Origin of the sequence: Streptosporangium sp. NPDC049248, assembly GCF_040678965.1 — a bacterium.
Taxonomy (GTDB): Bacteria; Actinomycetota; Actinomycetes; order Streptosporangiales; family Streptosporangiaceae; genus Streptosporangium; species Streptosporangium fukuiense.
This window is the reverse complement of sequence record NZ_JBFAQY010000046.1, coordinates 1-41817: the sequence shown is the minus strand read 5'-3', so window position 1 is coordinate 41817 and position 41817 is coordinate 1. Positions and strand designations below refer to the sequence as shown.

43 protein-coding genes and 1 CRISPR repeat array are annotated in these 41817 nt (G+C 69.0%); of the genes, 14 read left to right on the top strand and 29 right to left on the bottom strand.

Going from position 1 to position 41817, the window contains the following annotated elements; all coding sequences use genetic code 11:
• Positions 1-573 precede the first annotated feature (573 nt).
• From AB0K21_RS42385 to AB0K21_RS42375, 3 genes are all read left to right on the top strand, one after another.
• Positions 574-1563 (top strand): DUF6245 family protein, encoded by a 990-nt coding sequence (locus tag AB0K21_RS42385; protein WP_364158503.1) that lies wholly within the window; start codon positions 574-576, stop codon positions 1561-1563.
• Positions 1564-1807: 244 nt separating this feature from the next.
• Entirely contained in the window at positions 1808-1930 is a 123-nt protein-coding gene (locus tag AB0K21_RS42380) for a hypothetical protein (protein ID WP_364158500.1), read from the top strand.
• Positions 1931-2702: 772 nt separating this feature from the next.
• Positions 2703-4010 (top strand): hypothetical protein, encoded by a 1308-nt coding sequence (locus AB0K21_RS42375; protein WP_364158497.1) that lies wholly within the window; start codon positions 2703-2705, stop codon positions 4008-4010.
• Between the two features lie 611 nt (positions 4011-4621).
• Here AB0K21_RS42375 and AB0K21_RS42370 read toward each other — a convergent pair.
• The 26 genes from AB0K21_RS42370 to AB0K21_RS42245 form a co-directional block, all read right to left on the bottom strand.
• Entirely contained in the window at positions 4622-5923 is a 1302-nt protein-coding gene (locus tag AB0K21_RS42370; RefSeq protein WP_364158494.1) for a hypothetical protein, read from the bottom strand.
• 942 nt (positions 5924-6865) lie between these two features.
• Entirely contained in the window at positions 6866-7201 is a 336-nt protein-coding gene (locus AB0K21_RS42365; protein ID WP_364158491.1) for a hypothetical protein, read from the bottom strand.
• Positions 7202-7264: 63 nt separating this feature from the next.
• Positions 7265-7585, bottom strand: a complete 321-nt coding sequence (locus AB0K21_RS42360; RefSeq protein WP_364158488.1) for a hypothetical protein — start codon at positions 7583-7585, stop codon at positions 7265-7267.
• On the bottom strand, positions 7582-7965 hold the full coding sequence (locus AB0K21_RS42355) for an RRQRL motif-containing zinc-binding protein (protein ID WP_364158485.1): 384 nt from the start codon (positions 7963-7965) through the stop codon (positions 7582-7584). The genes AB0K21_RS42360 and AB0K21_RS42355 overlap by 4 nt, the downstream gene beginning before the upstream one ends.
• On the bottom strand, positions 7962-8714 hold the full coding sequence (locus AB0K21_RS42350; protein WP_364158482.1) for a hypothetical protein: 753 nt from the start codon (positions 8712-8714) through the stop codon (positions 7962-7964). The genes AB0K21_RS42355 and AB0K21_RS42350 overlap by 4 nt, the downstream gene beginning before the upstream one ends.
• The gene (locus AB0K21_RS42345; protein WP_364158479.1) at positions 8714-9532 is read right to left on the bottom strand and encodes a hypothetical protein; all 819 of its coding nucleotides are present in this window, start codon (positions 9530-9532) and stop codon (positions 8714-8716) included. The genes AB0K21_RS42350 and AB0K21_RS42345 overlap by 1 nt, the downstream gene beginning before the upstream one ends.
• The gene (locus AB0K21_RS42340; protein WP_364158476.1) at positions 9532-9969 is read right to left on the bottom strand and encodes a hypothetical protein; all 438 of its coding nucleotides are present in this window, start codon (positions 9967-9969) and stop codon (positions 9532-9534) included. Before AB0K21_RS42340 ends, AB0K21_RS42345 begins: the two co-directional genes overlap by 1 nt.
• Complete coding sequence (locus tag AB0K21_RS42335; protein WP_364158473.1) at positions 9962-10942, bottom strand: phage Gp37/Gp68 family protein; 981 nt, start codon at positions 10940-10942, stop codon at positions 9962-9964. Before AB0K21_RS42335 ends, AB0K21_RS42340 begins: the two co-directional genes overlap by 8 nt.
• A 5-nt stretch (positions 10943-10947) precedes the next feature.
• Positions 10948-12168 (bottom strand): NUDIX domain-containing protein, encoded by a 1221-nt coding sequence (locus AB0K21_RS42330; protein ID WP_364158470.1) that lies wholly within the window; start codon positions 12166-12168, stop codon positions 10948-10950.
• 109 nt (positions 12169-12277) lie between these two features.
• Positions 12278-12700, bottom strand: coding sequence for an RNase adapter RapZ (locus tag AB0K21_RS42325; protein WP_364158467.1), 423 nt, complete (start codon positions 12698-12700; stop codon positions 12278-12280).
• 31 nt (positions 12701-12731) lie between these two features.
• Entirely contained in the window at positions 12732-12899 is a 168-nt protein-coding gene (locus AB0K21_RS42320) for a hypothetical protein (RefSeq protein ID WP_364158464.1), read from the bottom strand.
• A 4-nt stretch (positions 12900-12903) separates the two neighbouring features.
• The gene (locus AB0K21_RS42315) at positions 12904-13233 is read right to left on the bottom strand and encodes a hypothetical protein (RefSeq protein ID WP_364158461.1); all 330 of its coding nucleotides are present in this window, start codon (positions 13231-13233) and stop codon (positions 12904-12906) included.
• Between the two features lie 41 nt (positions 13234-13274).
• Positions 13275-14378 carry a hypothetical protein gene (locus AB0K21_RS42310; RefSeq protein ID WP_364158458.1) on the bottom strand — a complete coding sequence of 368 codons (1104 nt, stop codon included), beginning with the start codon at positions 14376-14378 and terminating at the stop codon, positions 13275-13277.
• A 58-nt stretch (positions 14379-14436) separates the two neighbouring features.
• Positions 14437-14802, bottom strand: a complete 366-nt coding sequence (locus tag AB0K21_RS42305) for a hypothetical protein (RefSeq protein WP_364158455.1) — start codon at positions 14800-14802, stop codon at positions 14437-14439.
• 94 nt (positions 14803-14896) lie between these two features.
• Positions 14897-17401: a DNA translocase FtsK gene (locus AB0K21_RS42300; RefSeq protein ID WP_364158452.1), complete on the bottom strand. Its 2505-nt coding sequence runs from the start codon at positions 17399-17401 to the stop codon at positions 14897-14899.
• 261 nt (positions 17402-17662) lie between these two features.
• Positions 17663-18844 carry a hypothetical protein gene (locus AB0K21_RS42295; RefSeq protein WP_364158449.1) on the bottom strand — a complete coding sequence of 394 codons (1182 nt, stop codon included), beginning with the start codon at positions 18842-18844 and terminating at the stop codon, positions 17663-17665.
• A 202-nt stretch (positions 18845-19046) separates the two neighbouring features.
• The gene (locus tag AB0K21_RS42290; protein WP_364158446.1) at positions 19047-21065 is read right to left on the bottom strand and encodes a hypothetical protein; all 2019 of its coding nucleotides are present in this window, start codon (positions 21063-21065) and stop codon (positions 19047-19049) included.
• 76 nt (positions 21066-21141) lie between these two features.
• Positions 21142-22434 (bottom strand): hypothetical protein, encoded by a 1293-nt coding sequence (locus tag AB0K21_RS42285; protein WP_364158443.1) that lies wholly within the window; start codon positions 22432-22434, stop codon positions 21142-21144.
• 10 nt (positions 22435-22444) lie between these two features.
• Positions 22445-22852: a hypothetical protein gene (locus tag AB0K21_RS42280; protein WP_364158440.1), complete on the bottom strand. Its 408-nt coding sequence runs from the start codon at positions 22850-22852 to the stop codon at positions 22445-22447.
• A 39-nt stretch (positions 22853-22891) separates the two neighbouring features.
• The gene (locus AB0K21_RS42275) at positions 22892-23569 is read right to left on the bottom strand and encodes a hypothetical protein (protein ID WP_364158437.1); all 678 of its coding nucleotides are present in this window, start codon (positions 23567-23569) and stop codon (positions 22892-22894) included.
• Complete coding sequence (locus AB0K21_RS42270; RefSeq protein ID WP_364158434.1) at positions 23566-23796, bottom strand: hypothetical protein; 231 nt, start codon at positions 23794-23796, stop codon at positions 23566-23568. Before AB0K21_RS42270 ends, AB0K21_RS42275 begins: the two co-directional genes overlap by 4 nt.
• A 6-nt stretch (positions 23797-23802) precedes the next feature.
• On the bottom strand, positions 23803-24207 hold the full coding sequence (locus tag AB0K21_RS42265; protein ID WP_364158431.1) for an ATP-binding protein: 405 nt from the start codon (positions 24205-24207) through the stop codon (positions 23803-23805).
• Positions 24207-24470, bottom strand: a complete 264-nt coding sequence (locus AB0K21_RS42260) for a hypothetical protein (RefSeq protein WP_364158428.1) — start codon at positions 24468-24470, stop codon at positions 24207-24209. The genes AB0K21_RS42265 and AB0K21_RS42260 overlap by 1 nt, the downstream gene beginning before the upstream one ends.
• A complete protein-coding gene (locus tag AB0K21_RS42255) occupies positions 24467-24880 on the bottom strand; it encodes an SsgA family sporulation/cell division regulator (RefSeq protein ID WP_364158425.1) in 414 nt (137 codons plus the stop codon). The genes AB0K21_RS42260 and AB0K21_RS42255 overlap by 4 nt, the downstream gene beginning before the upstream one ends.
• On the bottom strand, positions 24880-25431 hold the full coding sequence (locus AB0K21_RS42250) for a hypothetical protein (protein ID WP_364158422.1): 552 nt from the start codon (positions 25429-25431) through the stop codon (positions 24880-24882). Before AB0K21_RS42250 ends, AB0K21_RS42255 begins: the two co-directional genes overlap by 1 nt.
• Entirely contained in the window at positions 25431-25619 is a 189-nt protein-coding gene (locus tag AB0K21_RS42245) for a helix-turn-helix domain-containing protein (protein WP_364158506.1), read from the bottom strand. The genes AB0K21_RS42250 and AB0K21_RS42245 overlap by 1 nt, the downstream gene beginning before the upstream one ends.
• A gap of 254 nt (positions 25620-25873) precedes the next feature.
• On the opposite strand from AB0K21_RS42245, the gene AB0K21_RS42240 reads away from it, so the two are divergent.
• The 5 genes from AB0K21_RS42240 to AB0K21_RS42220 all read left to right on the top strand — a co-directional run bounded on the left by AB0K21_RS42240 (position 25874) and on the right by AB0K21_RS42220 (position 29668).
• Positions 25874-26686, top strand: a complete 813-nt coding sequence (locus AB0K21_RS42240) for a GntR family transcriptional regulator (protein WP_364158419.1) — start codon at positions 25874-25876, stop codon at positions 26684-26686.
• 7 nt (positions 26687-26693) lie between these two features.
• The gene (locus tag AB0K21_RS42235) at positions 26694-27428 is read left to right on the top strand and encodes a protein phosphatase 2C domain-containing protein (RefSeq protein ID WP_364158416.1); all 735 of its coding nucleotides are present in this window, start codon (positions 26694-26696) and stop codon (positions 27426-27428) included.
• Positions 27429-27755: 327 nt separating this feature from the next.
• Positions 27756-28511 (top strand): ParA family protein, encoded by a 756-nt coding sequence (locus AB0K21_RS42230; RefSeq protein ID WP_364158413.1) that lies wholly within the window; start codon positions 27756-27758, stop codon positions 28509-28511.
• Entirely contained in the window at positions 28511-29395 is an 885-nt protein-coding gene (locus AB0K21_RS42225) for a ParB/RepB/Spo0J family partition protein (RefSeq protein WP_364158410.1), read from the top strand. The genes AB0K21_RS42230 and AB0K21_RS42225 overlap by 1 nt, the downstream gene beginning before the upstream one ends.
• Before the next feature lie 105 nt (positions 29396-29500).
• Positions 29501-29668: a hypothetical protein gene (locus AB0K21_RS42220; protein WP_364158407.1), complete on the top strand. Its 168-nt coding sequence runs from the start codon at positions 29501-29503 to the stop codon at positions 29666-29668.
• 134 nt (positions 29669-29802) lie between these two features.
• Here the strand turns inward: AB0K21_RS42220 and cas2e are convergent, their stop codons facing one another.
• Genes cas2e through cas6e (AB0K21_RS42205) form a run of 3 tightly spaced genes read right to left on the bottom strand, consistent with a single transcriptional unit; the run spans position 29803 to position 31414 of the window.
• A complete protein-coding gene (gene cas2e / locus AB0K21_RS42215; protein ID WP_364158404.1) occupies positions 29803-30081 on the bottom strand; it encodes a type I-E CRISPR-associated endoribonuclease Cas2e in 279 nt (92 codons plus the stop codon).
• A complete protein-coding gene (cas1e, locus tag AB0K21_RS42210; RefSeq protein ID WP_364158401.1) occupies positions 30078-31142 on the bottom strand; it encodes a type I-E CRISPR-associated endonuclease Cas1e in 1065 nt (354 codons plus the stop codon). The genes cas2e and cas1e overlap by 4 nt, the downstream gene beginning before the upstream one ends.
• A complete protein-coding gene (gene cas6e, locus AB0K21_RS42205) occupies positions 31142-31414 on the bottom strand; it encodes a type I-E CRISPR-associated protein Cas6/Cse3/CasE (protein WP_364158398.1) in 273 nt (90 codons plus the stop codon). Before cas6e (AB0K21_RS42205) ends, cas1e begins: the two co-directional genes overlap by 1 nt.
• 1344 nt (positions 31415-32758) lie before the next feature.
• Between cas6e (AB0K21_RS42205) and cas3 the strand changes: the two genes are divergently transcribed.
• The 6 genes from cas3 to cas6e (AB0K21_RS42175) are packed head-to-tail and all read left to right on the top strand — an operon-like array spanning position 32759 to position 40232.
• Positions 32759-35119, top strand: coding sequence for a CRISPR-associated helicase Cas3' (gene cas3 / locus AB0K21_RS42200; protein ID WP_364158395.1), 2361 nt, complete (start codon positions 32759-32761; stop codon positions 35117-35119).
• 8 nt (positions 35120-35127) lie between these two features.
• Entirely contained in the window at positions 35128-37116 is a 1989-nt protein-coding gene (gene casA, locus AB0K21_RS42195) for a type I-E CRISPR-associated protein Cse1/CasA (RefSeq protein WP_364158392.1), read from the top strand.
• On the top strand, positions 37109-37714 hold the full coding sequence (gene casB, locus AB0K21_RS42190; protein ID WP_364158389.1) for a type I-E CRISPR-associated protein Cse2/CasB: 606 nt from the start codon (positions 37109-37111) through the stop codon (positions 37712-37714). Before casA ends, casB begins: the two co-directional genes overlap by 8 nt.
• Positions 37711-38832 (top strand): type I-E CRISPR-associated protein Cas7/Cse4/CasC, encoded by a 1122-nt coding sequence (cas7e, locus tag AB0K21_RS42185; RefSeq protein WP_364158386.1) that lies wholly within the window; start codon positions 37711-37713, stop codon positions 38830-38832. The genes casB and cas7e overlap by 4 nt, the downstream gene beginning before the upstream one ends.
• 6 nt (positions 38833-38838) lie before the next feature.
• Positions 38839-39570, top strand: a complete 732-nt coding sequence (cas5e, locus tag AB0K21_RS42180; RefSeq protein WP_364158383.1) for a type I-E CRISPR-associated protein Cas5/CasD — start codon at positions 38839-38841, stop codon at positions 39568-39570.
• The gene (cas6e, locus tag AB0K21_RS42175; protein WP_364158380.1) at positions 39561-40232 is read left to right on the top strand and encodes a type I-E CRISPR-associated protein Cas6/Cse3/CasE; all 672 of its coding nucleotides are present in this window, start codon (positions 39561-39563) and stop codon (positions 40230-40232) included. The genes cas5e and cas6e (AB0K21_RS42175) overlap by 10 nt, the downstream gene beginning before the upstream one ends.
• Before the next feature lie 89 nt (positions 40233-40321).
• Positions 40322-41689: direct repeats of the CRISPR family, unit length 28 nt; unit sequence GTCGGCCCCGCGCCTGCGGGGATGGTCC.
• Positions 41690-41817: the final 128 nt, after the last annotated feature.

The following is a 41817-nucleotide window of genomic DNA, read 5'->3' as shown; positions in this document are numbered from 1 at the left end:
GGCTGGTCGGGCGGTAGAGGCGGAAGTCGAGATTTCGGCTGTGGATAGCCGTGCCCGGCGTGGGGCCGGATTGGTTCCCGCAGCGGTTTCACTGCACTGACCTGGTCAGACACCGTCTCGGGAACCGGACAGAGTGAATGTTCTGTCCGGTGTGCCGACCACCGTTGCCCTTTTCCGGCTTACTTGGTCTGCCCCCCAATACCCTCGCGGAAGGGGTCTCCTGCCCGCCGGCTGGGGAACCACGGCTGACAGGAAACCCTTCCCCTACATGAAGGGATCCACGGGGGGAGCATCACCCGGGCTGAGCGCCACCCATAGGACCCACACCACGCCCCTCAGGTAGACGAGGTACATGCGTGCCCTCCAGTACCGCGCGGCCGCCCTGTCGGCCTCGGCGTCAGGCCGCGGTTTTTCGTCGGGGGACTCCCCGTTCATTCTCTCTCTCTTCTCCCGATATGGCGCCGGGTGCCTACCGAACTGTCCGGCGAAATCCACCAGATGAGTGGGCCATGCAAGTGAGAGTAAAAGAGGTCAGAAGCGCTCGCAATCGGCAAACATGCAGGTAAACGCTAAATGACTGTAGAAAACGCGGGTCTGTCGAAGCGTTCTACCTCAGACAACGCGAGCAATTATCTCGCTCCGAAAGCCGCAGAAATTTCTTGTAGATTTTTCTTCTCGCGGTTCGCACCCCGAAAAACTCCTCGGCCTCCAGCCTGGTTACCTCGTGTTGGTGGCTACCACTTCAGCGACGGCGCGTCGCCAGGTCGCCGGCCACCTGGGCATGCTCGCGGGCGCGACGGGCCAGCTCGGCCGCGCGAACGGCCACGGCATCGGCGAGCGCGACCGCCCGCACCTCCCAGCCCGGAGCCGGGTCCTCTTGGTCGACGAGCTCCAGGAGGTCGTCGACGGCATCGGCGATCTGGTCGGCGTCACCGGCCAGATCACCACGTACCTCGGCCAGCCGGTCAACCAGGTCGGCCTCTCGGTGCCGGGCCCGGTAGGCCGCTTGGCGGCAGGTCGCCGAGCAATACCGGGGGCGCCGCCCTGGCCGCCCTCGGCCTGTATGGCGGGACCAACACCGCCGCCGAACACGCGGCCGAAGCCGCCCGGCTCGGCGGGCTGGACCCGTACCAGATGCGGCTTGCCAACGCCCTGCTCGGCGCGGTCCAGGTCGAGGCGATGCTCGCCGAGACCGCCGGGGCCGGCGCCAAGGGCCTGGCCGCCGCGCACCACGAGCAGCTGGTGACCGCGGGCGTGGCCGACGACGCGGAGAAGCTGGTGGGGTTCCTGCGCTGGCAGGCGTTGCGGGTGTCCGGCCCGCTACGGCTGATCGCCCAGGACCCGTCCACCGGGCCGATCCCGCTGGCCGCCGCGCACGCCGCCGAGGGCCTCCAGCGGCTGCTGGGCGTGGCCGGCGCCGGGCAGGTGCCCGACGTGGAGACGGTCAAAGAGCACGTCGCCGAGATCGAGGCGGCCCGCGAGTGCCTGGTCACCGCGATCGGCAACGTCGACATCCTGCTGCAGATGCTTTCCGGGCTATCCGCGCTGTTCGGTGAGGACTGATCCGGCCGGAAAGCAGCGTTCCCGCGGGTCAGCTCGAAACTCCTTCGGGATGGCCCCTGGTCGCGGGGCTCGGGAGAGGGATCTCCAAGATGGTTAACCTTGGAAAATCCGGATCTCTGTCAAACAGCGCTTATTGTCCTAGGCTCCTCTGTAGCCGCTTCACGCGGCAGCCTTCCCTACTCGGTCGAACCCCCGGGGGGCGACCGGCCCTCGTCCGCAATGGCGGCTCAGAGAAGGGAAATCGATGGCTGCTAAAGGTCGGCGGCGACGCCCGAACCAGTCACCTCCGCTGGAGTGGGGCACGCTCGCCCTGCGTGCGGTCCTCATCGTGGTGGACTGGCTGGTGAACGGCAACGGGCTCAAGTAGGCGGCCGCCTACCTGAGCCCGAATATTCCGCAAGTTGCCCCCGGCACGGCTCGCGACCAGTCGGGGGCTTCTTGTTGTCTCCACATTATCGAGTTTCGCCAGAATCGGTTCGGCTCCACCTTGACATGCTCGTCGGTGGTGCGCCATGCCACCGTTTGCAATGCCTCAGGCCACCGTTTGAGCTACAGCCCGGTCACCGGGTTGCCGGTCCAGCGGTCGCCCTCCTTCAGGTATCCGAGCAGCGCGCGGGAGCCAACGGCCGTCCATGCCTGCGGTCGTGCCTGGGTCGTGGTCGATTACTTCCCAGATTTGAGCTTCTCGTAGGTAACGGGATGGCAGGTTCCCAGAACCTAACGAAACCACAGGTCACAGGCTCGCGCTCGAACCCGAGTGGAGGGCCAGGAGGGAGACGCATCACCGCAGGTGGGGTCCCGGTAGCAACGGCGGAAAATCCAACGGATATCGCTTCGCCAGCGTCGACGTGGAGCACCCCGGCGAGGTCAGCGGCATCCTCGGCCTAGCCCGTCGCGCCCACCAACCGGCACACCAGCCATGCGATGCCCTCACATCAGAGCAGGTCAGGGGGATATCCGTTGGATTTTCGGCGATTACTACCGGGACCCCTGCCTGCCACACCAAGATCATTCTCAGCGCCAACCGCTGTTCCTGGGTTCCTCAACCCCGGACACGTTCGGGAGGAGGGGCCAGGTTGGAAAGAGCTCCTTGATCGCTTCCCGGTGAACTTGGCCGGGTGTACGGCATCATGTCCGTTGTGGATCTTTCCAGGCGTCCTGGGCTGCGCATCGCGGCTGCGGCCGTCACTTTGTTGTTCACCCTGGGTGGCTTCGACCAGTTGAAGATGCCCGTGCTGCCGATGCCCGCGGACGCGGCGGCCTCGGCCGAGGAGATCGCCGAGCGGCTGCGGGACCGCCTGGACGACGAGGTCTTCGAGAGCTTCTTGCCGGATCTCACCTTTGCCCCCTTTGCGATGAGCCTGGACACGCCTCTCCTGCACTGGTGCTGGCCGGAGCAGAAGCAGGGCATCGAAGCGCGGCTGCCGCCTGAGGGCGTGCCCGCCTACACCGGCGAGCTGCACGCTCCGGAGGTGGCCGATCCGCTGGAGGTACGGTTCTGGATCACCTCGCCCGACCAGGCGAGCCGCCTGGTCGCGGCGACCCGGCGCGGCACCGAGGAGTGTGGCCGCCGCCCTCGGGAGGGCGATGCGATCAGTGACGTGGCCGATTTCGATCGCTGGGGGTGGCACGGGGTGCGGACCCTGGTCACCACAGAGAGCTGGACGGAGTACGGCGACTCGGGCGCCAGGGTGACAATCGTGGCCGCACGCGGCGCGCTGCTGGCCGAGATGTCGTGGGCCTGGGCGTTCGAGGCAGGCGGCAGGCCAGGCCAAAGCCCGCTGCTCCAGGGCACCGAGGCGGCGGCGTCCGTGCTGGCCGCCGTGGGCGGCGCCCCCTCCGCGCCCGCCCCGGCCGGCGCCACCTCGCGGGCCACCTCGACCATGATGGCCGCGGCCCTGCCTCCGCCGTCCGTCTACGGCAAGGACATGAGGCCGTGGCCCGACCCTGTTGGTCTCTTGCATGATCTGGTCTGCCCGTCAAGTTTCGACGAGAACGTGCACGGCGGTGCTCCGGCCATCACGCGCCGTCTGATCGGCGAGGTCTCCATCCGCGAGGACGTGCTGTTCCTGGCCGACGAGCAGAGCGCCGAACAGGCACGCATCCGGCCGATCCGCTGGGCCCGCTGGGGCGTCTCGACCGGCAAGGGGGTGAAGCCCTGCGACTCCGACGACGCGCTGTCCTACAGCATCGACCGCCGCCTCGAGCCCTTCACCAGGGGTTCTTGGACGGGAGAGATCGATACTTTCGCCGTGCGGCGCCCTGACTCGCAGCGCCATCCTGCCCGTCACGACTCCGTGGCGCACATCGCCGTGGCCGTGCGTCACGGCTCCACCATGGTCTATCTCCGCTGGCAGGGACCGGCCGGGGCCGACCCTGCCGCGGCCCTGCGCAGGGGCCGCGCCGCCCTCACCCGTACCCTCGACCTCCTGCCTGCGGGCGGCTGAAGGTCGTCGGCGCTTGCCCCTCTGCTGCGAATCTACACAGTAAAGCCCGCCGGTTACCCACCCCAGGAGCGCCAGCACCATGAATGGTGCTGCCCCTCCCTCAAATACCTGACATTCGAGTACAGATCATCTCATTGATGCTAAAAAGCCCGGCCCTGCGCGGTGCCGCAGGGGTCTTTGGGCGGTGAGTTGTGCGTGCCCGAAGACCTTTACAAAGTAGATTCATGAAGGAGCGTGTTCCTGTCACCGCCCCAAGGAAAGACGTGTTTTTTCGTGGCGGCCCTGCAAGCGACGGGCAGGGATTGGGCAGGTCAGGCGAGGGTAGGCAGGCAGGCTGAGGTCGCTTGTCGCCTGTTCACCGCATGGGCGCGACTGTATTCCGGGGGAAACCATGTCGCATTCCGGACCTGACCATGAGGATGCTCCGCTAGCGGATCGTCGGGCGAATCAGCAAGACCTCCATGACGAGCCTGACTTCGCCGATGAGTTCGCTCCTTCGCCAACAGACCCGGCCGGCCAACCCGAAGACGATCCCGACACCACCGTCTACGGGCAAGACGAGGGCTACGAAAAGCCAACCTCGTCCTGAAAGGCCACGACCACGGAGGAGGTCATCGGCCCTCTTGGGATCGGGCGGCCATCACCTGCACCAGCCAGGCCCGCTCGGCGGCCAGGGCGGCCGCGTCGTCGGGGCCGTAGGCAGGTTCGGGCTCGGCGGCCCAGCGCGGGGCGGAGGGCAGGGCGTGGCGGGCCAGGACCTCGCGCTGGAAGATCTCCTCAGACTCCACCAGCACCGGCCGGGGCGGCTGAACGGGCCGCTGAGCAACGATCGGCGCGTGATCGGCCTCTGTCGCCCCACCCGCCGCAGCAGGCGCCGCAGGGCGTTCCTGGCGCTTGGGATCTGAGGGGTACAGGCGGGGCGGGGCGTCGTGGTGGCCGCGGCCGCGCAACTCCTGGGCGCGGCGGCGGGCCTGGTCGATCAGGGCGGCCCGGCGCGGGGCGTTGGCCGTGTTGCGCTCGGCGTTGGCGGCCAGCCAGGCCGCGTGCACCGAGCCGTTCTCATCGAGGATGAGGTTGGCCAGGTTGCGGGCGGCGCGCCGGGCCCGGCCCAGCACCTTGCCGATGCGCCAGCGCAGCACCCCGGCCAGGTCAGAAGCGCTGGCCACCTGCTCACACAACAGCTCGGCGGCCTCGGATTCGGGCATGTGCCGCAGCAGCAGCGCCACCAGATACGACACCTCGGCCACCTCCCGGTCGCCCAGGACCTGCCCGTCGCGCTGCCGGGCCCACCGGGGCTGCAGCCCCAGCACGAAATCGACGGCGTGGGCCCTCTCCTCGGCGCGATCTTTGCACCCGAACGGCAACTCACGCGGCCGCCGAGACGGCTGTGACAGCCGTGACGGGTGGGAGGGGGAAAGTCCCTCTCGTGTATAAGGAGACGTGTGAAGTCGTCCACAGCCAGAAGCGGCGTTGATCGCTTGGGGGCGGGTGGCGGAGCCTTCGCGGATCACCTCGCACTCTGACAGGTTGGCATCGATGGAGGCGCGGGTCTGCTTGCCCTTGGCCGCGGCGATCGGGTTGTCGATGTGGCGGCGCAGTTCGTCTTTCAGGTCTGAGGGAAGGTCGTCGGGCAGCACGGCCAGGTCCATGGCCAGCACGTAGCGGGCCTGGCGCTCGGGCGCGGCCGCGCACACCTGGCGTACCAGCCCGGCCTCGACCAGGCGCATGAGGTCGGTCCAGCCGATCCGATGGCCGCTGGCCCGGGAGGCGAAGCCGTGATGGGCGGTGTAGGCGTCGAAGACGGCAGGGATGTCGGCCAGGTGACCGGCCGCGTCCGCGTGGTGGGTCAGGTGCCGGGCCATGCGCAGCGCGCACGGATGCACCCGCTCGCCGCGGGTCTGCAGCACGCTCATCAGGCGCCACCACAAGGCGGTCGGCACCCGGGGCAGTTGGTCGGCACCCTCGTAGTGGGCGTAATGCGCACGCCGTGCCTGAGCAGCACTAACAGCGCACAACCGGGTCGAGATCGAAGCGGCGCGCGGGGTCGTGCTGAGGGTCGTGCTCGGAGCGGTGGCTGTTAGCTCACTCGGCGTGTCGTCGCCAAGGCGTGTTGAGCCCAGCGCCTGGACTGCTATCGTCGTCTCCAGACGTGAATAGACACGCCTAACCCGCTCAGCTCGCTCGCCGGCCAAAGCATCGGAGCTGAACGTCCAAGGTGTGTCGTGTGAAGTTGTCTCTTGAGAAGCGCCCCCTCTGGGGGCGTTTTCTTTTTGCCTGGGTAGCTCCTGAGGTTTAAAGCGGGGTATTCAGTCCCGCATCTTTCCACGATCTCCGAGTGCTTGTGGGCTGGCACGCCCGTGGTTCCTGCGGCGTGTCGCGTTCCGTGGTCGCATTCGCGCACGAGAGTGAGCAGATGGCCCGTCGACGTCCACAAGCGGACAGGCAGGCACCAGAAGGTCCCTACCAGCTCGGCCGCCCTTCCTGACATCCTTCTTGTCAAAGAAAAATGATCTTTGTCAGAGAATCTTGTGGGGCACACTGCCATAAATGCGGCTGACATGGGCGTAAACACGCCGAACACGCCGAAAGCCGCATCCCAGGCACAGGATGCTGACAGCGGCAGACAGAGGCGGGCGGATACGAGGCGGAGGTGCGGCGCGTCCGTCGGCGTACACCCTGAGGGCAAGATCAAATGTGTGTCCTCGCTGTTCAGGGGGATACCGGAGCCGTCGGCGGGCGGGGCGGCACTGGCACAAGGGAGCGGTACGGCCCCGCCTGTCGGCGCCAGACGGCGCACGGCGCCGCCCCCGCCCGCGACATCAGCGGGCGGAGGCGGCACCAAGGGGGGCGGACGCTCAGGCACCGGGCCGGGAATCCTGGAGCTTGCGCAGCACATCCTCGACGCGTAGCGCCGGGCCAGACCCACGAGCGGGCCGCTTGCGTTCCCTGCTCAGCGCCTGGACGTAGGCGGGGATGGCGCGCAGGTGCACGGTGGCTAACAGGTCCCGCATGAAGCGGGTGGCGTGCTCGGCCTCGCCGGTGCGCTGGGTGGCCAGGGCGCCCCGGACAGCGTTGCAGATCAGCATCCGCTGCTCGCTCGGCCGCAGGCCGTCGACGACGGCCATCGCGGCACTGAGCTCGGGGTCGTCGTGGGCGACGGCGCCGGGCGGGTCGAAGTCGTGAAGGGGCATAGGGGTCCTCTCAGAACTCGGGGTCGGTCTGGGCGTGCAGTCGCAGCTGTCAGGCACCGGCGTTCAGCCGCTTGAGCACGTCGGTGATGTACAGCGGCGCCCCATCGAGTGGGCTCGGCTCGGTGGGGCGGTGACGACGGCGGGGATGCCGTGCAGGCGCACGGTTGTGACCAGGCTGGCTGCGAACCGGCGCAGGTGGTCGACGTCGCCGGTGCGCTGGAAGGCCAGGACAGCCTGGTAGGTGCTGCGGATCAGCGCGCGCTGCCGGGACGGCCGCATGGCGTCGACGGTGCGCATGGCCGCCTCGACCTCCGGATTGTCGAGTGCGACAGTGCCGGGAGGGTGGACGTCGTACATCGGGTGGTCCTCTCGTGGGGTGGTCATGCGGACAGCTCCCAGCCGTGGCAGGGCAGGCAGGCCCCGTAGCGGGTGGGGATGCAGTAGGGCTGCTCGATGCGGCAGTCGGGGCAGGTGCGCCGGGCGCGCATCGCCTTGCCCAGGGCCTGCAGCTGTCTTGGGCTCGGGGTGCGCCGGGGCTTGGCCGCGGCGACGTCGTACAGGTAGGCCACCGCGACTCCGCCGGCCGCGCGGCGCGAGCGCCACATCACCTGCGCGCACGGGGCTTGGCCGCCGGGCCGGAGCCCGGCGACGCGCAGCTGGCGGCGGGTGGCCAGCCCGTCAGGGGCGAACCTCCATGGGTAGGTCGGCAGGCCGCCGAACTTCCTGCCGGTCGGGTCGTAGAAGACTTTGCGACGGCGGCTCACCAGGCCTGCCCCGAGTCCGCGGCGCGCTCGTCCTGGTCCTCGTGGTGGCCCTGGTCGGCCGGCGGGTCGAGTGGTGGGTTCGGCGCGGGCGGGTTCAGGTGCGCGGCCAGGGTGGTGAGGACCTGGCACGGTGCGCTGATCGTGCATTCGCGCCGGTAGGTGCCCTCTTGTTCCCCGGCCCAGGACCCGGCCCGCAGACTGCACGCCGCGCACGCCACCGCGCACGGGCACTCACCGGGCGGGTGATGGCATTCCTCGGCGGCGCAGTCCCAGGAGCGCAGCAGTACCGGGGCGTGCGTGCTGGCGTGCGCCAGCAGCTCGATGACGGCGTCGTCCAAGCCTTCGGCGTCGGGCTGCCCGGCGGCGGCGATGATCGCCTCGCACAGGTGGCGGATGATCAGCGGATCGTCCAGCAGCTGCTTCAGTGCTTCCCGGTCGGCGCCGGTCGGGGTGAGCGTGTTCAGTTCCCGCTCGACGGCGCCCGCGCCGGTGGCGGCGACGGCCCAGGCGCAGTGCGGGCACACCGTGGCCCAGGTGGGCAGGGTGGCCCGGTCGAAGGCGCCGACGCGGGTGGCGACCAGGGCACGGCGCCCGCACAGGGCGCCGCTTTCTCCTGATCCTTCGGCCAGGGCGCGCACCGCGTAGTCGTGCGGGATGGCGTGCATGCCGGTGCCCGGGTCGACGCCCGCGATGAACGCCGCCGCCGGCAGCCCGAACGGCACCGAGGAGGGCGTGGTGGTGTCGTTCATCAGGCGGCCACCTCCTGAGCGGCCGACGGCTGCGCCTGGCCCCGCACCGGCTGGTCGCCCTGGCCGGGCTGGGCGGCGCGCATGGCGTCGATGACGTGGTCGGGCACATACCGGCCGCTGACGGGCAGGGCCTCGCCGTGGCCGTTGGCCTTGGCCCAGGCGCGGGCCTCGGGGGTGGAGTAGTCGACGCCGGGCTGGTAGCGGCGTGGCGTTGCGGCGCTCGTGCCCGCCGCACCCGCTTTGGTGCCTGTGCTGGCGCGGGTGAGTTTGGCGGCGGTCTGGCGGTCGTGGCGGCCGATCGTCTGCGTTGCCTCACGCAACCGTCCCTTGGCCGCCTCCAGCTGGGCGGCCAGCCGCTCGATCTCCTCACCCGCCTCGGCCGCAGCCTGCTTGGCGACCACCAGGTCGGCCTTGGTGCGCTCGTGGGCGATCAGGTGCTCACGCAACAGCTGGGCATCATGGCGCAGCCGCGACAGCGCCTGGCGGACCTTGGGCTCGACGCAGGCCTCGGCCAGCTTCAGCAACTCGGCGAGGCTGGCTTGGCCGATGGTCTCCACCTGCCGGGCGTAGTAGGCGGCATCGGGGGAGTAGGCGATGCCGTCGGCGCTGATCAGCATCTTGTTGCGGGCGGCGAGCTTGCGGATCGCGGCCGCAGGCCAGGTGGTGGCGTCACTGACGGCGGGGACCGGGGTGCCCTGGCGCAGCAGGGTGAGCACCTGGGCCTCGCCGTCGGCGGCCGCGAGCGCCGAGGGCGCCACCATCGCGGGGACTCCGGCGAGAGCGGCAGGAGCGAAGCGGGTGGAGGGGGTAACAGGCATCAGGAACTCCTCGTCTCATCGGCTCGCAGGTGGGTGGCGATCAGGGTGAGCAGGCTCATCACGTGGGCCTCGACAGCACCCGGGCCGTGCACGGCGGCGCGCAGCTCCTCGAAGGCGGGCCGGTCGCGGGTCAGGCGGGCGGTGATGACCTGGATCGCCCAGGAGATGACCGGGTCGGCGGCCGCGGCCGCGGTCTCGGGGTTGGCCCAGCTGGCGTGATCCACGCCCGGCGTGCGGGTGACCAGGACGTCGACCCAGGTCAGCAGAGCGGCGGTGATCGCGCCGGACCCGTGGTGGGCCTGCAGCTCCCCGACGGCGGCGCTCGCACCGTCGGGGTCGTCGGCGACGGCCAGGTTCAAGGCGGCCACCGCGCGCCGGCGGAAGGCCGCATGCTCGGGGCAGCAGCCGCGGGCGGGGGTGTGGTGGTGGTTAGCCACGGGTGATCACCTCCCGCTGTGAGGTGGTGGGGAAGGTGTCCCAGGTGCGGCCGTCGAGCTCGCGGCCGGCGGTGCGCTTGCTCGCGACCCGGCGCATCGTGACGGCGCCTTGGCCGACGTCGTCCGAGCAGGTCTCGATGGTGCGGCCATCGGGCAGCACGTCGACCAGGCGGCCGCGGCCGTTCAGGTCCGGGGTCCATTGGCCCCACTGCTTGAAGAAGAACGGCGTGCCGGCGGCTTGGCACTGGTCACGCAGGGTGCGAAACCAGTCCGGGTGCGCGGGCCGGGCGCGGGGCCCGGATTCGCCTCCGGCGATGACCCAGTGCAGCCCGCTATCAGGGCCGACCCGTCCGGCCATCGACGCCAGGAGTTCGGCTCCCCAGCCCTCGAAGGACTCCATCCATTCCACGCCCAGATGGCGCGACAGGTCGACCGGGCCCAGCAGCGGCTCCACCGACAAGAACCGCACAGCCGCCGCTGTTTTGCGCAGGGCCGGGATGCGGATGTCGGCCCAGTGCTGGTCTTCGACCGACACGCCCAGCCACAGGTTGGGCAGCGGCCACAGAAGCGGGGTGGGGCAGTGCACCAGGGCCAGGTCGCTCTCGCGGGCGCGCAGGTGCGCTTCGATCCGCGGGAGGAGGGCGGCCATCCGGGCGTGGCGCTTGGTCAGCAGTTGGAAGGTGTGGCTCGGCGCCCACCAGATGCGGGCGAACACCTCGATGATGAACTCATCGGGTACCGCGTCGTGGAACAGGTCGCCCATGCTGTTGACGAAGACCATCCGCGGTTTGCGCCAGCTCAGCGGCGCGTCCAGCTCGCCGGGCACCAGGCGCACGGTGTCGAAGGATCCCGCGCCGTTCCAGTGGGTGCTGATCGCCTCGGCGTAGCAGTGGTCGCAGCCGCGGCTGACCTTGGTGCAGCCGCGCACCGGGTTCCAGGTGGTATCGGTCCACTCGATCGTGGTCGCGTTCATCGCGCTCACCCCTGAGCCAGCGGCAGCGAGAGGGCCAGCACGACGACGGCGACGATCAGCAGGGCGACCGCGACGCGGATGATGCGGTACTTGGTGCAGGTCAGCCGCGACAGCTGCCACACATCGGCCGCCAGCCGCTCCACCTGCCCGCCACCGCCGCCGCTGCCGTCGCTGTCGTTGGTGGTGAGCTGGGCGATCAGCGCGCGGGGGGAGGCCGCGTGGGCGACGGCGACGAACCCGGTGCCGCCGCGGCGGGGGATGCGCGGCATGACGGCGGCCAGCAGTGTGGCCGCGGCTGCGGCGAACAGGCCTCCGGCGATCCAGCGCAGCACCAGCGCGACCGTGGCCACGGCGGTGGAGTTGGTCAAGGTGATGGCCAGGCCACCGGCGGCCAGTGACACCAGCAGCGCGACCTTGGCATCGACCCGGGTCAGCTCGGCGCGCACGGTGATTGATTCGTGGCTCAGGATGTTGCGCGTCCGGGTGTGGTCGACGGCCGGGGCGCTGATGTCCTGGCCGGTGGGGTTGTCCTCGACCTGGGAGGGGGCGTCGGTGTCGGGCTGGACCTGCCCAACGTTGTCGGCGTCGGCGGCGCGTGGGGGCGGGCAGCCGTGGGTGGCCAGCTCGTTGATCGCGGCGCGGTCGGCGTCGCTCAAGGCGATGAGGTCGGCCGCGCACAGCCAGTCGACCCAGACCGGCTCGATGCCCGGCTCGGCGACGAACTCTTCCTCGGTCAGCCGGCCGCTGGCGTACAGGGCGGTGCGCATGGCCAGGGCCTGCAGCTCGGTGCGGCCGATCCACCGCGCGTTGCGGGTCTCGCGGGTGCTGGGGTTCAGCGCGCCGCGCACGGTGGCGCGAAAGACGTACCACTGGTGGCCGGTTCCCGACGGGCCAGGGGTGCGGCGGCAGCGGTTGTCGCGCCAGGTCGACAGCATCAGCGTCAGCTCGCAGGCGACCAGGCCGAGTTCCTCGGCGACCTCGGCGCGGGCCGCGTCCAGGATGGTGCCGTGGGTGTCGACGTGCCCGGCGGCGCCGGCGATGCCGACCGGCCAGGTGGCGCGCTCGAACATCAGGTACTCGCCGGCGTCGTTGCTGATCAGTACGCCGACGCTGTGGTTGTCACACCGGGCAACCACGGTTGCGGAGGGCGCTGGGGCGACGGTGGCCGGGTGGAGTTTAGCCACCGTGAGCCCTTGGTCGAGGTGGACGGCGTTGGGGTGGGTCATGATGAGTGGTGCCTCTCTGCTTTGCACGGGTGAGATGAGGTGAGCGGGCGCGCCCGGCGTGGACTGTCTTGGCGGATCGACCACGGTGGTGCGCGCCCGTCCCGGGCTTTCAGGTCTGGATGACCGGCCGGCCGACGTCGCGGTGAGCGACCAGGGCGTCGAGGCCGCAGGCGTTCAACCCAGCGACGACCTCAGCGGCTATTGCCACACTTCTGTGGCGGCCGCCGACGCAACCGACGGCGATGGTGACCAGCCGCTGGCCGTTGACCTGAGCGTGCAGGTCGCGGGCGAAAGTGATGGCGGTGGTAATGGTGGCCTGGGCTCCGGGGGTGGCCAGCACGTGCTCGCGCACGACCCGGTCCAGGCCGGTCAGCGTGCGCATGGCCGGGTCGTGGTGGGGGTTGCGCAGGTGACGGCGCGCGTCCAGGGTCAGGTCTGCCTCGGGTGCCGGGCTGTGGCCGTAGCCGAAGCTGGTGACCACGACGTCGGCGATCTCGCGGCCGTCGCGGGTGTCGTGGGTGGTGGTGCTCACCGGTGCTCTCCTTCCGGAATGAGGTGGGGTGCTACAGGGGGCGGGCTTCGCCGTGGCCGTTGGCCGCGGCGACCACGATCTGGTGGCGCATGGCGGCCGCGGCCGCGTCGTCGCCGTAGGCGTACTGGGCCGCGGCCGAGCGGGCGTCGACGCTGGCTGAGCGGCCGCAGCAGCCGCAGGTGATCGTCTCGGTGCTCACCGGGTCAGCAGCCCTGCTCGTCGGCGCCGTCGGCCGGGGAGCCGTCGCTGACGGGCTCGGGCGGAGCCTCGTCCTGCTCGGTGGCAGAACCGTCGCGATAAGAACCATCGGTGATCGGCTCGGGCGGCGCCTCGCTCTGCTCGGCCTCCTCGATGGCCGCGCCGTCGCGATAGCTGCCGTCGGTGATGGGCTCGGGCGGGGTGGCCACCTCGCTGGTCGTGCTGATTGTGGTGGTGGCGCAGGCGGCGTCGGCGGGCACGCACGCGACGCTCAGCGCGAGGGCGGCGACGAAGGGCAGCAGCGCGGAGGCCGGGCGGGAGGGGCGGATCGTCATGACAGGTCGGTCCTTTTCTTCCGGAATGGGGATGGGTGGAGTCAGTTGCTGCGCCGGGCCAGGTGCCGGTACAGCAAGCCGGTCGCGGCGAGCGCTGCGGCCAGGGCCACCGTGAGCGGGGCCGGGGCCGGGGTGGTGGGCAGGAGAGCGAAGACCAGCGCGAGCTGCGCGAGGGCGAAGAAGAACCACGCGATGCGGCCGGACCGGACGGCGGGACGGCCCGGGGCGGCCGCCCGGCCCGGGCCGGGCTCGTTGTCGGCGAGAGCGTCGCTGGGGTCGACCGCGTCGACCTCGTCCAGCTGGCTGGCCAGGGCGGGCACCGTCGGCATCGCGGGTGCGGGGGGAGCGGTGTCGGTCGCGCTGGTCGGGCGAGGCGATATCACCAGGGCCTTGAGCGCGGCGGGGTCGGCCACCTGGTAGCCGGTGGCGGTGTCGTAGGCCAGCAGGCCGGTCACCACCCGCTCGCCCAGGCGGGCCAGCAGCCAGGTCCACGACTGGCCGGTGAACCTCAAGACCCCGTCCAGCTCAACGGGGCTGAACGGCTTACCGTCGGCCCACAGGGCCAGTGCCAGGTTCAGCGCCTGCTCATCCGACATCCCCGCCGGCAGTTGCTCGGTGGGGGTGTCGATCTGGTCGCGGGTCCGCAAGCCCTCGGGGTCGAGGACCTGCCAGGTGCCGGCGACGGCGTCGACGGCCAGCAGGCCCTCCTCGGTCCGCTCGGCCAAGGCGCGCCTCAGCCAGCGCGTGTTGTAGCCGGTGATGGCCGACACGTGGTCGAGGTCGTCGAGGGTGAGCGGGGTGGCGTCGTCGTAGGCGGCCAGGGTCGCATCCAGCACGAGGGCGGCGTCGTCGTCGGTGGCGGTGAAGGGGCGGCCGTCGGTGTAGATCCGCGCGGTGAGCGCGGCCAGGCGCCCGGTGAGGTCGGCGGCCTGCTGCTGCGCCTGCGCCTCGGTGAGCTTGCCCTCCTCGATCTCGTCGTACAGCTGCGAGACCGTCATGCCGAGCTCGGCGATCTCGTCGCCGAACCGGTCGTCGCGGCCGTGGAAGGTGTACAGGCCGCCCAGGTCGGAGAAGATGTCGCCGAGGCGGTTGTACCAGTAGCGGGTGCGGTCGGCGTGTGAGAGGGCAGGGGCGGAGTCGATCATGTCGGGTTCCCTTTCGGTTCTTTCAGTTCGTGGAGTGGTCATCGCGGGGAGCCGCCGGTCAGCTGACAATCCAGGGGCGACCGGAGTTGGCGGCCTCCCACGCGTCAGCGGCGATCTGCTCGGCGACACGTCGGTCGCCGGGGTGCAGCTTCTTGGCGGCCTGCTCGATGGAGCGGGCGGCCTGCTCGATGGAGCGGGCGGCCTGCTCGATGGAGCGGGCGGCCTGCTCGATGGAGCGGGCGGCCTGCTCGGCCTCTTCGGGGCACATGTCCCAGGAGTCGAGGCGCGTCTGGCCGCCCATGTATGTCAGCAGGCCCGCCGCGCCGGTGGAGGAGCGGCCGCCGTACTTGGTGAGCTCGGCGGCCAGCTCCGCCGAGTAGGTGGCCGAGCGGTTGCCGGTGTGCGGGCCGAAGTAAATGCCCATCAGTCGACCTCTCTTTCTTGAGGGGGGAGCTGGCTGCTCCGGGCACCCGCCCGGCCTGGTAACCGGGCGGGTGCCCGCAACCTCCGCTCAGTGGTCAGGCGGTGGGGGTACGCAGGTCGGCCAGCAGCTGCTCCAGCCGGTCAGGGGTGATGCGGACCTCGCGGGCCTTGCCGCCGTCGGCGGGGCCGACCACGCCACGGGCCTGCAGCAGGTCCATCAACCGGCATGCGGTGGCGAAGCCGACGCGGAGTTTGCGCTGCAGCATGCTGGTGGAGCCGAACTGGGTGGTCACGACCAGCTCGGCGGCGCCGATCAGCAGGTGCGCCTCCTCGCCGGCCTCACCCTTTTCGGCGTCTGCGGCCGAGGCGGCGGGGATGAGGTCGGCGGGTGCCGCAGTGGCCGGGAGCCGGCACCAGTGCGCGACCACCGCGGCGGTCTCCTTCTCCGACACGAACGCGTTTTGCAGCCGGACCGGCTGGGCCGCGCCCATCGGGGCGAACAGCGCGTCTCCCTGGCCCACCAGCTTCTCGGCCCCCGGAGCGTCGAGGATGACGCGCGAGTCGGTCAGGGAGGAGGTGGCAAAGGCCAGCCGGGAAGGCACGTTGGCCTTGATCAGGCCGGTGACCACGTCCACCGAGGGGCGCTGGGTGGCGATGACCAGGTGGATTCCGGCGGCGCGGGCCAGCTGGGTGATGCGCACGATGGAGTCTTCGACATCTTTGGGGGCGACCATCATCAGGTCGGCGAGCTCGTCGATGACGGCTATCAGGTACGGGTAGGGCTCCAGGACGCGGTCGCTGCCGGGCGGCGCCACGAGCTTGCCCTCGCGCACCGCCTTGTTGAAGTCATCGACGTGGCGAAACCCGTGGGCGGCCAGGTCGTCGTAGCGGCGATCCATCTCACCCACGACCCACTCCAGGGCGCCGGCGGCCTTCTTGGCGTTGGTGATGATCGGGGTGATCAGGTGCGGGATGCCCGCATACACGGCCAGCTCGACCCGCTTGGGGTCGATGAGGATCAGGCGGACCTGCTCGGGGGTGGCGCGCATCAGGATCGAGGTGATCAGCCCGTTGACGCACACCGACTTGCCCGCGCCGGTCGCCCCGGCGATGAGCAGGTGCGGCATCTTGGCGAGGTTGACCAGGATGACCCGGCCCTCGACGTCCTTACCCAGGCCCACGATCAGCGGGTGCGCCTCGTTCTGCGCGGTCGCGCTGCGCAGGATGTCACCGAGGGAGACCAGGTCCTTGTCGGTGTTGGGGATCTCCACGCCGATCGCCGACTTGCCCGGGATCGGGCTCAGGATCCGCACGTCGGGAGACTTCACCGTGTAGGCGATGTTCTTGGCCAGGCCGGTGACCTTCTCCACCTTGGTGGCCGGGCCGAGGGTGATCTCGTAGCGGGTGATGGTCGGGCCGCGGGTGAAGCCGGTCACGGTCGCGTTCACGCTGAAGTCGGTGAGCACCCCGCTCAGGGCCTCGACGACGGCCTGGTTGGCGGCGGTGGCCGGGCGCGTCACGGAACCCGGGCGCAGCAGGGCCAGGCTGGGCAGCGTCCACGGGCTCGGCGGGCGGGGGACATCGGTGAAGGGAATACGGGGTCGAACAGTCGGGGCGTCGCCGACGAACTCGGCGGGCGAGGGAGCAGGGGCCGGGGCTGGGGCGTCGTTCAGCAGCGGGCTGTCGTAGGGGGCGCGCTCCTGCACCAGGTCGGGGTCGACCGGCCGCACCACCGGCGCGACCGGGGTCTGCTCCTCGTTCTGGCGAACCTCGGGGACGGCCGTGACCTCGGTGGTCGCCGGGGGCTCCTGGTCGATCTCGGCCGCCGGGACGGTGTCCTGCTCGGGCGCGGACTGCGCGGCGGCCGGGCTGTGGGGAGTGGTGTGGGTCAGGCGCCGGCGCAAGTGGCGCATCCGGTGCGGCAGCTGGCGGGGGGAGGTCGCGGTGATGGCCAGCAGCGCGGCGGCCGCCACCACCAGCAGCACCAGCACGCCGAGCGCGGCTGGCAGCGGCGCGAGCGGGGCGGCGGCGATGAACCCGGCCAGCCCGCCGGCACCGGCCAGCTGCGCGACCTCCGGGAATCCGTGGGCCAGGTGCACAATGCCGGTGGCCGCGCCCGTCAGCGCGGCCCAGCCGCCCAGCAACCAGCCCAGGACGGTCGCACTGGCCGGGCCGCGCAGCAGCTGCCAGCCCAGGACGGCGGCCACGAGTGGCGCCGCTGCGCTGAGGGAGCCGAGCACCGCCACGACGACGGCCTGCACCAAGGACAGCAGCGGCCAGGTCAGCGGCGTCCACAACGCGAGGGCCAGCAGCGGCGCGCTCAGCGCGATCAGCAGGCCGATGTTGTCGCAGCGGCGGCCGGGCTCGGGCCGCACCGCGCCGGTGGCGCGGATCCGCTGCCCGGCCTTGCGCGCCGCTTCCTGGTAGGTGGCGTTGAGCGCGGTCGCGGTCCGCGCTCCCCAGGAGGGGGCGACCGGGCGCCGCGCGGTCGAGACGGGACGGCCACCGCGGCGGCCGGGGTGACCGGTGGCGGGGGCGGGCGGGTTGGTGCGGTGCACGGGGCGGCGGTGCGCGGTGGCGCGGGGGGTCTTGGCGCTCATGTCATCCTCCGAAATATCGAGCGGGCGGGGAGCGGATGAAGCGGAACTCCGGGGCGGAACCAACGGCCCCGGAAGGCGGAACTAAGGGCGGAACTAACGGGCGGAACTAAGGCGGAACCAACGGCCGTGCGAGGCGGAACCAAGGGCGGAACTGAGCGGAGGCAGAGGCGGAACTACGAGGGCGGAACGAGCGGAACGACGGGGCGGAACAGGCGGCCTGGCGGGGCGGAACTGACCGCTCCGCCCACGCGGCGGTGGCGCCTAGGGGACGGCGCGCAAGCGGACGTCCGGGACGAGGGCCGGGGCCGGCTCCTGCTGCTTTTCCTCGCTCATCTCGCGCAGCAGATCGCGGCCGTAGCGATCGCTCACATCCAGGGCGCGCCCGAGCTCAGCACCGGTGATCTCGGGCATCTCCGCCAGCAGGATGCGCGCCTTCTCCTTGAGGATGCGCGCCTTGTCGTGCCTGTTCAGGCTGGGTTCATCGGTCTTCTTCGCGGGCGTGTCGGTCTTGGTCTTGGGCTTGGCGTCCTTGGCCAACTCCAGCCGGATACGGCCCTCGGTCTCGACCTCGGCGCGCCGGATGCGCTCGGCAATCTCGGCCTCGGCGTCGCGGCGAAGGGTGGCCTTGGTCTCGGCCAGACGGGTGTCGAACGCGGCCTCCAGCGACGCCTGGCGCTGAGCGGCCTCCTGCTCCAGGCGCGTCCGCACGGCGGTCAGTTCCGCCCCGAGTTCCGCGCGGATCTGGGTGCGCGCGGCGGTTATTTCCGCCTCGTAGTTCCGCTGGGCGTCGGCGGTCAGTTCCGCCTGACGCGCGCTCAGTTCCGCCCGTAGTTCCGCCTCGGCGGCGGCCAGTTCCGCGGTGAGTTCCGCACGGACCTCCGCCTCGATCGCGGGCCGTTGTTCCGCCCGGATTGCTTCCAGTTCCGCCTCGGCGTCGACCTGGCGGACCAGTTCGTGGGCCAGTCCCACCGACTTGGTAATGACGTGCAAGGCGATCAACGCGCTGGCGTCCAGCACCAGCGGGATCGACCACTCGGCCATGTAGCCGCCGCCGTAGGGCTGCATGACGGCCGCCTGCGACACCACGGAGGTGGCCATGCTGATCCCGAACAGGCCAAGGATCGCGTTCTTGATCCACGCCCCGATGACCGGGTTGATCAGGCCGTGCGACAGCAATCCCGCGAACACCGGGGGCACGATGGCGAAGATGACGCCCAGCACCGGGTGCAGGCCCACGACCTCGTCAGCGACCCGGGCCGCCCGCTTACACAACTCCGCAGACACCTGGCAGGCGTCCTTGATGAGCGCCGCGTCGGCTTTCATCGTCAGGGCGTGCCACAGGTTCAACGTGATGGAGACCGTGGTGCTCAAAATCAGGATGCTCCACCAGAGCCCCAGCCCATGCTGAGCGGCCTGTCCGGGGGTCTTCGCGGGGGTCTTCACGGACCTACCTCCTTCGCAGAGAAATCACGGTCAGTAGTTGTCAGATCGGGGGTGGAGGAGTACTTTCGCGCGCGCACGTGCGCACGGGCGCGTGTCGCTCCCCGGCTGCTTGTCCTCCTGCGGGGGTCGGGCAGGAGGAGTAGTGGAGGAGTAGTTGAGGAGGAGTACCGACGGTCACCGGAGTGCCGCTCGGGGCGGGCGGTCATGAGGCGGCCTTCAGGACGTACACGCCGCGCGATCCCTCGGGCTTTTCGATGACGCCTTCCTCGGTCAGCTGGGTCAGCAACGCGAACGAGCGCGAGATGCTGCAGATGTCGGCTGCGCGGATGTCGGCCATCGTCAGCTGACCGTGCTCGCGAAACAGCTGCACCAGCGCCTCCTTGGCGCCCGGGGCAGCGGCCGGCTTGCCGTCCGGCACCGCGTGCAGCGCGGTCACCCCCACCTGGGCGGGTGCCTGGTTCTGGGCGGCGAGGCGGTCCAGCTCGGCGATCGCTGCGTCATAGCCGCGCTGCCAGGCCGCGCCGGTGCGCTCATCCAGCGGCGAGCCGACCGGCACGTGCGCGGCGAAGGACTCGGCCACCATCTTCTGGGTGCGCGACGGCAGTTCCGAGGGGGTGCCGGTGAGCATGTAGCCCAGGCCGGTGGTCGGCATGGTCTGGGCCGCGTCGAAGAAGGGCGGCAGGTGGTGCGGGGCGACCTCGATGTCGCCCTTGCGCACCATCCGGGCATCCTCGGCCGACGTGACGCGAAACAGCAGGGCGTTGCCGGCCAGCAGCAGCTTGCGCAGCGTGCTGTTGCCGTGGAAGCCCTCCTCCACTGAGGGGTCATGGGTGGCGACGGTGAGCTTGATCCACAGCTTGCGGCCCTCCTTGCCGACATCGGTTAGCAGGGAGTTGATGAAGGGGTGGCCCAGCACGCTCTTCTTGCTCGCCTCGTCGATGATCACGTGCAGGATCGGGTGGCCGAATTCGGGGCCCATGTTCTTCTCGCCGACCTCGTGCAGGATCTCCAGCCGCTCCTCGTACGCGGCCTGCAGGGCGCGCATCCCGGCGTAGATGTGCGCATCGTCGAGGAAGGAGCCGGTGACGCGGGGCAGCAGCTCAGGGAAGGCCTTGCCGCCGTGCGGGTCGAACAGCATCACCGCGGACCCCGCGCACAAAGACTCGGCGGCGATGATCAGCAAAATGTTGGTCTTACCCGAGCCGGGCACGCCGACGACCAGGTCGTGCGGGGTACCCCAGCCCGGCTGATACAGCACGTAGAAGCAGTAGCCGGACCCGTCGGGGTAGACGCTGATCGGCACCAGGCCGGTGCCCGGGTTCAGGCCGGGCCGCAGCCAGCGGTTCTCCTGGATCAGCGGGTTACGATCCAGCACCACCAGGCGGCCACGCGTCTTGTACTGCTCGGGGTCCTGATCCAGGTAAATGAGCGCATCCACGTGCGGCCGATCCAAAGTGGCCTTGATCTCCTCCATGGCGTGGCGGATGCGGCTGTAGGTGTGGCGGGCCGGACCGCCGTCGATGATCCACGCCATGCCGTTGGGTGAGCCGTTGTGGTCGATGATCGGCTCGGGGTCGATCAGCCGGCTGCCTTCCAGGGTGTGGCCGTCGGCGCCGACGTGCCCACTCCAGGCCAGCTGGTGGGTGTGCGGGGCGGGTGCGGCCTCGATCGCCAGCTGCGGCGCCGCAGCGGTCAACGCGGCGGGCGCCTGGCCGGTGCGGGGCGCGCTCTTTTCGGTGCTGCGCAGCCGGTGGATCCACCACCACGGCGCCGCTAGCAGACCCCCGCCCACGACCAGGAGAGTCGGCATGGGCGTGTCCATCCCGGCGCCGGCCGCGACGGCGGCGGTGCTCCACGCGGTGGCCGCGGCCAGGCACCCGGCCGCCCACCGGGGCCGCCAAGTGGCCTTGCCCAGCCAGGTGCGCACGCCGCGCACCGTCACCGCAGCCGCGACCGCGGCGCCCGCTCCGGCGAGCGTGGACAGCGGGTGGACGCCCGTCTCGTGCAGCACGGCGCAGGTGCCATACAGGCCGCCCATCACCGCGGGCGGGTACAGGCCCTTGCGCGAAGCCCACAGCAGACCCTTGGTGGCGCGGTGCAGCTCAGCGCCCAGCGTGTGTCGCTCAGCACGCGCGGCGGGGGGCGGGGTGGGGGGGTTCAGCGAAGAAGGGGCCTCGGTCTGGTCGGTGATGTCGGCCATGTGGTCGGTGGTGGTGATCATCTGGTGTCCCTCCTTCGACGAGGGGTCAGGGCCGGGCACCCGCAGCGGGTAGCGGGCGGGCGCCCGGCGGGGCGGGTTAGGACTTGCCGTAGTAGCGGGTGGAGTTGGCCGCCGACTTGCCCGCGGCCTCGACCGCGGCCTGGATCCGGTCGCCCAGGCGGCGCTGCAGCCGCTCGGCGTCCACGGCGGCCTCATGGGCGGCGTTGAGCTCGACGGCGAGACGGGCTGCGGTTTTGTGCGCGGCGTCGAACGCGATGACCGTGTTCGCCCACTTGTCGACGACCTGACCGGAGATGCCGGCGGCGGCCAGCTGGTCGACCGCGGCCCAGGCCGCGCGCAGCGAGGCGCGGATCATCGCCTCGGCCTCGGTCGCCGGGTCGGTCGTCATCTTGACCGCCTTGACGATCTGCTTGGCCAGATGCACCGCGTCGTCATGGGTGTTGCCGCCGGTCTCGACGCTGGTCTTCGGCGCATTCGACGCGCCGGGGATGGCGACGTACTTGGACATGTCGGAGGTCCCCTCTTCGAGTTCGTCGACGCGGACTGCGTCGACTACCTGCACCACCGGCCCGGACGGGCCCGGCGGGGTCTGGGATGGCCGCTCACCGCCGCCGGCACCCGCGCCACCACCGGTGCCGGTGGTGGTACCGGCGGTCAGGGAGGGCTGGGGGCGCTCCAGCGCGGGCGCCTCACCAGGCGGGCGGGACCGGACCACCTCGACCTCGACCTCGTAGTCACCGCCGTCATCGGCTTGACGCTGGTAGGGGCGCCACCACGGCTCCGACTCCTCGTCCTGGCACTCGTCGCCGTGGCGGCGCTCCCGCCCGGTCTCGGAGTCGTCGACTTTGGGCCCTTCGCCTTGGCGCTCGTCGGCCTCGGGCTTGTCCTGGCGGTCCTGCTCGGTGTCGGGCTCGTCGGCTTTCGGCTCGTTGACCTCAGGCTCGGGCCGGTCGCTCTGAGGCTCGTCCGCTTTCGGCTTGTCGGCCTGGGGCTGGTCGACCTCGGCCTCGCCCTGGCGGCGGCGCTCCTTGCGGTCCTGGTACCACCTGCGGCCCTTGCGCAGGTCGGCCACCGGGGTCCAGGCCGCGGCCAGCGCGGCGCGCAGCCACCAGCCCGGGTTGCCCCAGTCGGTGGTCCGCGCGGCGCGGGCGGCGGCATCGGCGCGCTGAGCCCACCCAGCGGGCCGCTCAGCGGGCTCAGCCTTCGTGCCGCCCGTGGTTGCCGGTGTGGCGGCCCTGGCACGCCCAGCGCGCGCGGTGCGCGCCGGGCTGCCCGGCGCCGGGGCGGTGGCCTCGTCCTTGGCGCCGGTGAACATGCGCACCGTCCCCCAGGTCAGCCACATCCACAGCAGAAAGGTGATCGGCTCCATCACAGGCCGCCTAGTTCCTGCCGCCGGTGGTGATCATCTGCGACTGCTGGGTGATGTCACGCACACCCTCGACCAGCTCATCAGGGTCGATACCGAACAGGCTGACGGGCATCACGACCAGCAGCAGCGGCACGAAGAACCCGATGATCGCGGTCCCCTTACCGGCGTGGTTCTGCTTGCCCCAGCAGTCCAGGACGAAGCCGACCGCACAGAAGAACGCGACGAAGCCGACCAGTGCGCCCGGCAGCACGGAGGCGACCTTGGTGGCAAAACCGTGAAACCAGCTTCCGACCAGGCCGCATCCGCCGACGAACATGATGATCGCAGCGATGCGAGGGGCCTTACCGCGGCGCATCATCGCGATCGCGATCGCCAGGCACACGGCGGTGAAGGTCAGGCCCGCGAAGATCTGTCCCATGACAGGAACTCCTTTCATGATCTTTCAGGTGGTGGGTGGTCAGGACCCGGCGCCGAGCCAGGTCGAGAGGTTGATGTGCACGACGACAGCGGCGATGGCCAGCAGCAGAGCGCGGCCGGGCCGCTGGCCCATCCAGCCCAGCGCGTAGGTGGCCAAGGTCAGGGCCAGCGCGAGGGTGAGGCCGTAGGCGCGGTAGAACGCGGCATGGACGCCGTTGACGATCGGGACTCCGGTCCGCAGCCCCCAGCCGCGCCGCCCGTCGGCGCGCTCGTCGCGCTGGTGCAGATAGAAATCCAGGAGGTCGGCGACGCTGGTGGGCTGCTCGTTCATCCAGCGCATCAGCCACCACCGGCCCTGCCCGCGGGCCTTGCGGACCGCGCTGTCGGTGCGACAGGCCTGCCACCACTGCACCCACATCCCCGGCTCGCGCCGCGGTGGCTCCGGAGGGCCCAGGGGCGGAGGCGGGAGCTCGGGGCGCTGCTGCGGCGCGCTCAGCGACGGCGCCGCCTGCTCCTGGCCGGCGGTGGGCGCGGCCGGGTAGGGGTGCTGCCCGCCGGACGCCGGGACCGGTGCGGCCGCCGGGGCGGGGTGCGGGGCGTGGCGGCCGATCGGCATGCTCGTCGCGGCCGCGCCACCGTGCCCGTTGCCCGGCGCGGGAACCTGCTCAGGGGTCGGCGCCTGCTGGTGGGGGTGGGGGAAGGTGTGGGTGTCGCTCATGCGGATCTCCGGGGAATGCGGTCGCTCTGGGCGATCAGGTAGTCGAGGGTCTCCAGGCCGACGGCCTGGGCCTTGTCGGTGTTGCTGGTGTTGATCAGGTCGGAGCGCAGCAGCCCGAACGCCGCATCGAGCTTCTCGATGAGGCTGGGAGCGGCCTTGATCCGGCGCAGGTGGAAGTCGCGCTGACGGGCCCGCCGCTCAGCTCTGCGCTCACGGGCGTTGGCCATGGCAGGTCACCTCCTGCCACAGGGGTCGAAGCGGCAGGAGGTGGCGCGGCCGCCGGCGGGAGTGGCGGTGATGATGGTCGCCTCGGCCAGCTCGCGCACGATGGCCAGGCCGCGGCCGTACTCATCGGCATCTGGGCGCCGAGCGGGCACCAGCGGCGCTCCGGCGTCGGTGACGGTGACCTCGACTCCGTCCTGGCGCAGTTCGAGGCGGACGGTGAACGTCGCACCCGGCAGAGCAGAAGCGCTGTGCAGGACGGCGTTGGTGGCCAGCTCGGTCACCACCAGCGCGACGTCGTCGGCGCGGCGGTAGGTGGCGGGCAGGCAGGCCAGCGTCCAGGTGCGGGCCGCGGACACGTGCGCGGCCTCGCCGCGAAAGACGCGCTGGAAGGCCTCGGTGACGGTGACCGCCATCACGACACCTCCCCGATCAAACAGCGGGGCAGGACCGTCGGCGCCGAGCAGCGCGCCAGCAACACCACCGGCCGCGCCCCCTCCGGCGGAAGCTGGCCGTGCGCGGCCAGCGCGTGCCGCAGGTGAATCAGCGGGTCGCCCTCGCCGAGCGCAGCTGCCGCGACCGTGGCGCGGGCCGCGGCCAGCAACTCGGCGTGCTCAGCCACCAGCAGCACCAGGTCGTCGTAGCCAAGAGCGGTCTTGTTGATCAGCACGGTGGTCACGGCGTCACCTCGGCGAAGATTGCCGCGATGCACTTGTCGACGTCGACGCGCTCATCGCCACGCGGAACCTGCCGGTAGATCTGAGTGACGAAGTCGGCGACCAGCTCCCGCCGCGCGTAGACCTCGAACGGGTAACCGTGCTCGGGGCGCAGCGTGATGAGCAGGTAGTACTCCGCCAGTTCCTCATGCGGTGCCACCGTGACGTCACCCTGGCCCGCCGGGGCCCACAAGCCTGCGGCCAGCACCTCCCGGCCGAAGGTGTAGGCGACCGTCTCGCGGCGGCCCTTCATGAACGCCAACCGCACCGCATGCGGGTCGGCCACGCTGTAGGCCAACACCGCCATCAACGGCGTGGACGGGCTGTCAGCCGGCCACAGCTGCACGTCGTAAACAATCTGGAAAGTCGCCATCAGACGCTCACCGCCCCGACCAGCTCGGCCTGGGCCAGCAGCACGTCGGCGAAGACACCGGCGAGTTCGACGGCCAGCGGCGGGGTGTCGGTCTCGTCGCTCCCGGCTTGCCAGTGCTCCTCACCGATACCGATGAGCGTGAACAGGTCGTCGAGCGTGTGAATATGGCGGACGTGAACCTGCAGGTCGTGCTCTTGGTCGTGGTCGGCGACGACCTGGTCGACCGTGCGCACACCGTGAATGTCCAGGACGCGCCCGGCGGGGGTGAATACCCCGACGTGCACCCAGCGGTGCGGCGGCTCGGCGAGTTCCACCAGGGCGATCGGCCAGCCGCTGCGCTTGTGCATCGCGCGGCCCAGCAGATGGCACTGGCTGTAGCCGTACAGCTCGACCGCCGCGTCGTCGATGACGCCTGGCCGAACCTTCAACTCGCGGAAGCCGTGGTAGGTCGGCCGCTCAAAAGAGATGTCGAGGTGCACATCGGCCAGCGGCCGGTCGCCGGCCATCGCGGCCAACTGCGGGTAGCGCGAGTGGTAGGAGGTGGTGGTCATCAGACGCTCACCACCTCAGGGGCGTCAGCCTCGACCATTAGCTCGGCCAGGGCGGCATCGACGTCGGCGGGGTGGAAACGGTGGTGTCCGCCGGGGGTGCGGGTCGACCGGAGTTTCCCGGTCTTGGCCCAGTCGATGACTGTGCTGGGCTCGACGCCGAAAAGACGTGCGACCTCCCGGGGAGTCATCAACCGTTCCCGCAAGCGGGCACGGTCGGTAGGCTCTTTGATCACGGGTCGTTCCTCCTGCTGCCAAGTGGAGAGACGGGCGGCCCTCTGCGGCCCCAGCGCTCGAATCGCTGGGGCCGCTCGCGTTCCCAAACCGGACATTGGCAGGGGATCGCACGGGCACTATGATTTGTTCAAACAAATCGAATGTTGCCTGCAGGATCCCCCACCTGTCAATATGTTCAAACAAATGATTTGGAAGGAGGGAGGGGATCATGGTTGGAGCAGCGCGATACAAGAAGATCGCTGAGGACCTGCGGCGACGCCTCCAGAGTGGGGAATGGCAACCTGGCGAGACCATCCCTCGTATGGCTGACCTGGCTGCGCACTACAAAGCAGCCCGAGGTTCCGTGGCGGCCGCCATAGGCGAACTTGAGGCCGAGGGTCTACTGGTATCCATCCCCCGGCGGGGGACCATGGTCCGACAGGGCACGATGCGGCTGCGCAGGCCGCGGGGGAACCTGGTGAAGCGGAACGTCGCCACTGACAATCCCGGCTACTCGTTCCCGTCAGCGTCCGGCCAAGAGGTGTGGAAGCACCACATCCCGCCGGTCGCGGCTTCCGAACCGCTGACTGATCCCCGTATCGCGAAACTGCTGGGAGTCCCGGTGGGTACGGCGGTGATGCGCCGTTTCCGGGTCACCGGCCCCGAGTCGGAGCCTCCGTTCCAGATCAACATCTCGTGGATCCATCCGCGTGGGGTCGCTGACGCCGCAGAGGTCGCTTCCCAAGCTCCGGGACCTGGAGACTGGCTGTATCGACTGGAGAAGGCCGGCCACTGGCCCATCAGTTGGATGGAGATCCACCGAGCCCGGATGCCGACCAAAGACGAGGCCAGCCTCCTGGAGATTCCAACCACCCTGCCCGTGCTGGAGATCGTGCGCGTGGGCACGTCGGGGCGCGACGGCCAGCCGATAGAGGTGACGGAGTACATCGTGGCCAGCGACCGGGTCGAAACCGTTCACGTTCTACACCGCGATGAATCCGCCCAAGATCCATGGCCCGAAGACACCGAGACGGATAGGTGATGCCGCCATGACCGTCATCGTTGAAGCCGCAGCTCGCACCCATGTCGGGCTCGTGCGCCAACGCAACGAGGACTCCTTTTACGCAGGTCAATCCTTGTTCGCGGTTGCCGATGGCCTCGGTGGCCACATCGCTGGCGACATCGCCAGCGCCACCGTGATCGAAGCCTTGCGACCTCACGACCGTCAGAGCAACCCAGCAGATCCGATCACCATCCTGGGACAGGCGGTCTACGCAGCCAACCAGGCCCTGCACCGCAGGATAGAAACCGAACCTGAATTGGCAGGCATGGGCACCACGTTGGTGGCGATGCTGTGGTCCGGGTCGACGGCGGTCCTGGCGAACGTGGGTGATTCCCGCGCTTACCTGCTGCGCAGTGCTGACTCCGGCACCAGCGGGGCTCCGGGGCTCGTCCAGATCACCGAGGACCACACCTACGGGAATCTAGTGGCCGACGCCAGCAGCGTGCCGAACCTGCCCGGGCGTATCTCCCGCTTCCTCGATGGCCGAGCCGATGGCCGCTCCCCCGATCTCACCGCTCGAGAGCTCCGCTCCGGCGACCGGATCCTGCTGTGCTCGGATGGACTGAGCTCAGTCGTTCCTCGTGAGCTCATCCAAGACGCTCTATGTTCGTCGAAAGATCCAGAAGAAGTAGCTGATCACCTCATTACACTGGCCATCAACCACGGTGGTCCCGACAACATCACCGTGATCGTCATCGACGTACGAAATGGCCTGCACTGACACATCACCTCACAGACACGAGGCCCGCCCATCTCCACTGGGCGGGCCCCGCTGCATTCAAGAGGCTGTCGGTCACCTCGCTTTGCCACAGCGGCGGAGAGGCGTCAGGTACTCCTCCAGCACACACGAGAGCAGCTCGTACGAGCCGGAATGACTCAAGGGGGCGGTCGTGTAACTCGCTGACGCACGACCTTGAGCACAAGAGTCACCGGCACCACACGCCCGTGAAAGGTGATTACGGCGTAATCACCTGATCATCTGAGAGAGTTACTCCGCCATCCGAAGTACCAGTGCAGTCGCTGGGAAGCACACGGAATAGGAGCTCTCATGGCAAAGGTCCATGTCGTCCTCAATCAGAAGGGCGGCGTCGGCAAGTCCACGACGACGATGAATCTCGCCGCCGTCACAGCCGACGCATCAGGCGAGCAGGAAGCCACCGTTGTCGTCTCGATCGACCCCCAGGGATCGGCTGTCTGGTGGTCCAACCGGGTCGTCGAGGCAGCCGAAGAGCTTGCCAAGACCGATCCGGACAAGGCCGCCGCTCGAGCGTTGCCCTTCGACTTCGTGCAAGCCAACGCCGATGACATCGAAGATCTGTCGAACCTCCGAGATCTTCCCGGCGTCAAGCACGTCTGGGTGGACACCCCCGGCTGGATTCCCACCGTCGACGAAGATGCCGACGATCCGTTCGACGGTTCAAGCTTCGCCGAGGCGCTGCGCCGGGTTCTGGCCTGCGCCGATGACGTGCTCATCCCGATAGAACCAGAATCGCTAGCGTTCGACCCGACGTTCAACACCGTCGAGAAGGTCGTGAAGCCCCGCGGTATCCCGTACCTCGTAGTGGCCAACAACTGGGATCCGCGTGATGGTCGCGCTGACCTGGAGGAGACGCTGGAGTTCGTCCGCGCCCAGGGTTGGCCGCTCGCCCGCACAGTCGTCCGGCACTACAAGGTTCATACTCGCGCTCCGGCTGAGGGTCTCGTCGTCACTCAATATCCGAAGAACCGGGTTGCGATGGAAGCCCGCGAGGACTTCTACAAACTGGCGCTGGAGCACGAGCGGATGCGGAACGGAAACGGCTGATGGCAGGACAGCGCACGAGCCTGGCAAGTTTGAGGGTCGGCAAGGCCGCCGTACCCGAACTGGCCAGTGCCCCGAAGTGGCCGGACACGGTCAAGCTCAAAGATTTGGCGGACAACCCGGACAACCCCCGGGAGGAACTGCGGGATCTGGAAGGTCTCGCCGCGACCATCAAAGAGCGTGGCATCCTGCAGCGGCTCGTAGTCGTTCCCCGAGCTACGTGGCTCACCGCGCATCCGCATCACACCGAGAAGATCGGCAATGCACCGTTTGTCATCCTCATCGGTCATCGGCGACGGCACGCAGCCGAGCTTGCTGGGCTGGACGAGGTCAAGGTGGAGGTCCGAGAGTCTGCTTCCGGCAGTCGCACCGACGCTCTGATCGAGAACATCCAGCGATCCGACCTGGACCCGCTGGAGGAAGCGAATGGCATCAGGGACCTTATGGAAGAGGAAGGTCTCTCTCAGCGTGGCGTCGCCGAACTGCTCGGCAAATCACAGGGCTGGGTGTCACAGCGGCTCGTACTGCTCAAGCTCATCCCGGAACTGCAGCAGGCGATCACTAACGGAACCTTGAGGATCGAGGACGCACGGGAGATCGGGAAACTGCCCCCACAAGAACAGGCTTTGCCCGTTTTGCCAGTACCTGCTCCGAAACTCGACCTCGCACAGCCTGTCCGAGGTGGGCACAATCCCATAGACGCGTCCGTCGACACCGCACCATCGCCACGGATGGGGAAGGGCGCGAAGACATCGAGGGGACACAGCGATTACGGCGTAATCACTCTTGGGCCGCCGGCATCGATCGCGGCGGCGCTTCGTGAACGGCTGTCGCTGGAAGACCTGGAGACGCTCGTGGAGTTGCTGTCGGCGACGACAGCCCGGTGATTACGCCGTAATCACTCGGCGGGCGGGGGCTCCTTGTAGCTCCCGCCCTTCTTCGTGTGCTCAGGCGCCGGACGGGAGGCCGGCGCGTGGGCCATCGTCGAGAGCATGACTGATGAGGAGAACCTGCCCGTGCTGATCGTGTCCGACGCGATCATCTACACCGACGACGAGCGCCTTCTAGTCGACGGCCAACCCGTCGCCCCTGGCCGGTATCGGCTGCAGTTGGGCAATGCGGCCGGGAAGATGCCGGTGCTGCGCGGGGCCGACCACTGATGGCGATAGGTGCCGGTGACGGGTGAGGGACCATCCCCGCGGGCGCGGGGCCGGCTTGATCTCCGCGACGAGCGCTAGAGCATCGGAGGGACCATCCCCGCGGGCGCGGGGCCGACACTTGCTGACCAGCTACTTTATCGGCGAAGACGGGCAGAAAGAATCAGTCCGTCGAAGTCGACGGGGTACCAGCGGTCCTTGCCCGCTGTCCGTATGGCCCAGCCCTGTTCGTTGGCAGCGGGCTCGACGAGGACGGCTTGGCCGTCGCCGACGCGGGAGGCGAGTAGCTCCCAGATTCGGTCTCGAATCCGTTTGCTGGGGTTGCCGACGAAGACTCCGGCGTTGACCTCGACCATCCAGCGGGTGAGGTGACCGCGTAGCCCTTCGGGGGCGGCGATCAGGACGATGACGGTCATGTGTCGCTCGGTTCGCGGCCGTTTGCAGGCCGGTCATGTGGCTGTTCTTCGAGTTCCGGGCCGATGACCGCGATGTGTTCCTCGCCCATGACAGCAGGGATGATCTCCTCGATCGTGGTGTCGATCGAGGTCGTTTCCGCGCCTGCCCAGTTGACGCCGCCGGCGACGGTGCCGAGCTTCTCGTCCCACAACTCGTTGACCTCGATATCCGGGATCTCCACACCATCGGGGCTCAGCAGACCCTTGACGTCGCGAACGATACGGCCAAGGAGTTTGTCCTCGGCGATCCGGTCGCGTAGGCCCAGGCGTGCGTCGCGCTCCTCTGTCAGGCCTTTGGCCGCCAGGTCGAAGGCGAGCGGGATGGTGTACTCGGCCTTGTACAGGTCGGCGATGTCCATGACGAAGGAGGTCGCCGCTCCGGTGTGAACGAAGCCGAGTCCGGGGCTGGCGCCCAGTCCGACGATGACGGCGTGGCAGATGCCGTACAGGGCGGCGTTGGCGGCCGACAGCAGACGGTTGAGGTCGTCGCCGGTGGCGAAGGCGTCGCCGGGGCGGTAGTCGCGGCCGGTCCATGCCACGCCGGTGCGGCGAGAGTGCAGCTGGTATTGCTTGCGGACACGGGCGCCTTCGCGGCCGCGTAGTTGCTGCATCGTCATCGTCGAGACGTCCTCGCCGGGGAAGCGCATCCCGTACATGGCGCGGGCGACGCCGAGGCGCTCCTTGGGCCGGGTGACGAGCCATGCCTGGCGGTGTAGCAGGCCGGAGCCTCGGCTGGGGCCGAGGCCGGAGGCGTACATGCGCACGCCCTGCTCGCCGACCCAGCACACCGCGGTGCCGGAGTCGCCGAGCAGGCGGATGGCTGCGTGGGTGACCCGGGTGCCGGGGCCGATGAGCAGGACGGCGACCATGGCGGCCGGTACCCGCACGGTGTCTCGCTTGTTGATGATCACGACTGCGTTCTCGTCGCGGTCGATGTGGCTGCGTTCGACGTAGAGGTTGGAGACGCGGTCGGCGATGCGGTGCAGGTCGTGCGGATGGGCCTTCCACCAGATGTCGGCCATTACCTGCTCTCCGCAAGACGGCGACCGCTCAGAGGCAGGGGGCGGGCTGGGAGCGGGGCCAGGGTGAGCAGGCCGCAGCCGTAGGACTTGGCGGGGCCGATGCCACCCAGCAGCCGCTCGGTGAAGACCACCGGATCGGTGATGCGCAGCCGGCCTTCGAAGGTCGCGGTGTGCAGCACGACCGGCCTGTCGCCACGCTTCTTGTTGAAGGAGCGGCAATCGCGAGGCCGACTTGATACCAGTGGCGACGGGGCCAGAGCCCGACGAACCATCCCCGCAGGCGCGGGGAGCACATTCGTTGACCTGCAGGATCATCGGGGTGATCGTGGATACGAACAGTTAAGAAATGCGACATTCTACACATTTCCAACCTTGATTAAGTTATCAAGTATCTCAAGACACTCGATCGGTGACCTATGGGCAAGCCATAGCGCCTGGGGTTCTGTATGAGCAAGCGTAACCGCTCAGCCGGTCAAGACCTCCCGGATGCTAACGCTTACGGACATAACTACACTAAAGGGATTTATATAGTAAATTTGGCTATTTAGTTCTTTTGGTGTTGCGGGTGGGATGATTTGCGGTTCGCAAATTTTTGCTGGAGATAATGGCTTAAATAGGTGCATATTCGACAAGGAGGCGTTAGCTGATCATTTCGATGGTTTTCTGGACGCGACGCGTACGGTTTCTAGGCCAAGCATGACCGTGATGATGGGTGGTTGCCGTTGTGGCGGCGTCTGGCCCACAACGGTGTGGTGGCCGGATCGTTGGAGATCGCCAGCTTGCGATGCAGGTGCGGCAACTGATCGCCGGGACACTCTTTCCGCAAATGCTACTGATGGGCGATGGCTGGTGCCTGATAGGCGGGGTCTCGCGATGTCGGGAAGGCCGCGTTGGCATCCGCCTGCCGGGTGGAGTCGCTGACCGACGTCACACGCGCGGCCGGACTGGAGGTGCCGGCTTTTCAGCAGGTGCCGGATCCTCGACTGGCTTCGCATGGCTAGCCGGGCAGGTGTCGCTGGGAGATTCCTTTGGTCTCTGCTCAAGCGAAAACAAGTCGTAAGCGGTAGCACCCACCTCTTCAACAATGAGCTCATTCTTGTTTTTGAAAGCGCGGAAAAATCTTGCCCGGGGCATTACGATCAGCCCTTGGCAGCTGCAAGGCAGGCACTGAGCCTTGATCTCCGACCGTGGAGATGACCCCTCGTAAGCGGGCTCACCGACAGGAGTCCCCGTGTCTACGGGGATGCAGTCCACAAGCTCTCTCACGTCGAGATGGCGTTGCGTGATCTCGACGTGCGCCGAAACGACGAGTGGCCCCCGGTGCAACGGAGGCCACTCTGCTTCCGCACCCCATTAGACATAGGAGGAAGCGTTGCCATGCTAGACGAGTCCGAGAGAGTGAAAGGGCCAAGCTCTGGCGGCCGGGTAGATGTACGCATGCCGGCCATCGTGTGCGCCGCGACTGCTCTTGCTTTTTGTACCGCTGCGCCCGCCTGGGCTGTGGTTGATCATGCGCTCGGCAGCACGGGCGGCCCCCTCATACCGCTCCTGGCCGCACTCGCAACAGCTGGTATCCAGTTCCTGAAGACCTTCGACCTGCTCCACCGCATCATCCGATGAGCACTGATGCGGCCCTGTGGGCCGCTTGGGCCAAGGCGGGCGGCAGTCAGTGCCACCCTCTCATGGGGCATGTTCTTGATACGGCTGCGGTGGCTGAGCGGCTGATGGAGCTTGTGCTCGGGCCGCGGTGCCGGGAGGAGTTGCGTGCGGCGTTCGAGCCGCTCGGGCAGGCCGAGAGGTGGATCGCCACCCTGTGCGGTCTTCATGATCTTGGGAAGTACAGTCCCACGTTTCAAGGACTGCAGGTGGAGTTGGCCGTGGCGAGGTTCGACGCGTCCGCGGCGGCCGATGTGAGGTCGGTGCGCAAGAGGGCGGGGCTGGGGCGGCGTATCGACACACCGCACGGCCTGGTGACGACCTTGCACCTCAAAGACCTTCTGCTGCGGTGGGGGGCGTCCCCGGATACCGCTGAGGTTCTCGCCGTTGCCCTGGGCGGTCATCACGGTCATTTTCCTGACGGGGCCGCTGTGAGGCAGGCGCGGCGCGAGGTCAACAACCACGGCGGACACCGCTGGAGGGGCTGGCGCGATGACCTGGTCAGCGAGGTTCTGGCGGTGCGCGGATTGGCTGAGCCCAGCGAAACCCGCTGGCAGGACGTGCACGTGAGCGTCGGGGCCGCAGTCGGGTTCGCCGCCCTGACCACGATCAGCGACTGGATCGCCTCAGACACCGAAAACTTCCCCTACGCCGATGGCCGTGACCTTCCCGCCTACGCCCACCAGGCAGAGGAGTTGGCGGTCCTGGCCGTGGACAGGCTCGGACTTCGCCCCTGGACTCCACCTGCGCGGTTCGGTGAGCTGTTTCCCGGAAAGCCGCCACGGCCGGTGCAGGTCCTCGTCGAGCAGATGACTCTGGACCGCGACGAACCCAGTCTGATCATCGTGGAAGCCCCCACCGGGGAGGGCAAGTCGAAGGCGGCGCTACAGGCCGCAGCGGCCCTGATGGCCAAGAACGACCTGATGGGCACCTATGTCGCCATGCCGACTCAGGCGACGAGCAACCAGATGCTGATCGAGCTGGAGGAGCTGGTAGCCGAGCTCGGGGATGACGTCACGGTCCGGTTGATCCACTCCACCGCCAAAGATCATCTGAGTGAACGGGCCACTACGCCTACCGGGGTTGGGTACGACGAGCAGCAGGAGGGAGATGTCGGCGCCCAGGAGTGGTTCACCCGCAAGAAGAACCTGCTCGCTCCTGTGGGGGTCGGCACGATCGACCAGGCGTTGAAGGCGGTCATCCGATCGGGTCATGACTTCGTGCGATTGGCCGCTTTGGCGAACAAGGTCGTCGTGATCGACGAGGTGCACGCCTATGACACCTATATGTCGACGTTGCTTGATCGGCTGCTGGCCTGGCTGGGGCGGCTGGGCACATCAGTGGTGATGTTGTCGGCGACGCTTCCTTCGGGCCGGCGGCAGGAGTTGGTGGCCGCCTGGCAGTCGGGGTTGTTGCGCTGCCTACCGCGGGAGGTGCCCGCGATGGAGCCGTGCGCCGGCTACCCCCGGGTGAGCCTGGCCGGCACAGGCAGACCGGTGGCCAGGGCGGCGGGGGTGTCGAAACTCAACACTGACCGCACGCTCCGGTTGAGCCGGGTCCGTGATGAGGACGTAGTCGACTGGGCGCTCGGGCAGGCAGCGGGTGGCAGGTCAGTCGTGGTGATGCACAATCTGGTGCGCCGGGCGGCGGCCACCCATGCGGCGGTGGAAAAGCGCATCGCCGCCCAGCCAAAAGCCTTGCGGCCACGACTGATCATGATCAATGGCCGGTTGGCCGTCGGCGCTCGCCGCGTGGTCGAAGCCGAGCTTCAGGCGGCTTTCGGGGAAGGGGGGGAGCGGCCGCGGCAGGGAGCGATCGTGGTCAGCACCCAGGTGCTGGAACAAGGGCTGGATCTTGACTTCGATGCCATGCTCAGCGACCTGGCGCCGGTGGACTGGCTCATCCAGCGGGCCGGCCGGCTGCACCGCCACAGCCGGGATGCGGCACGTGGTGAGCCCGTCCTGGCGATCGCCGGGGTGGTCGACACCGAGACCGGGCCGCTTTTCCCGCCCTATCTTGAGACGGTTTACGCGCCGATGACGCTGCTGCGCACCTGGGCGCTACTGCACCACCGAACCAGCCTTGACCTGCCGGGTGAGGTGCCCGGGCTGGTCGATGCGCTCTATGGGGCGCCGGAGGCGATCGCGTGCCCCGCCGGGTGGGAAGAGGCCTGGCGTGTGGCGGCCGAAAAACTGGAGCGCAAGCGGAAGACGGCGGAACGCAACGCCCGGCTGATGTATCTGCCCCATCCCAGCGCGGTGGCTCATCTGAGCGAGTTGACCAGGCACAGCAAGCACACCGGCCGAACGCGAGACAGGTGATACACCCCGTGAATTCCCCCGACGACGAGGACGTCGTCTTCGTCGACGTTGTGCTGCTTCGCGTGGCCCCCGACGGCCATACCATCGCGGTCGGCGACGACGACGTCGTGATCGACCTGACCGCTTCTGATCCTCCGCCCGCGCACACGTTGCAGACCTTGCTGGATGCCTCCGTTCAGCTGGCCGCGCCGGGCGAGTTGCCCTCCGCCGTGGTGCGGGCCATCGCCGCGACACCCGTACCGCAGCTTTTCCGCCGCTGTCCCTGGCTGCATAAGCACCGGGTGTTGCTGTTGGCCCAGGACCGATGCGCCGTGGGGGGGAGCGTGCTGGTCTATCACGACCAGCGCGGCCTGCACCTGGAAGAAGCCGCCCCGGCGCCGCCGGCCGACGAGGTGGGGGCTGCGTCTTTTGATCTGCTGTCGCGGCCGTGGATTCCCGTCGTCGGGCTCGACGGCCAGGCCAGGCTCATGGGGCTCGAAGACGTCATCGCCGCAGCGCATACGATCCGGCGCCTCGCCGCTGAGACGCCCACGATGACGGCGGCGCTGCACCGGCTCCTGCTCGCGGTCTTTCACCGCGCCTACGGCCCGCCAAGCGAGGCCGACTGGGGGCGACTGTGGGCGGCGAAACAGTTTCCCGCCGATGCGCTGCGAACCTACCTGGATCGTCACCGCCACCGCTTCGACCTGTTTCATCCCCGGTTGCCGTTCATGCAGTGCGCCGACCTGGTGACCTTGGCTCCGGCTACCGCGGCCAAGCTCGTCTCTTATCGTGCGGTCGGCAACAACGTGACGCTGTTCGACCACACCACCTCCGCCGATCAGGTGACGCTCTCTGCGCCGGAGGCGGCCCGGTGGCTGGTCGCCCTGCAGGCTTTCGATCCGGGAGGCATGAAGACCCCGTATGAGAAGGACAAGTCTTCTGAGCGCGCGCCGTGCAACTGGTTCGGCGTCGTGCTGGTGGAAGGGAGCACCCTCAAAGAAACCCTGCTGCTCAACGCCCTCATCTACCGCCCCGAGGGCGAAAAGCCCGCCATGACCACCCCCCAGGACGCGCCGGTGTGGGAACAGGAGGCCGGGCCCTCCCCCAGACCGGACAAGCGCACGGCGCGCGGCTGGACCGATCTTTTGACCTGGCCGTCGCGGCGGGTCCTGCTGTCTGCGGCTGGGAGCGGCCAGGACACGCTGGTGGACGGCGTGGTCATCACTCCGGGAACGCGGCTGGATGCGCGTCTTGCCGATGAGGAGATGATGGCGGCCTTCCGCAAGCCCCGCGACGCCAAAGGCCGCTTCAAGCGAGACGCCCCTCTGCTGGGGGTCCGGCTGCATCCTTTGCGGGGCATCTGGCGTCACAGCGTCGAACTTCTGCTGACCGACCTGTGGGAGGAGGGCAAGAACCGCCAGCGTCCCGGCACGCTCGACCAGATAGCCGACCTGGCCGAGCGCCGCTACCTCCCCGATGACACCGTCTACACCCTGCGCGTCTTCGGGCAACGTCTCGATGCCAAGGCATCGGTGGTGGAGACCTGGCTGGAGGAGGAGATTCCCGCCCCCGTTGCGCTCCTTCGAGCGCGTGATGAGAGCCTGGGCGCGATCATCGGCTGCGCGATCACCCTGGCCGATGAGGCCGGCTCAGCGCTTCGCGCGTTGCGATCGGGCTACCACCATGAGTTTCGCGACAATTCCGTCGCCGACATCGATGGCCTGTATTGGCCGAGGCTGTCTCAGCCGTTCGGAACGTTCCTGATCGAGGTGGGCGATGCCCGCAACGCCGGCCGATCGGAAGCACCCGCCACTCGGGCGTGGGGTCGGCACGTCACCGAGCTGGCCCTGGTGGCCGTGGCCCGCTGGGTCGCCGGCTCCCCCGCCGAGGGCCGCGCGATGGCCGCTCTGGGAAAACACCACGGCCTGTTTCGCACCCGGCTCACCGTCGCCGAACACCGGTTTCACGCCCAGCTCGCCGCTTACTGCAATGGAGCAGAGGACACCGATGCCTGATCCGCTCGCCATGCGGCGAGATGCCTACGTCACCTATCTCTACCGTCTTGACAACGAGCTGCGCTCACGAGACCCGAGGCGCTCCGCGCAGGCGCGCCGCTCGCTGGCGCGCCTGCGACACAGCTTCGTCGAGGGCAGGCAGTACCAGGCCTATGCGATCGTGTTCGGCCACGAGCCGCCCCACGACAGCGCCGAGCAACAGGTATGGCTGCTGGTGGGCGGCCTGTTCGCGCTGCATCCGCTGCCCTGGAAAGGCGGCGCCGGGCCGCGCTCCCTGGGGGCCTCGATGGGCCGGCTGCACAAGAAGCTGGGCAGCCCGGCGGTGGAGCGGCGATTCACCCAGCTGCTGGCCAGAGACAAACAAGCCCTCCCCCACCATCTACGCCAGACCATCCGGCTGCTGTCGGCCCATGAAGTCCCGGTCCACTACGGGCGCCTCCTGGACGACCTGGTCACCCTGCTCGGCAAGGACCACCGCGGCGACCGGGCCAGCAGCGTACGCCTGCGGTGGGCCGAGGAGTACTACCTGCCCGTTTCAGCCCCAACGACCAAGAACTCAGGCGAGCCCTCCACCGATCTTCCGGAGACCACCCAGTGATCATCGAACTGCACCTGCTTCAGTCCTTCCCGGTCAGTAACCTCAACCGCGACGATGTCGGCCAGCCCAAGACGGCCACGTTCGGCGGGCACGTGCGCGGCCGCATCTCCAGCCAGAGCCTCAAGCGCTCGGCGCGGCTGCTGTTCACCGAGTACGGCCTGGACACCACCGAGGTGGGGGTACGCACCAAACGACTGCTCGACGGCGTCGTGGAAGGCCTCGTCCAGGAAAGACGCGACCCCGACCAGGCCGGGTCGGTGGCGATGGCCGCCCTGCAGCAACTCGGGTTCGGCCTCGATGTCGGCAAGGGGCTCACCCAGTACCTGCTGTATGTCGGCAGCGAATCGATCGACCAGCTGACCAGGTACTGCCTGGATGAGTGGCAGGCCCTGGAGGCGTTCGCCGCGGCCAAGACCGCCGCCCAGCAGGCGAAGATCAAACCCGACAAGAACGCCATGGCCACGGTGCGCCGCATCCTGGACGCCGGCAGAGCCGCCGACATCGCCCTGTTCGGGCGGATGATCGCCGACAACAAGGACCTCAACGTCGAGGCCGCCTCCCAGGTCGCCCACGCCATCTCCACCCACGTCGTCGTCACCGAGTTCGACTTCTACACCGCCGTCGACGATCTGAAACCCCACGATGAGTCCGGCGCCGACATGCTCGGCACGATCGATTTCAACTCCGCCTGCTACTACCGCTACGCCAACGTCGATGTGACCCAGCTGACCGCGAACCTGCACGGCGACCTCGATCTGGTCCAGCGCGCCACCCGTGCCTGGCTGCTGGCCTTCATCAACGCTGTGCCCAGCGGCAAACAGAACTCGATGGCGGCACGCACCATGCCCGACACCCTGCTGGGCGTGACGCGTGATCACGGGGCGTGGAACCTCGCCAATGCCTTCCTCAAGCCGGTCACCGACGACGACCTCATGGCCGGCTCAACCCAGCGCCTCTTCGACCACTTCGGCAAATTGCGCGGCTTCTTCGGCGCCGACCAGATCCGCAGCGCGAGCGCGGCATCGGTATCGGGACAGGTGCCCGACCTCGATGGCGTGCACAACGTGCACAGCCTTGAGGCCTTCACCACCACCCTGCTCGCCGGCGTCGGGGAGTAGCGGCAGATGAGCAACACCAGCGCGATGTCTCTTGCGCTGTGCTTGGATGCGCCGATGCAGTCATGGGGCATCCGCTCCCACGGAATCACCCGCGACACGATGGCTGAGCCAACGAAATCAGGCGTCGTGGGCCTGGTGGCGGCAGCACTGGGCATCGACCGAAACAACGACGCGGCCCTGGCCGAACTGGCCCGGCTGCGCCTGGCCATCCGGGTGGACCGCGAGGGCACCATGGAACGCGACTACCACACCACCCAAAACGTCCCCACCACGCACGGCACCGGCCACCGTACCGTCGTCAGCGAACGCTACTACCTGGCTGATGCACTCTTCCTGGCAGTCTTGGAAGGCGATGGGCCCCTGCTGAGCAGGGTGGCCGCGGCGGTGAAACAACCACACTGGCGGCTGTCGTTCGGCCGAAAAGCCTACGTCCCCGCCCGCCCCCTGCTGACCCCATCCCAGCAGCCGGCCGCCACGAACGCCGAGAACGTGCTGGCCACCCACCCCTGGCTGGAGCCTTCACCCCAGGACCGGGCCCGGATGAGAAACCGGCCGAACCGGCCCGCTTTACGCACCGTCGTGGAATGCCCGCCCACCCGGATCGGCGCGCAGGTCCGCCACGACCAGCCGCTCAGCTTCGCCCACGGCAACAGGCGCTTTGCCTCCCGCACCGTCCACATGGGCGAGGTCGCACTGACCGACGACATGATCTCCGCAGGAGAGACCTTGTGTTTTTGACCAAACTCACCCTCAACCAGCAATCCCCGGCTTTCCTGCGCGATGTCGCCGACGTCCACGACATGCACCGCACGCTGATGTCGGCCTACCCCGAGCTGCCGCCCACCGCCACCTACCGCAGCGCCCACGGCGTCCTATGGCGCCTGGACACCGTCGCACCCGCCGGCATCGTGCAGTACGTCCAAAGCCATACCGCCCCTGATTGGGCCCGCCTTCCCGACGGGCTGCTCCTCAAGAGCGCCGAGGTCCGCTCCCTGCAACCCGTACTCGATGCGATCAAAGCAGGCCGGCGCTTCACCTTCCGGCTCGTGGCCAACCCGACCCGCTGCATCCGCGTCGAAAACGGCGCGGAAAAACACCAACGCGTCCCTTTGCGACAACACGCCGAACAGATCGCCTGGCTCATCGGCAAAGGCGACCAACACGGCTTCGTCATCCCCGCCAGCCGCCAAGGCCCCCCAGATGTAACCGCGAGCACGATCCCCCGGCTGATCGGCAAGAAACGACAACCACACCCCATCACCATCGCCCCCGTCCGCTACGACGGCCACCTCGTAGTCACCGACCCTGCCGCCTTCACCACCGCCCTGACCACCGGCATCGGACGCGCCAAGTCCTACGGCTGCGGCCTCCTCAGCCTCGCCCCCACACAAACCCGATAACCCTCTACAAGGCCAGACACACCACCACCTACCAAGCCCATTTATAAAGACGACCTCACCGAACCTTGACAACTCAACAGAGAACGTAAGTGCTCCCCATGCCCGCGGGGATAGTCCGCTCGCGCCCATGCCGGCGCCCATCGGGCCGGTGTCGGCCCTGCGCCTGCGGGGATGGTCCCGCGGTGCCGATCGCAGCGCCGGCCGCCAGGGCGTCGGCCCCGCCTGCGGGGATGGTCCCACCTCGCCCATGGCGGCGGCGTTGGTGCGGCAGTCGGCCCCGCGCCCGCGAGGATGGTCCGCTGGACGGCCGCCTGCGGGGCATCCCGTCGGGGTCGGCCCCGCGCCCGCGGGGATGGTCCCAAGGGGGCGGTGACGATGGTCGGCTTCACCGTGTCGGCCCCGCGCCCGCGGGGATGGTCCGGCGCGGGCGATGCGCGTATCAGCGGTCAGCAGGTCGGCCCCGCGCCTGCGGGGATGGTCCCACCAGCTCCGACCCGTGGGCGTCCATCATCGGGTCGGCCCCGCGCCTGCGGGGATGGTCCCCGGCCGGTCTCACTGAGCCTCTTCATGGAGCGGTCGGCCCCGCGCCTGCGGGGATGGTCCTGCCTGGACGTTCGCGGCGGTGAAGAGCAGGCCGTCGGCCCCGCGCCTGCGGGGATGGTCCCGGCGCCCAGAACATCGCCTCGCCGTCACGCAGGTCGGCCCCGCGCCTGCGGGGATGGTCCCTGGCCTGAAGGCCGAAAAAAGATGGTACGTGGGTCGGCCCCGCGCCTGCGGGGATGGTCCGTCACGGATGGCGATCTCGTGGACCAGCTCTACGTCGGCCCCGCGCCTGCGGGGATGGTCCCTGATCGGCCAGATGGCCCAGAGCGCGCAAGGGGTCGGCCCCGCGCCTGCGGGGATGGTCCTATGCGTGGTGTATCCACCACCGGACACACCGCGTCGGCCCCGCGCCTGCGGGGATGGTCCCCGTGGACCCTAGGCCCATCTCGTTCGGAGCCCGTCGGCCCCGCGCCTGCGGGGATGGTCCCCCGCACCGCGACCCGGCCATGGCTCAGCTGACGTCGGCCCCGCGCCTGCGGGGATGGTCCCTGGACGCGTGGGAGGAGACCCGCCTCCCCGAGGTCGGCCCCGCGCCTGCAGGGATGGTCCACCCGACAGCCGCCCCACCTGGTGGCCAACAGGGTCGGCCCCGCGCCTGCGGGGATGGTCCCAGCGACCGAGCTGATCAGTTCTTCGCCTTCCTGTCGGCCCCGCGCCTGCGGGGATGGTCCTCGTGATTGTGCAGGTCAAGCCAGGAATCAGGCGCCGGCCCCGCGCCTGCGGGGATGGTCCCCCCAGGTGGTTGATGTTGGAGAGATCATCATGGTCGGCCCCGCGCCTGCGGGGATGGTCCCGGTGTAGTTGTTGCCCACGACCTTGACCGTGAGTCGGCCCCGCGCCTGCGGGGATGGTCCCTTCGCGACGGCTCCGAGCGTGCGGTACTCCTCGTGCTAGCGGACACGCCGTTCTCCAGTTGAGCGGCCAGATTTCTCCTGGCTGATGGCCATCAAAATTCCTGGCGTGGCCACTGGGAATCCCGGTG

What these genes read in the sequence shown, in the direction of transcription:
- cas2e (WP_364158404.1), bottom strand. Translation starts at nt 30,081, where the DNA reads ATGACCGTCATCGTCCTGATCGCCGCCCCCGAAGGGCTACGCGGTCAC.
- AB0K21_RS42255 (WP_364158425.1), bottom strand. Translation starts at nt 24,880, where the DNA reads ATGGCGACTTTCCAGATTGTTTACGACGTGCAGCTGTGGCCGGCTGAC.
- AB0K21_RS42330 (WP_364158470.1), bottom strand. Translation starts at nt 12,168, where the DNA reads ATGACCCACCCCAACGCCGTCCACCTCGACCAAGGGCTCACGGTGGCT.
- AB0K21_RS42235 (WP_364158416.1), top strand. Translation starts at nt 26,694, where the DNA reads ATGACCGTCATCGTTGAAGCCGCAGCTCGCACCCATGTCGGGCTCGTG.
- AB0K21_RS42300 (WP_364158452.1), bottom strand. Translation starts at nt 17,401, where the DNA reads ATGAGCGCCAAGACCCCCCGCGCCACCGCGCACCGCCGCCCCGTGCAC.
- AB0K21_RS42245 (WP_364158506.1), bottom strand. Translation starts at nt 25,619, where the DNA reads ATGACTCCCCGGGAGGTCGCACGTCTTTTCGGCGTCGAGCCCAGCACA.
- AB0K21_RS42350 (WP_364158482.1), bottom strand. Translation starts at nt 8,714, where the DNA reads ATGAACGACACCACCACGCCCTCCTCGGTGCCGTTCGGGCTGCCGGCG.
- casB (WP_364158389.1), top strand. Translation starts at nt 37,109, where the DNA reads ATGCCTGATCCGCTCGCCATGCGGCGAGATGCCTACGTCACCTATCTC.
- AB0K21_RS42230 (WP_364158413.1), top strand. Translation starts at nt 27,756, where the DNA reads ATGGCAAAGGTCCATGTCGTCCTCAATCAGAAGGGCGGCGTCGGCAAG.
- AB0K21_RS42220 (WP_364158407.1), top strand. Translation starts at nt 29,501, where the DNA reads ATGACTGATGAGGAGAACCTGCCCGTGCTGATCGTGTCCGACGCGATC.
- AB0K21_RS42240 (WP_364158419.1), top strand. Translation starts at nt 25,874, where the DNA reads ATGGTTGGAGCAGCGCGATACAAGAAGATCGCTGAGGACCTGCGGCGA.
- AB0K21_RS42275 (WP_364158437.1), bottom strand. Translation starts at nt 23,569, where the DNA reads ATGAGCGACACCCACACCTTCCCCCACCCCCACCAGCAGGCGCCGACC.
- AB0K21_RS42345 (WP_364158479.1), bottom strand. Translation starts at nt 9,532, where the DNA reads ATGCCTGTTACCCCCTCCACCCGCTTCGCTCCTGCCGCTCTCGCCGGA.
- AB0K21_RS42360 (WP_364158488.1), bottom strand. Translation starts at nt 7,585, where the DNA reads ATGACCACCCCACGAGAGGACCACCCGATGTACGACGTCCACCCTCCC.
- AB0K21_RS42370 (WP_364158494.1), bottom strand. Translation starts at nt 5,923, where the DNA reads ATGAGCGTGCTGCAGACCCGCGGCGAGCGGGTGCATCCGTGCGCGCTG.
- AB0K21_RS42225 (WP_364158410.1), top strand. Translation starts at nt 28,511, where the DNA reads ATGGCAGGACAGCGCACGAGCCTGGCAAGTTTGAGGGTCGGCAAGGCC.
- AB0K21_RS42380 (WP_364158500.1), top strand. Translation starts at nt 1,808, where the DNA reads ATGGCTGCTAAAGGTCGGCGGCGACGCCCGAACCAGTCACCTCCGCTG.
- AB0K21_RS42305 (WP_364158455.1), bottom strand. Translation starts at nt 14,802, where the DNA reads ATGGGCATTTACTTCGGCCCGCACACCGGCAACCGCTCGGCCACCTAC.
- AB0K21_RS42315 (WP_364158461.1), bottom strand. Translation starts at nt 13,233, where the DNA reads ATGACGATCCGCCCCTCCCGCCCGGCCTCCGCGCTGCTGCCCTTCGTC.
- cas6e (WP_364158398.1), bottom strand. Translation starts at nt 31,414, where the DNA reads ATGGTTCGTCGGGCTCTGGCCCCGTCGCCACTGGTATCAAGTCGGCCT.
- AB0K21_RS42285 (WP_364158443.1), bottom strand. Translation starts at nt 22,434, where the DNA reads ATGGAGCCGATCACCTTTCTGCTGTGGATGTGGCTGACCTGGGGGACG.
- cas3 (WP_364158395.1), top strand. Translation starts at nt 32,759, where the DNA reads ATGAGCACTGATGCGGCCCTGTGGGCCGCTTGGGCCAAGGCGGGCGGC.
- AB0K21_RS42250 (WP_364158422.1), bottom strand. Translation starts at nt 25,431, where the DNA reads ATGACCACCACCTCCTACCACTCGCGCTACCCGCAGTTGGCCGCGATG.
- AB0K21_RS42280 (WP_364158440.1), bottom strand. Translation starts at nt 22,852, where the DNA reads ATGGGACAGATCTTCGCGGGCCTGACCTTCACCGCCGTGTGCCTGGCG.
- AB0K21_RS42310 (WP_364158458.1), bottom strand. Translation starts at nt 14,378, where the DNA reads ATGATCGACTCCGCCCCTGCCCTCTCACACGCCGACCGCACCCGCTAC.
- AB0K21_RS42270 (WP_364158434.1), bottom strand. Translation starts at nt 23,796, where the DNA reads ATGGCCAACGCCCGTGAGCGCAGAGCTGAGCGGCGGGCCCGTCAGCGC.
- AB0K21_RS42365 (WP_364158491.1), bottom strand. Translation starts at nt 7,201, where the DNA reads ATGCCCCTTCACGACTTCGACCCGCCCGGCGCCGTCGCCCACGACGAC.
- cas1e (WP_364158401.1), bottom strand. Translation starts at nt 31,142, where the DNA reads ATGGCCGACATCTGGTGGAAGGCCCATCCGCACGACCTGCACCGCATC.
- cas5e (WP_364158383.1), top strand. Translation starts at nt 38,839, where the DNA reads ATGAGCAACACCAGCGCGATGTCTCTTGCGCTGTGCTTGGATGCGCCG.
- AB0K21_RS42385 (WP_364158503.1), top strand. Translation starts at nt 574, where the DNA reads ATGACTGTAGAAAACGCGGGTCTGTCGAAGCGTTCTACCTCAGACAAC.
- AB0K21_RS42335 (WP_364158473.1), bottom strand. Translation starts at nt 10,942, where the DNA reads ATGAACGCGACCACGATCGAGTGGACCGATACCACCTGGAACCCGGTG.
- AB0K21_RS42265 (WP_364158431.1), bottom strand. Translation starts at nt 24,207, where the DNA reads ATGGCGGTCACCGTCACCGAGGCCTTCCAGCGCGTCTTTCGCGGCGAG.
- AB0K21_RS42290 (WP_364158446.1), bottom strand. Translation starts at nt 21,065, where the DNA reads ATGATCACCACCACCGACCACATGGCCGACATCACCGACCAGACCGAG.